The 54,945-nt window shown below is 67.1% G+C and carries 57 protein-coding genes and 1 tRNA gene (2 of these 58 cut by a window edge); 26 read left to right on the top strand and 32 right to left on the bottom strand.

Annotated elements, in window-relative coordinates; all coding sequences use genetic code 11:
- On the bottom strand, window positions 1–834 hold the 5' portion of the coding sequence (locus D6850_RS10770) for a glutamine synthetase family protein (RefSeq protein ID WP_166434039.1). It extends 510 nt beyond the left edge of the window; 834 of the gene's 1,344 nt are visible here — the first part of the coding sequence; it begins with the start codon at window positions 832–834; its stop codon lies off the left edge, out of view.
- 89 nt (window positions 835–923) lie between these two features.
- On the opposite strand from D6850_RS10770, the gene D6850_RS10765 reads away from it, so the two are divergent.
- Entirely contained in the window at window positions 924–1,700 is a 777-nt protein-coding gene (locus tag D6850_RS10765) for a FadR/GntR family transcriptional regulator (RefSeq protein WP_166434038.1), read from the top strand.
- A gap of 70 nt (window positions 1,701–1,770) precedes the next feature.
- Here the strand turns inward: D6850_RS10765 and D6850_RS10760 are convergent.
- Window positions 1,771–1,845: transfer RNA gene (locus D6850_RS10760), tRNA-Val, on the bottom strand.
- A 12-nt stretch (window positions 1,846–1,857) separates the two neighbouring features.
- On the bottom strand, window positions 1,858–2,343 hold the full coding sequence (locus D6850_RS10755; protein ID WP_121166624.1) for an HU family DNA-binding protein: 486 nt from the start codon (window positions 2,341–2,343) through the stop codon (window positions 1,858–1,860).
- A gap of 202 nt (window positions 2,344–2,545) precedes the next feature.
- On the opposite strand from D6850_RS10755, the gene D6850_RS10750 reads away from it, so the two are divergent.
- Window positions 2,546–2,749, top strand: coding sequence for a hypothetical protein (locus tag D6850_RS10750; RefSeq protein ID WP_121166622.1), 204 nt, complete (start codon window positions 2,546–2,548; stop codon window positions 2,747–2,749).
- A gap of 9 nt (window positions 2,750–2,758) precedes the next feature.
- Here D6850_RS10750 and D6850_RS10745 read toward each other — a convergent pair whose 3' ends face one another.
- Complete coding sequence (locus D6850_RS10745) at window positions 2,759–4,300, bottom strand: helicase HerA-like domain-containing protein (protein WP_121166952.1); 1,542 nt, start codon at window positions 4,298–4,300, stop codon at window positions 2,759–2,761.
- Between the two features lie 463 nt (window positions 4,301–4,763).
- On the opposite strand from D6850_RS10745, the gene D6850_RS10740 reads away from it, so the two are divergent.
- A complete protein-coding gene (locus tag D6850_RS10740; protein ID WP_245964154.1) occupies window positions 4,764–5,447 on the top strand; it encodes an invasion associated locus B family protein in 684 nt (227 codons plus the stop codon).
- A gap of 85 nt (window positions 5,448–5,532) precedes the next feature.
- Here the strand turns inward: D6850_RS10740 and D6850_RS10735 are convergent, their stop codons facing one another.
- The 4 genes from D6850_RS10735 to D6850_RS10720 all read right to left on the bottom strand — a co-directional run bounded on the left by D6850_RS10735 (window position 5,533) and on the right by D6850_RS10720 (window position 9,885).
- Window positions 5,533–6,744: a beta-ketoacyl-[acyl-carrier-protein] synthase family protein gene (locus D6850_RS10735; protein WP_121166618.1), complete on the bottom strand. Its 1,212-nt coding sequence runs from the start codon at window positions 6,742–6,744 to the stop codon at window positions 5,533–5,535.
- Window positions 6,741–7,001 (bottom strand): acyl carrier protein, encoded by a 261-nt coding sequence (locus tag D6850_RS10730; protein WP_121166616.1) that lies wholly within the window; start codon window positions 6,999–7,001, stop codon window positions 6,741–6,743. Before D6850_RS10730 ends, D6850_RS10735 begins: the two co-directional genes overlap by 4 nt.
- 148 nt (window positions 7,002–7,149) lie before the next feature.
- The gene (gene lpxD, locus D6850_RS10725) at window positions 7,150–8,241 is read right to left on the bottom strand and encodes a UDP-3-O-(3-hydroxymyristoyl)glucosamine N-acyltransferase (protein ID WP_121166614.1); all 1,092 of its coding nucleotides are present in this window, start codon (window positions 8,239–8,241) and stop codon (window positions 7,150–7,152) included.
- A 27-nt stretch (window positions 8,242–8,268) separates the two neighbouring features.
- Complete coding sequence (locus D6850_RS10720) at window positions 8,269–9,885, bottom strand: L,D-transpeptidase family protein (protein WP_121166950.1); 1,617 nt, start codon at window positions 9,883–9,885, stop codon at window positions 8,269–8,271.
- A gap of 43 nt (window positions 9,886–9,928) precedes the next feature.
- Between D6850_RS10720 and D6850_RS19290 the strand changes: the two genes are divergently transcribed.
- Window positions 9,929–10,123, top strand: coding sequence for a hypothetical protein (locus tag D6850_RS19290; protein ID WP_147438893.1), 195 nt, complete (start codon window positions 9,929–9,931; stop codon window positions 10,121–10,123).
- Window positions 10,124–10,198: 75 nt separating this feature from the next.
- Complete coding sequence (gene mepK / locus D6850_RS10715) at window positions 10,199–10,768, top strand: peptidoglycan L,D-endopeptidase MepK (RefSeq protein WP_121166612.1); 570 nt, start codon at window positions 10,199–10,201, stop codon at window positions 10,766–10,768.
- Between the two features lie 274 nt (window positions 10,769–11,042).
- Here mepK and D6850_RS10710 read toward each other — a convergent pair whose 3' ends face one another.
- Together D6850_RS10710 and lipA are read right to left on the bottom strand one after the other, a co-directional pair.
- The gene (locus tag D6850_RS10710) at window positions 11,043–11,570 is read right to left on the bottom strand and encodes a hypothetical protein (protein ID WP_147438892.1); all 528 of its coding nucleotides are present in this window, start codon (window positions 11,568–11,570) and stop codon (window positions 11,043–11,045) included.
- Entirely contained in the window at window positions 11,567–12,523 is a 957-nt protein-coding gene (lipA, locus tag D6850_RS10705; protein WP_121166608.1) for a lipoyl synthase, read from the bottom strand. The genes D6850_RS10710 and lipA overlap by 4 nt, the downstream gene beginning before the upstream one ends.
- A 327-nt stretch (window positions 12,524–12,850) precedes the next feature.
- On the opposite strand from lipA, the gene D6850_RS10700 reads away from it, so the two are divergent.
- The 3 genes from D6850_RS10700 to D6850_RS10690 all read left to right on the top strand — a co-directional run bounded on the left by D6850_RS10700 (window position 12,851) and on the right by D6850_RS10690 (window position 16,603).
- Window positions 12,851–13,402, top strand: a complete 552-nt coding sequence (locus D6850_RS10700; RefSeq protein WP_121166606.1) for a peroxiredoxin — start codon at window positions 12,851–12,853, stop codon at window positions 13,400–13,402.
- Window positions 13,403–13,580: 178 nt separating this feature from the next.
- Entirely contained in the window at window positions 13,581–15,770 is a 2,190-nt protein-coding gene (gene katG / locus D6850_RS10695) for a catalase/peroxidase HPI (protein WP_121166604.1), read from the top strand.
- A 107-nt stretch (window positions 15,771–15,877) separates the two neighbouring features.
- Window positions 15,878–16,603: a VIT1/CCC1 transporter family protein gene (locus D6850_RS10690; protein WP_121166602.1), complete on the top strand. Its 726-nt coding sequence runs from the start codon at window positions 15,878–15,880 to the stop codon at window positions 16,601–16,603.
- Between the two features lie 82 nt (window positions 16,604–16,685).
- Here the strand turns inward: D6850_RS10690 and cls are convergent, their stop codons facing one another.
- The 6 genes from cls to D6850_RS10660 all read right to left on the bottom strand — a co-directional run bounded on the left by cls (window position 16,686) and on the right by D6850_RS10660 (window position 23,396).
- A complete protein-coding gene (cls, locus tag D6850_RS10685) occupies window positions 16,686–18,116 on the bottom strand; it encodes a cardiolipin synthase (protein ID WP_121166600.1) in 1,431 nt (476 codons plus the stop codon).
- 63 nt (window positions 18,117–18,179) lie between these two features.
- The gene (locus tag D6850_RS10680; RefSeq protein WP_121166598.1) at window positions 18,180–18,743 is read right to left on the bottom strand and encodes a PqiC family protein; all 564 of its coding nucleotides are present in this window, start codon (window positions 18,741–18,743) and stop codon (window positions 18,180–18,182) included.
- Window positions 18,744–18,747: 4 nt separating this feature from the next.
- Window positions 18,748–20,841: an MlaD family protein gene (locus D6850_RS10675; RefSeq protein WP_121166596.1), complete on the bottom strand. Its 2,094-nt coding sequence runs from the start codon at window positions 20,839–20,841 to the stop codon at window positions 18,748–18,750.
- Window positions 20,831–21,502 carry a paraquat-inducible protein A gene (locus D6850_RS10670; RefSeq protein ID WP_245964153.1) on the bottom strand — a complete coding sequence of 224 codons (672 nt, stop codon included), beginning with the start codon at window positions 21,500–21,502 and terminating at the stop codon, window positions 20,831–20,833. The genes D6850_RS10675 and D6850_RS10670 overlap by 11 nt, the downstream gene beginning before the upstream one ends.
- Window positions 21,481–22,125, bottom strand: coding sequence for a paraquat-inducible protein A (locus D6850_RS10665; protein ID WP_121166948.1), 645 nt, complete (start codon window positions 22,123–22,125; stop codon window positions 21,481–21,483). Before D6850_RS10665 ends, D6850_RS10670 begins: the two co-directional genes overlap by 22 nt.
- A 170-nt stretch (window positions 22,126–22,295) precedes the next feature.
- Window positions 22,296–23,396, bottom strand: a complete 1,101-nt coding sequence (locus D6850_RS10660) for a DUF6456 domain-containing protein (protein ID WP_121166592.1) — start codon at window positions 23,394–23,396, stop codon at window positions 22,296–22,298.
- A gap of 291 nt (window positions 23,397–23,687) precedes the next feature.
- Between D6850_RS10660 and D6850_RS10655 the strand changes: the two genes are divergently transcribed.
- The gene (locus D6850_RS10655) at window positions 23,688–23,987 is read left to right on the top strand and encodes a DUF6477 family protein (RefSeq protein ID WP_121166590.1); all 300 of its coding nucleotides are present in this window, start codon (window positions 23,688–23,690) and stop codon (window positions 23,985–23,987) included.
- 45 nt (window positions 23,988–24,032) lie between these two features.
- Here the strand turns inward: D6850_RS10655 and D6850_RS10650 are convergent, their stop codons facing one another.
- Window positions 24,033–25,577: a trimethylamine methyltransferase family protein gene (locus D6850_RS10650; RefSeq protein WP_121166946.1), complete on the bottom strand. Its 1,545-nt coding sequence runs from the start codon at window positions 25,575–25,577 to the stop codon at window positions 24,033–24,035.
- Between the two features lie 165 nt (window positions 25,578–25,742).
- Between D6850_RS10650 and guaA the strand changes: the two genes are divergently transcribed.
- The 9 genes from guaA (at window position 25,743) to D6850_RS10605 (ending at window position 34,872) form a co-directional block, all read left to right on the top strand.
- The gene (gene guaA, locus D6850_RS10645) at window positions 25,743–27,305 is read left to right on the top strand and encodes a glutamine-hydrolyzing GMP synthase (RefSeq protein WP_121166588.1); all 1,563 of its coding nucleotides are present in this window, start codon (window positions 25,743–25,745) and stop codon (window positions 27,303–27,305) included.
- 37 nt (window positions 27,306–27,342) lie between these two features.
- Window positions 27,343–28,227: a class I SAM-dependent methyltransferase gene (locus D6850_RS10640; protein WP_147438891.1), complete on the top strand. Its 885-nt coding sequence runs from the start codon at window positions 27,343–27,345 to the stop codon at window positions 28,225–28,227.
- A 60-nt stretch (window positions 28,228–28,287) separates the two neighbouring features.
- On the top strand, window positions 28,288–29,178 hold the full coding sequence (locus D6850_RS10635) for a DMT family transporter (RefSeq protein ID WP_121166584.1): 891 nt from the start codon (window positions 28,288–28,290) through the stop codon (window positions 29,176–29,178).
- A 129-nt stretch (window positions 29,179–29,307) separates the two neighbouring features.
- Entirely contained in the window at window positions 29,308–30,375 is a 1,068-nt protein-coding gene (locus D6850_RS10630; RefSeq protein WP_121166582.1) for an outer membrane protein transport protein, read from the top strand.
- A gap of 136 nt (window positions 30,376–30,511) precedes the next feature.
- Window positions 30,512–31,381, top strand: a complete 870-nt coding sequence (locus tag D6850_RS10625) for an ATPase (RefSeq protein ID WP_121166580.1) — start codon at window positions 30,512–30,514, stop codon at window positions 31,379–31,381.
- 34 nt (window positions 31,382–31,415) lie between these two features.
- Window positions 31,416–32,348, top strand: a complete 933-nt coding sequence (gene metA / locus D6850_RS10620) for a homoserine O-acetyltransferase MetA (RefSeq protein WP_121166578.1) — start codon at window positions 31,416–31,418, stop codon at window positions 32,346–32,348.
- A 25-nt stretch (window positions 32,349–32,373) separates the two neighbouring features.
- On the top strand, window positions 32,374–33,351 hold the full coding sequence (locus tag D6850_RS10615) for an alpha/beta fold hydrolase (protein WP_121166575.1): 978 nt from the start codon (window positions 32,374–32,376) through the stop codon (window positions 33,349–33,351).
- Between the two features lie 41 nt (window positions 33,352–33,392).
- Window positions 33,393–34,262: a polyphosphate kinase 2 gene (gene ppk2 / locus D6850_RS10610; protein WP_121166573.1), complete on the top strand. Its 870-nt coding sequence runs from the start codon at window positions 33,393–33,395 to the stop codon at window positions 34,260–34,262.
- Complete coding sequence (locus tag D6850_RS10605) at window positions 34,255–34,872, top strand: TetR/AcrR family transcriptional regulator (RefSeq protein ID WP_121166572.1); 618 nt, start codon at window positions 34,255–34,257, stop codon at window positions 34,870–34,872. The genes ppk2 and D6850_RS10605 overlap by 8 nt, the downstream gene beginning before the upstream one ends.
- Before the next feature lie 125 nt (window positions 34,873–34,997).
- Here the strand turns inward: D6850_RS10605 and rpsI are convergent, their stop codons facing one another.
- The 3 genes from rpsI to D6850_RS10590 all read right to left on the bottom strand — a co-directional run bounded on the left by rpsI (window position 34,998) and on the right by D6850_RS10590 (window position 36,538).
- Complete coding sequence (rpsI, locus tag D6850_RS10600) at window positions 34,998–35,495, bottom strand: 30S ribosomal protein S9 (RefSeq protein ID WP_121166570.1); 498 nt, start codon at window positions 35,493–35,495, stop codon at window positions 34,998–35,000.
- Window positions 35,495–35,959 (bottom strand): 50S ribosomal protein L13, encoded by a 465-nt coding sequence (gene rplM / locus D6850_RS10595; RefSeq protein WP_121166568.1) that lies wholly within the window; start codon window positions 35,957–35,959, stop codon window positions 35,495–35,497. The genes rpsI and rplM overlap by 1 nt, the downstream gene beginning before the upstream one ends.
- Before the next feature lie 156 nt (window positions 35,960–36,115).
- On the bottom strand, window positions 36,116–36,538 hold the full coding sequence (locus D6850_RS10590) for a PaaI family thioesterase (RefSeq protein WP_121166566.1): 423 nt from the start codon (window positions 36,536–36,538) through the stop codon (window positions 36,116–36,118).
- Between the two features lie 58 nt (window positions 36,539–36,596).
- Here D6850_RS10590 and D6850_RS10585 point away from each other — a divergent pair, with 58 nt between their 5' ends.
- From D6850_RS10585 to gluQRS, 5 genes are all read left to right on the top strand, one after another.
- Complete coding sequence (locus D6850_RS10585; RefSeq protein ID WP_121166564.1) at window positions 36,597–37,382, top strand: enoyl-CoA hydratase; 786 nt, start codon at window positions 36,597–36,599, stop codon at window positions 37,380–37,382.
- Window positions 37,383–37,484: 102 nt separating this feature from the next.
- Window positions 37,485–37,664 (top strand): hypothetical protein, encoded by a 180-nt coding sequence (locus D6850_RS19475; RefSeq protein WP_166434037.1) that lies wholly within the window; start codon window positions 37,485–37,487, stop codon window positions 37,662–37,664.
- 141 nt (window positions 37,665–37,805) lie between these two features.
- A complete protein-coding gene (trmFO, locus tag D6850_RS10580) occupies window positions 37,806–39,170 on the top strand; it encodes a methylenetetrahydrofolate--tRNA-(uracil(54)-C(5))-methyltransferase (FADH(2)-oxidizing) TrmFO (RefSeq protein WP_121166562.1) in 1,365 nt (454 codons plus the stop codon).
- A gap of 12 nt (window positions 39,171–39,182) precedes the next feature.
- Window positions 39,183–39,797 (top strand): class I SAM-dependent DNA methyltransferase, encoded by a 615-nt coding sequence (locus D6850_RS10575; RefSeq protein WP_121166560.1) that lies wholly within the window; start codon window positions 39,183–39,185, stop codon window positions 39,795–39,797.
- Complete coding sequence (gluQRS, locus tag D6850_RS10570) at window positions 39,794–40,636, top strand: tRNA glutamyl-Q(34) synthetase GluQRS (protein WP_121166558.1); 843 nt, start codon at window positions 39,794–39,796, stop codon at window positions 40,634–40,636. Before D6850_RS10575 ends, gluQRS begins: the two co-directional genes overlap by 4 nt.
- A gap of 34 nt (window positions 40,637–40,670) precedes the next feature.
- Here gluQRS and hisI read toward each other — a convergent pair whose 3' ends face one another.
- Window positions 40,671–41,033, bottom strand: a complete 363-nt coding sequence (gene hisI / locus D6850_RS10565) for a phosphoribosyl-AMP cyclohydrolase (RefSeq protein WP_121166556.1) — start codon at window positions 41,031–41,033, stop codon at window positions 40,671–40,673.
- 81 nt (window positions 41,034–41,114) lie between these two features.
- Between hisI and D6850_RS10560 the strand changes: the two genes are divergently transcribed.
- Both D6850_RS10560 and D6850_RS10555 read left to right on the top strand, forming a co-directional pair.
- Window positions 41,115–41,570, top strand: coding sequence for an iron-sulfur cluster assembly scaffold protein (locus D6850_RS10560; RefSeq protein ID WP_121166554.1), 456 nt, complete (start codon window positions 41,115–41,117; stop codon window positions 41,568–41,570).
- 8 nt (window positions 41,571–41,578) lie between these two features.
- Window positions 41,579–41,770, top strand: a complete 192-nt coding sequence (locus D6850_RS10555) for a cytochrome oxidase subunit III (protein WP_245964152.1) — start codon at window positions 41,579–41,581, stop codon at window positions 41,768–41,770.
- Between the two features lie 205 nt (window positions 41,771–41,975).
- Here D6850_RS10555 and D6850_RS19845 read toward each other — a convergent pair whose 3' ends face one another.
- From D6850_RS19845 to sciP, 5 genes are all read right to left on the bottom strand, one after another.
- Window positions 41,976–42,098, bottom strand: coding sequence for a hypothetical protein (locus D6850_RS19845; protein WP_281272578.1), 123 nt, complete (start codon window positions 42,096–42,098; stop codon window positions 41,976–41,978).
- Between the two features lie 143 nt (window positions 42,099–42,241).
- Window positions 42,242–44,344, bottom strand: a complete 2,103-nt coding sequence (gene recG, locus D6850_RS10550; RefSeq protein WP_121166552.1) for an ATP-dependent DNA helicase RecG — start codon at window positions 44,342–44,344, stop codon at window positions 42,242–42,244.
- Window positions 44,341–46,590 carry an NAD-dependent DNA ligase LigA gene (gene ligA, locus D6850_RS10545; protein WP_121166550.1) on the bottom strand — a complete coding sequence of 750 codons (2,250 nt, stop codon included), beginning with the start codon at window positions 46,588–46,590 and terminating at the stop codon, window positions 44,341–44,343. The genes recG and ligA overlap by 4 nt, the downstream gene beginning before the upstream one ends.
- Before the next feature lie 238 nt (window positions 46,591–46,828).
- Complete coding sequence (gene ctrA / locus D6850_RS10540) at window positions 46,829–47,551, bottom strand: response regulator transcription factor CtrA (protein ID WP_121166548.1); 723 nt, start codon at window positions 47,549–47,551, stop codon at window positions 46,829–46,831.
- A 93-nt stretch (window positions 47,552–47,644) separates the two neighbouring features.
- The gene (gene sciP / locus D6850_RS10535) at window positions 47,645–47,923 is read right to left on the bottom strand and encodes a CtrA inhibitor SciP (protein ID WP_121166546.1); all 279 of its coding nucleotides are present in this window, start codon (window positions 47,921–47,923) and stop codon (window positions 47,645–47,647) included.
- A gap of 160 nt (window positions 47,924–48,083) precedes the next feature.
- Here sciP and mnmA point away from each other — a divergent pair, with 160 nt between their 5' ends.
- The gene (gene mnmA / locus D6850_RS10530; protein ID WP_121166544.1) at window positions 48,084–49,226 is read left to right on the top strand and encodes a tRNA 2-thiouridine(34) synthase MnmA; all 1,143 of its coding nucleotides are present in this window, start codon (window positions 48,084–48,086) and stop codon (window positions 49,224–49,226) included.
- 15 nt (window positions 49,227–49,241) lie between these two features.
- Here mnmA and lpxB read toward each other — a convergent pair whose 3' ends face one another.
- The 6 genes from lpxB to bamA all read right to left on the bottom strand — a co-directional run.
- Window positions 49,242–50,390: a lipid-A-disaccharide synthase gene (gene lpxB / locus D6850_RS10525; RefSeq protein ID WP_121166542.1), complete on the bottom strand. Its 1,149-nt coding sequence runs from the start codon at window positions 50,388–50,390 to the stop codon at window positions 49,242–49,244.
- Window positions 50,390–51,196 carry an LpxI family protein gene (locus D6850_RS10520; protein ID WP_121166540.1) on the bottom strand — a complete coding sequence of 269 codons (807 nt, stop codon included), beginning with the start codon at window positions 51,194–51,196 and terminating at the stop codon, window positions 50,390–50,392. The genes lpxB and D6850_RS10520 overlap by 1 nt, the downstream gene beginning before the upstream one ends.
- A 1-nt stretch (window position 51,197) precedes the next feature.
- Window positions 51,198–51,998 carry an acyl-ACP--UDP-N-acetylglucosamine O-acyltransferase gene (gene lpxA / locus D6850_RS10515; protein WP_121166942.1) on the bottom strand — a complete coding sequence of 267 codons (801 nt, stop codon included), beginning with the start codon at window positions 51,996–51,998 and terminating at the stop codon, window positions 51,198–51,200.
- 5 nt (window positions 51,999–52,003) lie between these two features.
- Window positions 52,004–52,468, bottom strand: a complete 465-nt coding sequence (fabZ, locus tag D6850_RS10510; protein ID WP_121166538.1) for a 3-hydroxyacyl-ACP dehydratase FabZ — start codon at window positions 52,466–52,468, stop codon at window positions 52,004–52,006.
- 146 nt (window positions 52,469–52,614) lie between these two features.
- A complete protein-coding gene (locus D6850_RS10505) occupies window positions 52,615–53,340 on the bottom strand; it encodes an OmpH/Skp family outer membrane protein (protein WP_121166536.1) in 726 nt (241 codons plus the stop codon).
- Window positions 53,341–53,342: 2 nt separating this feature from the next.
- Window positions 53,343–54,945 carry the 3' portion of an outer membrane protein assembly factor BamA gene (bamA, locus tag D6850_RS10500; RefSeq protein ID WP_121166534.1) on the bottom strand. The gene runs 737 nt beyond the window's last position, so 1,603 of the gene's 2,340 nt are visible here — the last part of the coding sequence; the start codon falls outside the window, past its right edge — the gene reads right to left on this strand; its stop codon occupies window positions 53,343–53,345.

Genomic DNA, 54,945 nt, shown 5'->3' with positions numbered 1-54,945 from the left:
CGCGCCACGCCCATCCGGCCCGGCGGCAAAGGCCGACTGGCCGCTTTCGTCCTGCAAGGACAGGTGGACATGGCAGGACGATCCGCCGAGGTCGTGGTCGGGCTTGGCCATGAAGGTCGCGATCATGCCCTGTTGCAGCGCGATCTCCTTGGCCGCCGCCTTGAGCAGCATGTGACTGTCCGCCGCCTTCATCGCGTCGGCATGGTGCAGGTTGATCTCGACCTGGCCGGGGGAATACTCGGCCTTGACCATCTCGACCGGCACGCCCGCCGCCTCGAGATGGTTGCGCAGCGGCCCGAGGAAGTGCTCGTCCTCGGAGGTGCGCATCAGCGTCTCGGGATGGAGCGTCGCGTGCTTGCCCGTGAGGTTCACGAACCCCTTGTCATGCGCGCTGCGCGGCGTTTCGTCATAAAGGAAGAACTCCAACTCGGAGGCGAACCGCGCCCGCAGCCCGTGCCCGGCGAGCCGCTCAAGCATCCGCGCGAGCGCCGTGCGCGGCGCGACGTCGATGGCGCTTTCGTCCGGGCGAACGGCGTTTCCCATGACGAAGGCCGTGCGCTCGAACCAGGCATACCGCGCGAGCGTCGCCATGTCGGGGACCACCACCATGTCGGGATAGCCATTGGCCCAGCCCGACAGCGCGTAATCGGGGTCGAGCGCGTGATCCTGTCCCCAGGTCAGCACCACCGAACAGGTGCCCACCCCGGCCTCGCAGGACTCGAGGAAATGACGCGCGGTCAGCCGCTTGCCCACCAGCCGTCCCTGCATGTCCGGGGTGGCCACGATCACCGTGTCGATGGTTCCATCCTCCACGGCGGCAGAAAGCGCGCTCATGTCCATTGTGCATCCCCCGCTGGATCGGCTAACATAAGGTATCAGGGCATACCTTTAATGGTATGTCAAGATACCTTTCGGAGTTGCGCATGAACGACAGCAAGAAGCGGGATGATCCGGGGGCGGCGCCCGACCCGGGATTCCTTTTGCCGGGGGCGTCTTCCACGGCCAACGTGTTCGAGGAAACGGTCGAAAGGCTCGGTCGCTCGATCAAGATGGGGCTCATCGTTCCCGGTCAGCAATTGCCGCCCGAACGCGAACTCGCCCGGATGATGGGGATCAGCCGCACCACGATGCGCGCGGCGATCGGCGTGCTGGTCGAGGGCGGGTTCCTTGTCTCGCGGCGCGGGCGCGGCGGCGGCACGTTCGTGTCCGACGCGCCGCCGCGCTGGCGGGGCGCGGACGACTCAGGCGCCGCGACGTGGGACGAACGGCGCGCGCAGAATTTCCTCGACAAGCGCACCGTCGTCGAATGCGGCGTGGCAGAACTGGCCGCCGCGCGCGCGAATGCCGCCGCACTTGGCGAAATGCGCGGGATGGTGGAGGAAATGGGCGGACTGCTCGACGATTTCGACGCGTTCCGCGCCTGCGACGCGCGGTTTCACATCGCGCTCGCCCGCTGCACGCTCAACCCGGACCTGACGCGCATGGTCCTCGACATCCAGGCCGACCTGGGCGAGCTGCTGGTGTTCCTGCCGCCCAGCAAGGACGCCTTGATCCATTCCAATCACCAACATGCCGAGATCATCGAGGCCATCGAGAACGGCGCGCCGGATGCCGCAAGGGCCGCGATGAAGGCGCATCTGAAAGGGACCGAGCATTTCCTGGGCGGACTACTACCCTCGCCCTCCGAAAGCGGCCCCTGAACGGACGCTCAACCCGGCACGCAGGCCGCGGGGTCGCGCCGCCGAGCCGTCAAAATCGCAAGGGATAGAATGGTGGGTGATGAGAGACTTGAACTCCCGACATCTTCGATGTGAACGAAGCGCTCTACCACTGAGCTAATCACCCGCAGGGCGCTATTTAGCGTTCCTCGTCCGCGTCTGCAATACTCTGTTTTGCATTTGCCGGCGCATCAGCGGGCGCCGTCTTCTGGCGGATCTTGGCGACGATCACCTTGGCCTGAGAGGTTTCCTTGATGCGGTTGTTCTTGATCTTGCCCAGCGGTTGCAGGTTCATCTCGCGGCCCTCGGCCAGCGCCTCGCCGAGTACGGCGAGCATGGCCTCGACCACGGGTTTGGCGAATTTCTTCTTCACGTCCGCGCGCTCGACCACCTTGGCGAGAAGTTCCTGCTTCTTGAGCTCGGGCGCGGCGCTTTTCGTCTCGGGCTCCGGGGCCGGGATCGGCGCCTTTGCCGGGGCTCCCCGCTTTGCCGCCGGCTTCTTCGCGGCTTTCGCCTTGGGGGGCTTGGGAACGCCCTGGCCGGCGCGCGCCCTCGGAGGTTTCGGGTTGGTGGATCGCGTTGGCTTGTCGTCCTTGGCGGAGGTGGTTTTCACGTCTTCGCTCATTGCTCGGCGCCCTCGTGTTTTTCTCGTTGTTCCGATGGCGGCGCGTCGATTTCGGCGCGCACCGTCCGTCGAATGCGTGACGCCGCAATTGTTTCGGCATCAAAAGCAGCCTAGGCAACAACCCCGGTCATGGCTAGCAATAGTTGACCCGATGCCGGGCGGCGGATAATTTGGCAACATTATATCCTTGGGGGACGCATTCATGAAAATCACCATTCTTGCAGCCATTTGCGCGCTTGCGCTCACCACCGCGCCAGCCATCGCCGGGAACCTGTCCGATCCGGTCGTCGCACCGGAGGTCGTCGCGGCGGACGCGATCGCGAACAGTTCCGAGCAGATGCAGGGCATGCTCGCGCTGCTGACCGTTGCGCTTATCATCGGCGCGTCGATGGGCGCCGGGGGCTGATCTCCGCGCTCAGCGCCCCTTGAACAACCCCCCGAGGATGCCCCGCACGAGACGGCGGCCGGTCGTCCCGCTCATCTCCTTCAGGACGGCGCCGCCGATCGCCCGGCCAAAGCGGCTGCCGAACCCGTCGTCGCGCGAGGTCGAGCGGCTGACCCGCTTGCCCGAATAGCGCCGCCCGGCGTTGAATTCGCGTTCCGCCGCGCTCTGTTCCTCGGCTTTTTTCTCGGCCGCCTCCGCCTCCTGCGCGGCCTTGTCGGCGCGTTGCGCGATGATCTCGTAGGCTGACTCGCGGTCGATTGCCGTATCGTATTTGCCCACGACGGGCGACGCCTGGATCAGCGCGCGCCGGGCGGCGTCGTCGATCGGGCCAAGCCGCGAGGATGGCGGGCGGATCAGCGTGCGTTCGACCACGCCGGGCGCGCCCTTGGGCCCCAGCATGGAGGTCACCGCCTCCCCGGTGCCCACGTCGCGGATCGCGTCGGCGGTGTCGAAGCGCGGATTGGGGCGGTAGGTCTCGGCGGCGCGCGCCAGCGCCTTGCGGTCGCGCGCGGTGAAGGCGCGCAGCGCGTGCTGGATGCGGTTGCCGAGCTGCCCGAGGATGTCCTCGGGCACGTCGTCCGGGTTCTGGGTGATGAAATAGACCCCTACCCCCTTGGAGCGGATGAGCCGCGCCACCTGTTCAACCTTGTCCACCAACGCCTTGGGCGCGTCATCGAACAGCAGGTGCGCCTCGTCGAAGAAGAAGACAAGCTTCGGCTTCTCCGGATCGCCCACCTCGGGCAGCGTCTCGAACAGTTCCGACAGCAGCCAGAGCAGGAAGGTCGCGTAAAGCCGCGGCGCCCCCATCAGCCGGTCGGCGGCGAGGATGTTGATGCGTCCGCGCCCGTCCGCGTCAGTGGTGATGAGATCGTCGAGGTCGAGCGCCGGTTCTCCGAAAAGCTGCGCGCCACCCTGGTTTTCCAGCACCATCAGCTGCCGCTGGATCGCGCCTACCGATTGCGGCGACACGTTGCCGTAACGCAGCGACAGCGCGTCGCGATTCTCGCCCACCCAGACCAGCAGCGCCTGCAAGTCCTTGAGGTCGAGGATCGGCATCCCCTCCTCGTCCGAGACGCGGAAGGCGATGTTCATGATGCCCTCCTGCGCGTCCGTCAGGTTCATCAGCCGGCTGAGCAGCAGCGGCCCCATTTCCGCGACGGTGGTGCGCACTGGGTGGCCCTGCTCGCCGAAGAGATCCCAGAAGGTGACGGGGAAGGCCTCGTAGCGGTAGTCGTCGAAACCGATGGTCGCGGCGCGGCTCTGGAATGCTTCGTGCAGCTTGAACTCCGCGCTGCCCGCCGCGCCCAGCCCCGAAAGATCGCCCTTCACGTCCGACAGGAAGACCGGCACGCCCGCGGCCGAAAGACCTTCGGCGAGGATCTGGAGCGTGACCGTCTTGCCGGTCCCGGTCGCGCCCGCGATCAGCCCGTGACGGTTCGCATAGTCGAGGCGGAGCCCCTGCTTTTCGCCGTAATCCGGCCCGCCGCCGCCTATGAAAACCCTGTTATCCAGCACCCTGCCCCCGGATCGCGATTAATGTGCCTTCTGAACATACAAATTTAACCAATTGCCGCCAGTATAAATCCGTCCCCCGCGCTGCATGTCCTCTTGGCGGCGCGGGGGGCGTCCTCCCTGTCAGACTGGCCGCGCCTTCGGGTGCGGCCTTTTTTGTGATTGACCCCGTGCAGTTTGCCTGTTGACGCTGATTCCGTTCTGTCCTAGCGTTCAGTCCAATCACTAGGTCGGCCAGTCCGGCAGGGAGAACGAATGGGAAGGGGCCGCGAGGCCCCTTTTCTGTGGCGATGGCGAAATCCGCGACGATCGGCGCGGCCATTGCAGTCGAAGGGCGCGCAGGCGGCGCGCCGCGCGCGGCGCGAATCCGGCTTGCAGGCCCGGGATGTCTGCGGTTTAGTCCTGACAGCCTTGGCGCGACATGATAGAGCGCCTCCGAAGATTCATGACACACGGGGACAACATGCCCAGATCACTTACCATTCTGTCTTTTGCGGCCGCGCTTGCGCTCGGCCAGACGGCTGTTGCGCAGCAGGACGGCGACGCCGCCGCCTCTGACGAACAACCGGCCGCCGAAGCGCCGGCCGAAACGCAGGAAACCGCGCCCGAGGCCGAAACGCCCGCGCCCGAGGCCGCCGGGGACGACGCCGCGACGGATTCGGGCTTCTCGCAGGGGCGCGAGGTCGCCGAGGCCGAGGATCCCACCTACATCAAGGAAAAGTTCGGCGACTGGAGCCTGCGCTGCTTCCGCGCGCAGGAAGGCGAGGATCCCTGCCAACTCTATCAGCTCTTGCGCGAGAAACAGGGCAACCCGGTCGCCGAGTTCAGCATCTTCGACATCAAGGACCAGGGGCCGATCATCGCCGGCGGCACGATCATGGTTCCGCTGTTCACCCTGCTCACCGAAGAGCTGAAGATCTCGGTCGATGGCGCCGCCGCCAAGAGCTATCCCTACCGCGTGTGCACCGAAACCGGCTGCATCGCACAGATCGGCCTGACCGCCGAGGACATCAGCGCGTTCAAACGCGGCGCCAAGGCGACGCTGACGCTGGTGCCCGCCCAGGCGCCCGACCAGAAGGTGAGGATCGACGTCTCGCTCAGCGGCTTCACCAAGGGCTACGATTCGGTGTCGCTCTTTACCGAGTGAACCGGGCTATATGTCTAGACATATTCGACGCGAGGCGGCCCGGATTTCCGGGCCGCCTTTCGTTCAGGGACGTGGATGAGGTCGGTCAGGCGAAGCGCCGCAGCGCCAGCACCGCGTTCAGCCCGCCGAAGGCGAAGGCGTTGGAGAGCGCGACCTCGACGCGGGCCTCGCGCGCCTCGTTCGGGACCACGTCGAGCGCGCATTCCGGGTCCGGTTCCTCGTAGCCGATGGTCGGCGCCACGATCCCGTCGCGCACCGCCATGATGCAGGCCAGCAGTTCCACCGCGCCGGTGCCGCCTATGAGATGACCGTGCATCGACTTGGTCGAGGACATCAACAGCTTGTCCGCGTGTGCGCCGAACACGTCCGCGACCGCGGCGCTTTCGGTCTTGTCGTTGGCGGCGGTGCCGGTGCCGTGGGCGTTGATGTAGCCCACGTCATCGGGGTTCACCCGCGCGTCCTGCATCGCCCCCGCGATGGCGCGCGCGGCCCCCTGTTTAGAGGGCATCACGATATCCGAAGCGTCCGACGTCATGGCGTAACCGATCACCTCGGCCAAAATCTCGGCGCCACGTGCGCGGGCGTGCTCGTATTCCTCGAAGACGAAGACGCCGGCGCCCTCGCCCTGCACCATGCCGTTGCGATTGGCGCTGAACGGACGGCAGGCGTCCTTCGACATCACCCGCAGCCCTTCCCAGGCCTTGACCCCGCCAAAGCAGAGCATGGATTCCGACCCGCCCGCGATCATCACCGGCGTCATGCCGCCGTGCACCATCTGGAACGCCTGCGCCATCGCGTGATTCGAGGACGCGCAAGCGGTCGAGACGGTAAAGCTCGGCCCCTTGAGGTTGAACTCCATCGACACGTGGCTCGCCGCGGCGTTGTTCATCAGCTTGGGCACCACGAAGGGATGCACGCGGTTCTTGCCGTCCTCGTAGACCGAGCGGTAATTATCGTCGAGCGTCGTCATGCCGCCGCCCGAATTCCCCAGCACAACGCCCGCCCGCGCCGCCAGGTCGCCCGAGAACTCGAGCCCCGACTGCTCGATCGCCTCGCGCGCGGCGATCAGGGTGAATTGCGTGAACCGGTCGTAGAGCGACAGTTGCTGGCGGTTGAAGCTGGCCTCCGGCTCATAGCCCTTGACCTGCCCGCCGATGCGGATCGACAGCCGCTCCACGTCGCGGAATTCCAGTTCGCCGATGCCGCAGCGTCCCTCGCGCATCGCCTCGAGCGTCGCGGGCACGTCGGCGCCGAGCGCGTTGATCGTCCCCGCGCCGGTGATGACGACCCGTTTCAAGACTGTTCCTTCACCAGTCGCCGGACGCCTGCGACAATGCTACGCACGTTGGAGATGTCGAAATCGCTCTCAGTCGGATCGTTGGCGTTGAATGGCACGTTGATGTCGAAGGCTTCCTCGATCGCGAAGATGCTCTCGACCAGGCCGAGGCTGTCGATTCCCAACTCCTCAAGCGTGCTGTCCAGCGTCACGTCCGACGGCTCGAGCACGGCCTGCTCGGCGATGATGGCGATCACGCGGTCCTCGATATCGCTCATGACATTCCTCTTGCTGACCGCTGGCTGCGCCCGCGCCAGGGCGTTTCTGATATAACCTCCGCCGCGACCGGCGCCCGGGGCGCGCGCGGCGACGTTCCGCCCCGAACGTATCGCCATCGGCCGCGACTCGACAACGGGTCGAAACGCTTTAGTCGCTTTTCGCGGGCTTGATAACAGCTTTCTTCAGGTCCGCAACGTCGGCGTAAAGGCGACCGAGGCGGCGCAGCCCCTTGTACATCTCGATATGACTTTCCATCTTCATCGCCGGGTAGCCCAGGATCACGCGGCCTGCGGGAACGTTGGAGAGAATCCCGGTTCCTCCGCCCGCGATGACCCGGTCGCCGACGAAGATGTTGTCGCCCACCCCGACCTGTCCGCCCAGCACCACGTTGTCGCCGATCCGCGCCGACCCGGCCAGTCCCACCATCCCGCAGAGAAGCGTGTCGTTGCCCACCACGACGTTGTGGCCGACCATCACCATCGAATCGATCTTGGTGCGGTCGCCGATCACCGTGTCGCGCACGGTGCCGCGGTCGATGGAGCTGTTGCTGCCCACCTCCACGTCGTCGCCGATCCGCACGGACCCGAGGCTGTGAATGCGGGCGTAGGATTGCGCCTCTGCATCGCCCTGGTCGCCCAGCGTGCTGCGCGCCGCCTCCACGCCCGAAACCTCGGGGGTGACGAAGCTGAACCCGTCCCCGCCGAGCACGGCGCCGGGATTGATGATGACGCGCGCGCCGATCCGCACGCGCGCGGCGATGCGCACGCCATCGCGGATGAGGCCGCCATCGCCGATCACCGCGTCGGCGCCGATGCTAGCATGCGGTCCGATCCGCGTGCCCGCCCCGATCCGCGCCCGCGCGCCGATCACCGCGAAAGGCGCGACATGCACATCGTCACCGAGTTCCGCCGTGGGGTCGATCACCGCCGAAGCGTGGACGCCCTCGCCCCACCCTTCGCCGGTGTCGAACATGCGGCTGAGCCCCGCCATCGCGTAGCGCGGCCGCGGCGCCATGATCGCGGCCTCGAGGCCAAGCGCGCGCCAGTCCGCGCCCTCCCAGAGCATCGCCGCGCGGGCCGCGCCCAAGGGCAGCGCGTTGGCGTATTCCGGCTTGGTCGCGAGCGCAAGGTCGCGCGGCCCGGCGTCGGCGGGTTCCGCGACCCGGTCAATCTCGATATCCGGCGCGCCCGCGGCTTCGGCCCCGAGCGCCCGTGCGATCTGTTCAATGGTGTAGGCCATGACGCCCCCCCGTATCCGGGGCCGTATCTAGCCCTGAACGGCGCGCAGCGAAACCCCCGCCTGTCGCATCGCGTCCCAGATCCGCGCATCGCGGCCATAGACGTCGTCGCGATACTGGACCGGTCCCTTGGCCTGGGTGAAGGCGGTGCGGTAGATCAGGTGCACCGGCACCTTCTTTTCCAGCTTCACCTGCGTCTGCCGGCCCGTGTTCAGCACCGAGTGAAAGAACGCCTTTGGGTCGCTCTCCTGCCGGGCAAGCAGCGCATAGGCGAAATCGAACGGATCCTGCAGGCGGATACAGCCATGGCTGAAGGCGCGCACGTTGCGCTGGAAGAGGCTCTTGGAGGGCGTGTCGTGCAGGTAGATGTTGTACTTGTTCGGGAACATGAACTTGACCAACCCCAGCGCGTTGCGCGGCGACGGCGGCTGTTTCAGGTCGAAGGGGAAGTTGCGGGCGTTGTAGCGATTGAAGTTGATATGCGCCCGGCTCACCTGCTGACCGCGCGCATTGTAGAGCCTGAGATGCCCCGCCGCGCCGGGATTGCGCTGCATCTGCGGCAGGTATTCCTTGACCGCGATGGAGCGCGGGACGTTCCATGTCGGGTTGATCTCGAGATACTCCATCTCGTCCGAGAATTCCGGGCTCTGCTGACCCGAGCGGTTCTTGCCGATCACGGCGCGGGTCCGGAAGGTCACCTTGTCGTCATCTATGATGCGGGCGCTGAAATCGGTCAGGTTGACGAGGATGTGACGCTTGCCGCGCGGCATGTTGAGCCAGCGTTCGCGCTCCATCGCGACCATGATCGAGGCGAGCCGCTTTTCCACGGGTTCGTTGATCTCGCGGATGGTGGCGGCGCCGGCGGCGCCGTCGGGGACAAGCCCGTGGGCGGCCTGGAACGCCTGCACCGCCTGCTGCATGCGCGTGTCATAGACCGCGCTGGCCGAGCGTTCGAGATAGCCCATTTCGGTCAGCCGATCGCGCAGCGCGATGACCGCGCCGCCCGACGCGCCGGGCGCGAGCGACGCAACCGGCGCCTTCGGCCCCCAGCCGCCCGCGCCGAGCCGCCGCTCGAGCCGCGTCTTTTCCCGCATCAGGCGCGCGTATTCGCCCGATTTCGGCGGCAGGCCGCGAAAGAAGGCGCGCGGGTTGCTGCGCAGGAAATTGTCCAGATAGGAGGCCGGCGCCCGGTAGGGAATCTCGCGGACGATGCCGCTGTCGATCTTCGAGGGAACCAACATGCCGGTCTGCATGTCGCGCGCGAGCCGCAGGAAGCTGCGCGACATCTCGACCTCGACCCGGCCGAGATCGCGCGGCGTGCGCGCGGTTTCCATCAGGCGCATCAGTTCGTCCGGGTTGTAGCGCGCCGGCGGCAGCCCGTGCGCTTCGGATTCGGCGATCGCCTGCATCAGCGCCTGGCGCCGCTCGCGAAACTCGGCGTCCGCGCCCGTCCACACCGCGCGGTAGGCGTTGTCGCGGTAGAACGCCGCCAGCGCGTCGTCGCGCGCGGCGCCCTCGGCGACGGCCTGCTTGAAGGCGGTCACCTGCGCGCCCGCCTGCCCGGGCAGGGCGATCGCCGCCAGCGTCAGGACGGCCGCGGCGGCGAGAACGCTGCGGTGAATGGTAAGTGCGGCGGTCAAGAGCATGTTTTCCCCTCGAAATTGAACCCCGTGGCAGATGTCGCGGGCCATGTTGGCGGACAGCCGCGCATTGTCCATTCAAATTAGCGCCAGCTTTCGCCTTCATGACGACCTGCGACCAATTCGCATCGGCCCCGGCGCCCCGCGTCCCGAACCGGCGTTTGCGCGGATTTTGGCCGAAAATCGCGGGCAAATGAAAAACCGGGGAACCACGGGTTGGTTAGCGATTCCTTATATGCCATGAAATACACACATCTGGGGAGAGATGAACGCACCCGCGCAAATGCGGGGCACAGGCAATCGACGGGACAGGCGTATCATGACGACAGACACCTCGACACTTTTCTCGCGGCGTGCGCTGCTTGGCGTATTCGCGGCGACGACCCTCACCGCAACTCCAACGCTTTCGAAGGCCGCCGGGTTCCTGCGCGGCGCCGGAGATATCCGGCGGATCTCGATGATATCGCCGCGCACCGGCGAGAAGATCGACACCATCTACTGGATCGAGGGCAAGTATATCCGCGACGCGGTCGAAGAGATCTCGTATTTCATGCGCGACTGGCGCGTCGACGACGTTAAGGCGATCGACACCCGCACCATCGACATCATGGCCGCCGCGCATAACCTCGTGGACACGCGCGAACCCTACACGATGCTGTCGGGCTACCGGAGCCCGTCGACCAACGCGATGCTGCGCCGGCGCTCCAAGAACGTCGCGCGCAATTCGCGCCACATCGCGGGCCAGGCCGCCGACTTGCGCCTGCAGTCGCGCTCGGTCGGTCAGCTGAGCAAGGCGGCGCTCGCCTGCCACGGCGGCGGCGTCGGACGTTACTCGCGCTCGAACTTCGTGCACATGGATTGCGGACCCAAGCGCAGCTGGGGGCGCTGAACCGCCGGCCCGCTACACCCCGCCATCGAGGCAGATGCGCCTTCGCAGGAAACTGCGGAGGCGTTGTCATGTCCGGGATTGCCCTAGCTGGGTGCAGGTCGATCGCAGAGCGCGCCGCGCTGCAAGATCGCGAAACTCTTTAGCTGCAATTCTCACACTCCGCCTTGAGCGGTCTTCTTCCGCGTCTGGAGAAATACCTTTCAGCGCGCGGAATGCCTGCGCGGCCCAGACCGGCGCCGGACGGGCAATCCCGCGCCTCCCCGGCGGGCGGGCGTCAGTCCAAGGTGTCAGCGCACGCCGCGAGAAGCGCGCCGGCGGCGGCGGCGTCGCGGATCGGCAAGCGGGCCTTGATGGACATCTTGACCCCCGCGTCACGCACCCGGACGAAAAGACGGCTCTGATCCGAAAGGCGTTCGATCACCTCCGTGAGCGCGGCGGCGTTGAGCGTCGCCCGCCACAGCCCGCTGCCGTCCTCCTGCGGGGCGTAGCGCCCGAAAAGCGGGAAGATCGGGGCCGAATCGGGTTTGAAATGCACCTCGAACCGCTCGGCCGGCCCTGAATCGAGCGGGTAGTTGAAGCGGATCGCCATTCCGTAGGACAGCGCATTCCCCGTCTGCCCGTCCTCGCGCGCGATTGTGAAGGTCAGCGCGTTGCGGTGCGCTGCGCTCTCCATCCGGCAGACCTGCCGCCCGGTCGCCCCGTCGCTGACCTGCGCGACGCTCCAGTCGCCCGCGACCTCCTGCGCCGCCGCCGCCGGCGTGAAGGCCATCGCGCAGAGCGCCGCCAGCGCCGCCGCTCTCACCGCGCCTCTGCGAGCGCGCGCTCTCGCGCCGCCCGAAGGCGCGCAAAATCGTCGCCCGCGTGGTAGGAGGAGCGCGTAAGCGGCGTCGCCGACACCATGAGGAACCCCTTGCCGTATGCGGCCTTCTCATAGGCGGCGAATTCCTCAGGGGTGACGAAACGGTCGACGGCGTGGTGTTTCGGCGTGGGTTGCAGGTATTGCCCGATGGTGAGGAAATCGACATTCGCCGCGCGCATGTCGTCCATAACCTGGTGCACCGCCTGCCGATCCTCACCCAGACCCGCCATGATGCCGGACTTGGTGAACATATGCGGGTCCAGCTCCTTCACCCGCTGCAACAGGCGCAGGGAGTGGAAATACCGCGCGCCGGGGCGAACCTGCGGATAGAGGCCGGGCACCGTTTCGAGATTGTGGTTGAACACGTCCGGTTTCGCCGCGACCACAACCTCGAGCGCCTCGGGCGGGCAGTTCAAGAAATCGGGCGTCAGGATCTCGATCGTGGTGCCGGGGCTGCGGTGGCGGATGGCGCGGATCGTCTGGGCGAAATGTTCGGCACCTCCGTCCTCGATGTCGTCGCGGTCCACCGAGGTCACGACCACGTGGTTCAGCCCGAGTTTCTGCACCGCGTCGGCCACCCGCCCCGGTTCGAACACGTCGAGATCCTTGGGCGGCTTGCCGGTGGCGATGTTGCAGAAGGTGCAGGCCCGCGTGCAGACCTCGCCCATGATCATCATCGTGGCGTGGCCGCGGCTCCAGCATTCGCCGACATTGGGGCAACCCGCCTCTTCGCAGACGGTGACGAGCTTGTGTTCGCGCATGATGTTGCGCGTGTCCATGTAGCCCTTGCCCGCCGGCGCCTTGACCCTGATCCAGCTGGGTTTTTTCGGTTGCGGGTTGTCCGGCCGGCGCGCCTTCTCGGGATGCCGCTGCTCGGGAATTTTGAGATCACGCAAGATTTTTTCCCCGCGAAAGATTTGGTAACACTCTGTAACTATAAGAGACGCGGGGGGAAAGTGCCAGTAATGCGACGCCGCCCCAGGCGGCGCGTTCCCTGGGTGACGAGTAACCCCCGCGTCCTCGCTTCAAGAGGTCGACGCCTGCCGTCCCTTCCCGGATGGCAGGCATTTACGCCGCGCGCCACCCCGGATTCATCGCATCGTCCGCGACATATCGTGGCAGCATGCCGCAAAGCGGCATCAGGTGGTTGCACCCAGTCTGGAGTCATTCTAAATCGGGTCCGAGAGCATTCCCAACACCATCAGAATGAAAGGATTCGAGCCATGAGAACCGGCCTTCGCCTTCCCGACATCACCTTCCACACACGCGTCCGCGACGAAAGCGTCGGCGGCGACAACCCGTTCCGCTGGCAGGACAAGACGACGGCGGATTACTTCAAGGGCAAGCGCGTGATCCTGTTCTCGCTGCCCGGCGCGTTCACGCCGACCTGTTCGACCTATCAACTGCCCGGATTCGAGAAGAACGCCGAGGCCTTCCGCGAACTGGGCATCGACGACATCTACTGCATGTCCGTCAACGACAGCTTCGTGATGAACAAGTGGGCCGAAGGCCAGGGCCTCGGGAACGTGAAGGTCATCCCCGACGGCTCGGGCGAGTTCACCCGCCGGATCGGCATGCTGGTCGCCAAGGACAACCTCGGCTTCGGCATGCGCAGCTGGCGCTACGCGGCGATCGTCAATGACGGCGTGATCGAAGCCTGGTTCGAAGAGCCGGGTCGCTGCGACAACCACGGCGAGGATCCGTATGGCGAATCAAGCCCCGAGAACCTGCTGAGCTGGCTGCGCGGCGAATCGGTGAGCACCGCCGCCGAGTAACCCCGCGCCTTCCGCATGCCCGGTTACGGCCCGCCCCTGTCGGCGGGCCGTTTTTCGTGACGCCGACGGAGCCGCAATTCGCGCCAGTTCCCCGGTCCGGCCAAAAGTCGCGATTGCATTCGCGCCCGGCAAAGTGTCTCATTTCCCGCAAAAGAACGCGCCAACGGGAGGAATAGACATGGACGGCGATATCAAATGCCCCTTCGGCAGCCAGAAGCCGGTGACAAACCGCGACTGGTGGCCTGAACAGCTCAACATCGGGGTGCTGCACCAGCACGGCAAATCCCCCGACCCGCTGGGCGATGATTTCGACTACCGGGCCGAATTCGCGCGGCTCGACCTCGAGGCGGTCAAGTCGGACCTGTTCGCCCTGATGACCGATAGCCAGGACTGGTGGCCCGCCGATTACGGCCATTACGGGCCGCTCTTCATCCGCATGGCCTGGCACAGCGCGGGCACCTACCGCACCGCCGACGGGCGCGGCGGGGCCAGCACCGGCAACCAGCGTTTCGCGCCGCTCAATTCCTGGCCCGACAACGGCAATCTCGACAAGGCGCGCCGCCTGCTCTGGCCGGTGAAGAAGAAATACGGCAACGCGCTGAGCTGGGGGGACCTGATGATCCTCGCCGGCAACTGCGCCATCGAATCGATGGGCGGGCGCGTTTTCGGCTTCGGCGGCGGGCGGGTCGACATCTACGCCCCCGAGGAAGACGTCTACTGGGGGGCCGAGGGCGAATGGCTCGCCCCGTCGGGAGGCAAGGGGAGCCGCTATTCCGGCGACCGCGAGTTGGAGAACCCGCTCGCCGCGGTGCAGATGGGCCTGATCTACGTCAACCCCGAGGGACCCGACGGCAATCCCGATCCCGTCGCCTCGGGACATGACATCCGCGAGACCTTCACCCGCATGGGCGTCACCGACGAGGAGACCGTCGCGCTGATCGCGGGCGGGCACACCTTCGGCAAGGCGCATGGCGCGGGCGATCCGATCTATCTCGGCCCCGAACCCGAGGCCGGCGAGATCGAGGACATGGGCCTTGGCTGGAAGAACAGCCATGAAAGCGGCGTCGGCCCGCACGCCACCACCTCGGGGATCGAGGGCGCATGGAAGCCGAATCCGACCACCTGGGACATGGGCTATTTCGACGTGCTGTTCGGCAACGACTGGGAACTGACCCGCAGCCCGGCGGGCGCGCAGCAATGGACGCCCAGGGACTGCCCGCCCGAGCACATGGTCGAGGACGCGCATGATCCGTCGAAGAAATACCCGCCCATGATGACCACCGCCGACCTCGCGCTGAAATTCGACGAGGGGTTCGAGCCGATCGCGCGCCGGTTCCACGGCGATCCCGAGGCGTTCGCCGAGGCGTTCTCGCGCGCGTGGTTCAAGCTCACCCATCGCGACATGGGGCCGAAAGCGCGCTACCTTGGCCCCGACGTGCCCCAGGAGGACCTGATCTGGCAGGACCCGGTCCCGGCGGTCGATCACGAGCTGATCGACGACGCCGACATCTCGGCGCTGAAGTCCAACATCCTCGATTCCGGCCTCACCGTGTCCGAACTGGTCGCGACCGCCTGGGCGTCGGCCTCGACCTATCGCGGCTCGGATTTCCGCGGCGGGGCGAACGGCGCGCGCATCCGCCTCGCGCCGCAGAAGGACTGGGAGGTGAACGAGCCCGAACGACTCGCCCGCGTGCTGGGCAAGCTGGAGGAACTGCAAGAGACGTTCAACAGCGCCCAATCGGGCGGCAAGCGCGTGTCGCTCGCCGACCTGATCGTGCTGGGCGGCGCGGCGGCGATCGAGAAGGCCGCGCGAGACGGCGGCCATGACATCGACGTGCCCTTCCATCCGGGACGCACCGACGCCAGCGCCGAGCAGACCGACGCGGACAGCTTCGAGGTGCTCGAACCCGTGGTTGACGGGTTCCGCAACTACATGAAGGTTCCGATGTCGATGCCCGCGGAGAAGCTGCTGGTGGACCGCGCGCAGCTCATGGGCCTCAGCGCGCCGGAGATGACCGCGCTGGTGGGCGGGTTGCGGGTGCTGGGCGCGAATACGGGCGGCGCCGCGCACGGGGTGCTGACGGATCGCGTCGGCACGCTCAGCAACGATTTCTTCACCAACCTTCTGGACATGAACATCGGCTGGGCCTCGACCAACGAGGGCAAGACCGAGTTCGAGGGCCGAGACCGCAAGACCGGCGAGGTGAAATGGACCGGCACGCGCGCCGATCTGGTCTTCGGCTCGAACGCGCAGCTGCGCTCGATCGCGGAGGTCTATGGGCAGGACGACGCAGGGCCGCGCTTCGCGCGGGATTTCGTCCGCGCCTGGTGCAAGGTGATGACCGCCGACCGCTTCGACCTGGCCTGAGCAGCGCCGCCGGGGCGGGCGAGCCCACGCGCCCCGGCGGCCTGCACTGGCAGGTGGATCTTGCCCCGCGAGCATTCTACGCTCGCCCCCGCAAGGGAGGGCGCAGGATGGACTGGCGGGCGCACCGGCGCGAGGCGCATCACCTCAGCCACACTCAGGAATTTCTCAAGCAGATCGTCTATGGCGGCAATGACGGGATCGTCACGACCTTCGCCATCGTCGCGGGCTTCGCCGGGGCGTCCGCCGAGGGCGTGGCGCAGATCGGCGGGCTGGCGGTGCTGCTGTTCGGGCTCGCCAACCTCTTTGCCGACGCGACGAGCATGGGCTTGGGCGAATTCCTGTCGCTGCGCTCGCAGCACGACCTCTACCGCGCGCGCCGCCAGAGCGAACTGCGCGAGATCGCCGTCAACCCCGAGCAGGAGCAGGTCGAACTGTTCATGATCCTGCGTCAGCGCGGCCTCCCCGCGGGCGAGGCGGACACGCTGGCCGGGATCCTCGCGCGGCATCCGCCGATCATGGCCGACCTGATGATGACCTACGAATTCGGCATGCAGGACCCGGCAGGGGAGAGTCCCTGGAAGAACGGGCTTTTCACCTTCGGATCGTTCGTGCTCTTCGGGGCGGTGCCGCTCGTGCCCTATTTCCTGCGCGACGCCACGCAGGGCACCTTCTACCTGTCGGTCGGGGCGACCTTCGCGGCGCTGACCGCGCTTGGCCTGCTGCGATGGAGCGCGACGGGCGAACGGCTCTGGCGCACGGTGGGCGAGACGGTGCTCGTGGGCGCGGTCTGCGCGCTCGTGGCCTTTGCCGTGGGGGCGATCGTGGGCGGTTAGGACGTGGCGGCTGGTCTTCTTCGCCGCCTTCATACCCTGACACCGTGACCTGCATCCGCACTGACGCCGCCCCGGCGCGCGTTCACAGGATCGGGCCGACGGTCGCGATGACGTTGTTCCAGATCCGCTGATACGCCGGCCACGCGTTGACCTGCGAGAGCGTCACTTTGCCTGAGCGCGCGATGTAATCCGCCTGCCTTTCGGCGATGGCGGCGGTGACGGTTTCGTCCTGAAGCAGGATGTTGTTCTCGTAGTTCAAATCGAAGCTGCGCAGGTCGAGGTTGGACGACCCGATCAGCGCGACGCGGCCGTCAATGGTCAGCGTCTTGGCGTGCAGCAGCCCGTCGCGGAATTCATGGATCACGCAGCCCGCCCCGAGCAGCCGGCGGTAATGGCTGCGGCTGGCCGCGGCGACAATCCAGCTGTCATTGCGCGCAGGGAAGACCAGCGTGACCGCGACGCCGCGATGCGCCGCGGCGGCGAGGGTTTCGAGAATCGTGGTGTCGGGCACGAAATAGGGAGTCGATATGGTGACCGAACGGCGCGCCGCTGCAATCAGGCTGGAAAAGAGCTGTGGGGTGGAGCCGTTGCGCTCAAGCGGGCCGTCGCCGACGACGAGCGCGGCAAAGCCGTTTTGGGCGGGCGTGGCCGAGAGGCTGAACCGGTCGAGCGTTTCGCCCGTGGTCTGCATCCAGTCGCTCGCAAACAGAAGCTGGTTCTGCGCGACGACCGGCCCTTCAAACCGCAGCATGATGTCGACCCAGGGGGCGTATTTCGCCTTGACCCGGAATTCCGGATCGGCCGAATTGCGGCTGCCGCAATAGGTGATCCGCCCGTCGATGACCGTGATCTTGCGGTGGTTGCGCAGGTCGAGCCGGCTGGTCAGGATGGTGCGCAGCGGCCGGTTCAGCGGCAGCGCGACGGCCAGTTGCACGCCCGCATCGGCCATCCGCCGCCAGAGCGGCGATTTCAGCAGCCTGCGCGACCCAAGGGCATCCGCCATCGCCCGGCAGGTGACGCCGCGGCGCGCGGCGCGGATCAGCGCCTCGGCGAGGGCGGTTCCGGTCCCGTCCTCGAGCCAGATGTAGTAGAGCACGTGAACGTGATCCTGCGCGGCGTCGATGTCGGCGATCATCCGCGCCGTCGTCTGCGCGGCGTCGGCCATCAGGTCCGCGGTATTGCCGTGAACCGCATGAAACCCGTTGATCGACGCGGCATAGCGGAACGCGGGCCGATAGGGTTCGGCGATCAGGGCGTCCACATCAGCGGGCCGGCCCATGAAGCGGGCGGCTCTGGCGCGGATCTGCGCGAAAGCCGCCTCGTGATGGCGCCGCTCCTGTCGGCTGAGCTTCACCTCGCCGAAGAACACGTAGATCACGCTGCCGAACACCGGCAGGCTGATCAGGACGACGAACCAGGCCATCCGCGCGGGCGGCGACAGTTCATCGCGCAGGAGGATACGTAGCGTGAAGGTCAGCACGATCAGCCCGTGCGCGGCGATCAGCAGGTTCATGGCCGCCCCGGTCTGTCGCCGCCTGTCATTGCCGGACCCATCATTGCATCCCGGAACGCCGCCCTAGCGCAGCCCGTTGCGCGCGATCTCGAGCGCCAGGGCGCGCACCGCCTGCCCGCGCGCGTCCGCCATGTCGCCAGGCTCTGCGTCAGGCGGCAGCGGAACGCTGAGGTCGAACAGTCTCGCCCGGTCGCGCCCCGATTCGGGGGCGACGAAATACTGGCCCGCCAGGTTGAACACGCCAGTGCTGCGCGCGACCATTTCCTCGATCCTGACCTCGACCGTCGCCTGCGGATAATCCTGGAACGGCCAAGGCTCCGAGGCCACTTGCGCGCCGCTGATCTCCGCGAGGTAGCGCGCGATCTCGAGCGTGATGGCGCGGGTCGGATCATCCGCCCAAAGCACGCCCGAACGGCTGTTGAGCATCCCGGTCTCGTCTGCGACGAACACTTCCTCGGAGTTCGCGTAGCTGGGCAGCGACACCTCGCGCAGCGCCACCGAGCGGTAGGCGATGGGCTGTTGCGCGGCGACCTTGGCGCGGGGTACGGCGACGCGTTGCTCGGGCGCGCCGCAGGCGGCAAGGCCAAGCGCGGCGATGGAAAGCGTGAAGATGGCAGTCTTCGTCATGAAATCAGCGTCCTGTCAGTAGCGAATTCGGGTTCCGTTCGATCGCGCGGGCCAGCGACGCGACCGCCTTGGCGGCCTTCTGAACCTCGATCAGCGCGGCGCGCGCGTCACGGCCAAGACCGTTTTCGGCCTGGTAGCCCTTCAACGTCGCGCTCGCCTCGTTCAGCACGCCGCGCGCCCGGACGATCAGTTCGGGCAGGTCGCGCCCGGCCTCGGCGACAGCATCGGCGGCATTGCTCGCGGAGTCCAGCGCCGCGGTCGCATTCTCCACCACGCCGCCCTCGCGAAGCTGCTTCAGGACCGAGCGCAACTCGGCCAGCGCGCCGTTCAACTCGCCCGGCAGAGCCTTGGCGTCGTCGCTGCCCAGAAGCGCGTCGGCGGTCCTGATCAGGGCGGTCAGTTCATCCGCCATCTCGTTGATCTTCACCGACTGCGCCTTCGCGGCGACGGCGTTCAGCCGCCCGACCAGCTCCGGCACGCCCTCCACCGCGGAGTTCACCCCCTTCGCCGCTTCCGCAGCGTCATCCACCGCCGCGGTCAGCCGCTCGATGAGGGCCGCCTCGTTTAAGGCGTCCACGGTCGCGTTCAGATCGTCCACCAGCGCGGCCAGCTGCGCAGGCAGCGCCTGCACCTCGTCCGAGCCGACCACCTTGCGCGCGTCGCCCAGCAGGCCATTGAGCGTGCCGGGCACGGCGCGCACGTCGTCGCTGGCGATGAGCGCGCGGGCCTCCTCGAAGAGTTCGGTGGCCGAGATCATCACCTCTTCGATGGGGAGCGCGTTGATCCGCTCGAACACGCCTTGGGCGGTGGCCGACACATCGGCGATGTCGCTCTTGGTGGTGGGCATGTAATGGGCGCCGTCTTCGCCCTCGGTGATCGTGGCGGGCGGCGCGTCGGGGGCGTCCACCAGTTCGATCTTGAGCCCGCCGGTCAGGATCGACGCGGTGGCCAGACGGGCGCGCAGCCCCTCCTCCACCCGCGATCCAAGGTAGTCGAGCGCATCCTGCGCCCCTGCCGCATCGTCGAGCCCGAGCCGCCCGGGCAGGATGTTGAGCGTGGCGACCAGGCGCACGCGGTCGTCGCCGAACGCCTCGGGGTCGATGCGCGCGTTCACCGCCGTCACCTCGCCCACGCGCAGCCCGTTCAATTCGACCGGGGCCTCGCTCGAGAGACCTGCGATGTTCTCGGTGAAGACAACCGACAGCGTCAGGACTTCGCTGTCATCCGCCGCGAAGACGCTGACGCGGGCCGCCGATTCCTCGGGGTAGACGGTAAAGATCGCATCCTGTTCGACCGGCACGCCGCCCGAAACCATCGTGTCGAAGGTGATCCCGCCCGACACCAAAGAGGCGACCGAGGAGAAATCGATCGCCGCGCCCTTGGGTCCGAAGGAGAACGAAAAGCCGGACGCGTCCCAGAACCGCGTCGCGGTGGTGATCAGCCGGTCATGCGGCGATTCGATCAGCGCGACAGCCTGCGCGGTTGCGCCGTCGCGGGATATCTCGGGCTTGCCGATGCGCCCGACCTTCACGCCGCGGTAGAGGATCGGCGTGTTCTCGGTCAGCGACGCCTTGCCGGCGGCGCGCAGCGTAAGATGCAAACCACCCGCGCCCGGCCGGTCGAGCGGCGCGTCGGCCAGCCCGTCAAAACGGCCCTGCGGCGCGTCTTTCTCCTGGTCCCAGAGCCCCTCGATGAAGACGCCGGACAGCACCGTGTCGAGCCCGCTCACCCCTTGGGTGGTGATCTGCGGGCGCACCACCCAGAACCGCGCGCCGGAGTCGATGAAGGGGGCGACGTCCTTGTCCACGCGGATCCTGACCAGCACCCGGTCAAGCGATTCGGTGAAGCCCACGCTTTCGACCAGCCCCACGGCCACGTCGCGGTAGCGCAGTTCTGTGGCGCCCGCCTTGATCCCCGCGGCCTCCTCGAAGCTCACCTCGATCACCGGCCCGCGCTCGGCATAGGAGCGCCAGGCGACCGCGAGAACCACCAGCAGCGCGATCAGCGGCACGATCCAGACGAAGGAGATGCGCCCGAACCCGCGCTTGCGGGCCGGTTCGACCGGCGGGCGGGGCGGCTTTGCGTTTTCATTCGCCACGCAAGAGGTTCCTTTCGCTTGCCGGCGCCGGCCCGGCGCCGCGCCGCGGGCTGCGCGCGTCCCAGAGCAGACGGCTGTCGAACCCCTGCGCCGACAGCATGGTGAAGATCACCGACAGGGCGAAGAACAGGCTGGCCCGTCCCGGCGTTATGGACGCAAGAGCCTGTAACTGCACCAGCGACGACAGGATCGCAACCACGAAGACGTCGATCATGGACCAGCGCCCGATATACTCGACGATCTCGTAAACCACGTAGCGCTGCCGCTCGGGCGCCGCCGGGCCGAACCGCACGCCGATCGCGAGCCCCGCCAGCAGCACGAACTTGGCCACCGGGATCAGCACGCTGGCGATCAGGATGATGATCGCCACGCCCCAGTTGCCATGCTGCGCCAGCTCCACCGCGCCGCCGACGATGGTGTTGCTCTGGGTATGCACCAGCGTGCGCGTTTCAAGCATAGGGTAGATGTTGGCCGGGATGTAAAAGCCCAGACCCATCAGCCACCACGCCCAGACCTTCTGAAGCGACACCGGGTCGCGCGACTGCACCCGCGCGCCGCAGCGCGGGCAGCGCGTCGCGTCGCCCGCCACCGCGCGCATGCATTGCGTGCAGCCGACCAGGCCCATCTCGCGGGCGGTTCTCAGCTCTCCAGCGATTTCCATATCGAATACCTGCACATGAGACGGTCGGTGGCCACCACCAGCACCACCAGAACGGCGAACATCCAGGCGGCGGGCCCATAGACCACGTCGGCGAGATCGCTCAGCTTGACCAGCGCGACGGCGCAGCCGATGGCGAATATCTCGGCCATCGACCAGGGCACCAGCGCCTCGGATAGGGCGAACGCCTCGCGCGAGAGGGGGGCGGGCGGGCGGTCGCGGATAAGCGGAACGAGAACGTAGATCAGCAGGCAGAGCCGCAGCATCGGGATCACCACGATGAAGAACAGCACCGCCACCGACAGCACCGACAGCATGCCGTGGAAGGCCAGCGCCGTGTCGAGGATCGAGGCCTTGTGGTGCAGCCCGCCCGCGTCGATGGCGAGAAACGGAAAAATCGAGGCCGCGACGATCAGGATCAGCACCGTGAGCGCCAGCGCGATCAGCTGCTTGCCGGCCTTGCGCCGCGGCGCGATCAGCACCCGGCGGCAGCGCAGGCAGACCGCGCGTTCGCGCGGGCCGACATCCGGCACGGTATAGACGAGGTCGCAGGACGGGCAGACGATCAGATCGCCAAGAGCGTCCTGCTCTCTTGTCGGCGTCGTCGACGCGCCTGTTTCAGTCATCTTCCGGCCCCCGGCAGCACGGCCGGGCTCCATACCTGCGAACCCCGGCATGTCCCTGAATATCAAAACAGGTCGCGCGCGTCCTCCGGTTTCTCCGCCTGTCCGATGATGGCCGTCTATCCTGATCCGAAAGCGGAGTCCCTGCCTGAATCGCGCCGGTGCGGGCGCCGCTAGCCGATCAGTCCGCCGGCGTCGCCCAGCATGTCGTAGTGATGCTTGAGCCGTTGCAGCGCGATGCGCAGCACTACCTTGCCCGAGCGCGCCGACCAGCCGAGCCGTTTCTCCGCGCGCTCCAATCCCTCGAGGTGGCAGCAGCAGCGCAGGGCGATGTCGCCAAGGCCGGGACCGAGATCGCGCAGCGCGTTCTCCACCCTCCGGCGGGCCGCGTCGGCGCCGCCCGCGGGGCCTTCCTGCGCGCCGGGACAGGTCCGTTCGGCGCCCGTCAGGAACCGGTCCCAGTCCTGCATCGCGCGCGGTCCAAGCCGGGCGAGTTCGAAATCCTCGCGCAGCCGCTCGCCTGCGCGCACCATGTCTTCGGTCACGAAGCGGCTTCCGTCGCGGTCGCGTCGGCGCGCCAGCGCGCTGAGCGGCGATTCGGCCACGCCATAGCGCACGCGGCGCGGGCCCGCGTCGTCTGCGCTCGTTTCGTGAACGAACACTGCCTGCGCGTCGGCGAAGCCGGAGGCGCGGTTTTCCGCCTCGGCCAGCATGGCCCCGACCGCGGCGCGTCCCGCGCGGGTAATGTGATAGCGCGATATCCGGCCCGGCGCGTCGCAGGCGATCCATCCCTTGAGCGCCATCGCCTCGGCGATCTGGCGCTCGACCACGGCGGTGCGCGTCGGGGCGCCGGTTTCGTCGTCGCGCACCACGACGGCCTTGTCCATCTGCGCGGAAACGGCGAGCAGCGCCCCGGTTTCACATAGCCGGCGCAGCACGCGCAGGCCATCCTGCTTCAACTGGCGGTCGGTCACTTCGGAAAGATCGTTGGCAGCGTCGGTCATCCTGGTCTCCTTGAGTGGAGAACCGGCAGGCTCGGCAGGGTCCAGCCGCCGCCCCAGCCCGCGCAGGGCTGCGTCGACGAGATCGTCGTCACGGCGGATTTCGAACTGGCGGATGCGCCGCAGGACTGTCGAGGCATGGACCCCCGTTTCGCGCGCAAGCGCGCGAATGGAGTGCCCGGTTTCGGTGTGCAGCAGGTAGAGCAACGCCGATTCCGGCACCCAAGGCGGAACGCTCTCGGCGCCCCTGATCGAGGCAAAATAGTGGCTCATCTGCTACCCTTTCGAAAGCGAGCGCGGCGCCTGGCCCGCCATCGGCAGGCATGCCCGTCTTGTTTTCCCAATCCAGATCCGTGGGCGCCCCAAGACGATCCACAGACTTATCCACAGCAGCGAACGCAACCTATGCGAGCAATTGTTACCGGTTCGTTAATCGTTTCGAACTCGTCAACAATCGTTGCCAGATAGTAAACAAAGTTGAATCAGGGCGTTCGCTGATCTTTTGAAAAACGCAACACCCGCATGAGTTGTGTAACTTCGATACGCCACATTCGGGAGAACATCATGAAAGACGTAATGAACATGCTCGCGTCCCTGCGCCGCCCCCGCATCCTGATCCGCGCCGCGCGCATCGGCGCGGCAGAGTATCGCCGCGAGGCGCATCTGCGCCGCCATCTCGGTCATGGTCCCCTGCCCCGCAGCGGCGCCGCGCTGATCGGCCTCGTGGAAATGGAAGCGACGCTCGAGGAGCAGCGCCAGGGCGGAAGCGCCGCCTACTCGGCGGCGCGTCACGTCGATATCCTCATCGCGATGATGGGCGAGGCCCGCATCCTGCAGGCCGCCCGTCCCAGCACGGTCAAATGACGCCGGGCCATCGGCGCCGCCGCTGGCCCGGTCAGGTCGTCCCGATCAGATGAAGGCGTCCGGCATCGAGGCCTTCTTGCGCGCGACGTAGTCGTCCAGCGCCTCGGCGATGGCCGGATCGAGCGCGGGCTGCTGGTAGCTGTCCAGCAGTCGGCGCATGCGCAGGTTGGCGAGGGTCATCGTGTCGCGCGCGCCTTCTTCCTCCCATGTCTCGTAGGGCTTGTAATCGAGCAGGTCGGTGCGCCAGAAGGCGGTCTTGAAATTCGCCTGCGTATGCGCGCAGCCCAGGTAATGCCCGCCGGGACCGACCTCGCGGATGGCGTCCATCGCCTGGCCGTTCTCGTCCGCCGCAACCCCGCGCGCCATGTGGTGCAGCACGCCGAGCTGGTCGGCGTCCATCACGAATTTCTCGAAGCTCGAGACCAGCCCGCCCTCGAGCCAGCCGCAGGCGTGCAGCATGAAGTTCACGCCCCCCAGCAGCACCGCGTTATGGGTATGCGCCGCCTCGTAACCCGCCTGCGCATCGGGCAGCTTGGAACCGCACAGCCCCCCGCCCGAGCGGTAGGGCAATCCCATGCGCCGCGCCAGTTGCCCCGCGCCGTAGAGGATCAGGCTCGCCTCGGGCGTGCCGAAGGTGGGCGCGCCCGAGTTCATGTCGATCGAGGTCACGAAGGCGCCGAAGATCACCGGCGCGCCGGGGCGGATCAGCTGGCTGTAGGCGATGCCGGCCAGCACCTCGGCCAGCACCTGCGTCAGCGTGCCGACGACCGAGGTGGGCGCCATCGCGCCGCCGACGATGAAGGGCGAGATGATGCAGGCCTGGTTGTTGCGCGCATAGACCTCGAGCGCGCCCATCATGACGTCATCGAAAGTCAGCGGGGAGTTGACGTTGATGAGCGAGGTCATCACCGTGTTTTCCTGCACGAATTCGCGGCCGAAGAGGATCTCGCACATCTCGACGCTGTCCTGCGCGCGGCTGGGTTCGGTGACCGAACCCATGAAGGGCTTGTCCGACAGGGTCATGTGCGCAAGCAGCATGTCGAGGTGGCGCTTGTTGACGGGCACGTCGGTCGGCTCGCAGACCGTGCCGCCCGAGTGGTGCAGCCATTTCGACATGTAGCCGAGCTTTACGAACTTGTGGAAATCCTCCATCGTCGCGTAGCGCCGCCCGCCATCCATGTCGCGCACGAAAGGCGGGCCGTAGACCGGCGCGCAGACGAGCGTGTCGCCCCCGATCTCGACATTGCGTTCGGGATTGCGCGCGTGCTGGAGGATGCGCGATGGCGCGGTTTCGCAGAGCTTGCGGGCAAGGCCGCGGGGGATGCGCACGCGCTCTCCGTCGATCTCGGCGCCGGCGTCCCGCCAGCGGTCGAGCGCGGCGGGGTTGTTGACGAAATTGACGCCCACCTCGGCCAGCACGGTCTCGGCGTTGGCCTCGATGATCTCGAGCGTCTCTTCGTTCAGAGGCTCGTAGAGCGGGATGTTGCGCTCGATGTATTTCGCGGTCTCGACGCTGACGGCGGTGCGCTCCGCGCGCCGCGCGGCGCCGCCGCCGCCCCTTGCCCTGCGTCGTGCTGCTGCTTCGGCCATGTCCATTTACCCTATGTCCGGTTGTGCGCCCGTTTCCGAGCGTCATGATCCATCAAAGGTATCCGACGCCCGCGTCCCGCCACGGCGTGTATCCGGCGCTTGCGGTGAGAAAGCGACATCGCCGCGCCTCTTGCCTTGGGCCGCCCCGCGCCCTACTAGGCGTTCATGACCGAGACATCGCACGACCGCCTCCTGATCATCGATTTCGGCAGCCAGGTGACGCAGCTGATCGCGCGCCGCCTGCGCGAGCTCGACGTCTATTGCGAAATCCACCCCTACCAGTCGGTGAGCGAGGGGTTCCTGACCGAGTTCGCGCCGCGCGCGGTGATCCTCTCGGGGGGGCCGTGCAGCGTGCTTGACGCCGACTCGCCGCGCCCGCCCGCGCGCCTCTTCGAGATGGGCGTGCCGGTGCTGGGTATTTGCTATGGCCAGCAGGTGATGATGCAGATGCTGGGCGGCGAGGTCCATCGCGGCGACGGCACGGCCGAGTTCGGGCGCGCCCATGTCGTCCCCGCCGAGGAGCGGATCGAGCTGCTGACCGGCTGGTTCCTCGACCCGCGCGAACAGGTCTGGATGAGCCACGGCGACCACGTCGCGCGTCTTGCGCCCGGCTTCAGGGTCTACGCCACCTCGCCCGGCGCGCCGTTTGCGGTGCTAGCCGATCTCGAGCGCGATTTCTACGCGGTGCAGTTCCATCCCGAGGTGCACCACACGCCGAACGGCCGGACGCTGTTGCAGAATTTCGTGAAACGCGCGGGCTTTACCGGCGACTGGACGATGGCCGCCTACCGCGACGAGGCGATCGCGCGCATCCGCGAGCAGGTGGGCGACGCAAAGGTGATCTGCGGTCTCTCCGGCGGGGTGGATTCCTCGGTCGCCGCGGTGCTGATCCACGAGGCCATCGGCGAGCAGCTCACCTGCGTCTTCGTCGATCACGGCCTGCTGCGCCATAACGAGGCCGAAGAAGTCGTCACCATGTTCCGGGACCATTACAACATCCCGCTGATCCACGCCGATGAGGCGGATCTGTTCCTCGATGAACTCGATGGCGTAAGCGACCCGGAGACCAAGAGAAAAACCATTGGCCGCCTGTTCATCGACGTGTTCCAGAAACATGCCGACACGATCGAGGGCGCGGCCTTTCTCGCGCAGGGCACGCTTTATCCGGACGTGATCGAGAGCGTGAGTTTCGCCGGCGGCCCCAGCGTCACCATCAAGAGCCACCACAACGTCGGCGGCCTGCCCGAGAAGATGGGGCTGAAACTGCTGGAACCGCTGCGCGAGCTCTTCAAGGACGAGGTGCGCGCGCTGGGGCGCGAGCTTGGCCTGCCGGACAGCTTCATCGGACGCCACCCCTTCCCCGGCCCCGGTCTCGCCATCCGCTGCCCCGGAGAGATCACCCGCGAGAAGCTGGACATCCTGCGCCGCGCCGACGCTGTCTATATCGACCAGATCCGCAAGCACGGCCTCTATGACGAGATCTGGCAGGCCTTCGTCGCCATCCTGCCGGTGCGCACCGTGGGTGTGATGGGCGACAGCCGCACCTATGATTTCGCCTGCGCCCTGCGCGCCGTGACGAGCGTGGACGGCATGACGGCGGATTTCTACCCGTTCAGCCACGACTTCCTGGGCGAAACCGCGACGCGCATCATCAACGAGGTGCGCGGGATCAACCGCGTCACCTATGACATTACCAGCAAACCGCCCGGCACGATCGAGTGGGAATGAAACCGCCCGCCCCCGGAGGAAAACGATGGAAGAAGCAATGAACGCAGCACCGCCCCCGCTCGCAGGTTACGCCCGCAACGTCCATTCCCAGTTCGGCGAGGACGGGGTCATCGCCGAGATCCTCAAGCGGCTGGAGATCGACGGCGAGGATCGCCCGAAATGGTGCGTCGAATTCGGCGCATGGGACGGCAAGCACCTGTCGAACACCTACAACCTGATCGCGAATCACGACTGGCGCGCGGTGCTGATCGAGGGCGACCGCACCCGCTATGAGGAGCTGTGTCGCAACATCCCTTCGGACGACGTGGTCAAGGTCTGCCAATTCGTCCATTTCGAAGGGGAAAACAGCCTCGACGCGATCCTCGGGCGCACCGACATCCCGGAGGATTTCGACCTTCTGTCCGTGGACGTGGACGGGTGCGACTATCACATCTGGGACAGCCTGAAACGCTTCCGCCCGAAGATCGTCGTCGTCGAGTTGAACCCCTCGATCCCGGTCGAAGTGGCCTATATCCAGCCGCGCGACTTCTCGGTCAAGCACGGCAACGGCGTGCGCGCGCTCGACGATCTCGCCAAGGATAAGGGATACACGACCGTCGCGGTCACGCTGACCAACCTGATCGCCGTCCGGGACGACCTGGCCGGGAAGGTCCTGGGCGACGAGCGGCCCACGCTCCCCGAACTGGTGGGCGAATCCGGGCGGCAGGTTTTCTTCGTCGCCTTTGACGGCACCGTCATGTGCACTTCCGAAGGCAGGCTGCACAACTGGCACTATCTGCCTTTGTCCGTGGACGACCTCCAGATCATTCCGCGCTACCTGCGCACCTTCCCCGAGGATTTTTCGCCCATGCAGAAGGCGGCCTTTCACGTCTTTCGTCCATGGTGGCTGTTCCGGCGCGCCCTGCGAAAGCTGACTTACTGAAATCATCACGTTCCGCATGAAACGCCGTCTCAACCCTCGCAATCGGCCGCGCCTGCAACCATGATGCAGAGCGACCCTGCCGCCATCCTGCGCGCGGCCGTGTGGATGGCCGGTTCGATCATCGCCTTCTCGCTGATGGCGGTGGCCGGGCGGGCGGTCAGCTTCGAGCTCGATACGTTCGAGATCATGCTCTACCGCAGCGTGGTGGGCGTGATCATCATGCTGGTCGCCGGGTCATTGACGGGAACGCTCTACCAGGTGCGCCCGCGGCGGATCGGGCTGCATCTCATTCGCAACGTCTGCCATTTCACCGGGCAGAACCTGTGGTTCCTCGCGATCACGATGATACCGCTGGCGCAGGTCTTCGCGCTTGAATTCACCGGGCCGCTCTGGGCGCTTCTGCTCGCGTCGCTGATTCTCGGAGAACGGCTCACGCGGATGCGCGCGCTGGCGGCCTTCGCCGGGTTCATCGGCATCCTGATCGTGACGCGCCCCGGCGCCGGCGCGCTCGATATCGGCGTTCTGGCGGCCGCCGCCGCCGCTGTCGGCTTTGCCTTCACGGCCGTCTTCACGCGCCTTCTGACGCGGACCGAGACGCTGACTTCGATCCTGATCTACATGACCGTGTTGCAGACCCTCTTCGGCCTCGTCTGCGCGGGGTTCGACGGGGATATTGCGCTGCCTTCGGCCGCGTCGCTGCCGTGGCTGGCGGTGATCGGGTTTTGCGGGCTGGCGGCGCATCTGTGCCTGACCAAGGCGCTGTCGCTCGCCCCGGCGGCGGTGGTGTTGCCGATCGATTTCGCGCGCCTGCCCCTGATCGCCGTCGTCGGGCTGCTGTTCTACGCAGAGCCGGTGGACGCCTACGTGCTGATCGGCGCGTTGATCATCTTCGGCGCCAATTACGCGAACATCTACCACGAAACCCGCGCCCGGCGCGCGGTGGCGCGGTGACTCAACCACAGGCTGCGCTGTGACTTTTTCGCATCGCGCCTGCCGCTCAAATAAATATGACGCGGCGTCAATGTTCCGCGAGGCGCCGCGCCCCGGTATCTTCCAGCCAAAGTTCTGGAGGAGCGTCCCATGAAATCGAGTGTTCTTTACTGCACCACGGCCCTGACCCTCATCGCGGGTTCCGTCTCCGCCGGCGGCATTCAGCGTGATATCGACCGGTCCCAGATCCTGTTCGAGAAGGGCAAGAATTATGTCGAGTTCAACGCCGCGACCGTTTCGCCCAACGTTTCGGGCTCCGTCGGCGGCGCGGTCGGGTCGGGCAACATCCAGTCGACCTACCAGAACTTCTCGCTCGGCTGGAAGCACCAGTATAACGAGAAACTGTCCTTCGCTCTCTACGCCCAGGAACCCGTCGGCGCCAACGTGAGCTATGCGCCCGGCACCGGCTATCCCTTCGCGGGCACGAACGCCGAGGTGAACTCGCTCGCCGTGACCGGGCTGGCGAAATACAACTTCACCGATCGGATCAGCGCCTATGGCGGTCTGCGCGTGCAATCGCTGAGCGGCAACGTCGCCATCCGCACCGCCGGCCTGCCCCTGCCCCCGGCCTACAACCTGACCGTCGACAAGGATTACCAGGTCGGTTACGTGCTCGGCGCGGCCTACCAGATCCCCGATATCGCGCTCAAGGTGGCGCTGACCTACGAATCCAAGATCGAACACGACTTCCGCGACAACGCCGGGACCGAGTTCAAGGTCGAGATCCCGCAGGCGGTGACGCTGCATGCGCAGACGGGCGTCGCGCAGAACACCATCGTGTTCGGCTCCGCCCGCTGGCAGGAGTGGAGCAAGTTCGAAATCCGCCCGATGGATTTCGCCGGCGGCGTGGTGGCGCTCGCGAGCGAGCCGTCGGATATCTGGACCTACGAAGTCGGGGTGGGCCACCGGTTCACCGAGAACTGGTCCGGCGCCTTCACCGTCGGTTACGAAGAGGACCGGGGCGACACCGTCGGCAACTTGTCGGGCCGTGACGGCTTCATCAGCTACGGGCTGGCCGCCAAGTACTCGACCGAGCACTGGGACGTGACCACCGGCATCAAGTATATCGACGTGGGCAGCGCCAACACCACCATCGGCGCCAACTTCTCGGGCAACGACGCGGTCGCGGCGGGCGTCAAGGTCGGCCTGCGCTTCTGATCGCCCTTCGGCAACGGACGGCAAGGCCCCGCGGACATGGTTCGCGGGGCTTTTTCATGCGCGCCCGCCCGCCCCGCGAATGGATTTGACGCCGCCCGGCGCGCTGGCTAGGACGGATGGAACCGGAGGGACGGCGATGATCTATCAAACCGCGCAGGACTGGCGCGACGCCCCGCACAAGCGGGTGCTGCTTTACGGCATGTCGGGGCTGGGCAAGACCTATCTTTCCAACATGCTGCGCGCTTCGGGCGGCTGGTTCCACTACTCGATCGACTATCGCATCGGCACCCGCTACATGGGCGAACTCATTGCCGACAACGCCAAGGCGCACGCCATGCAGGTGCCTTTCCTGCGCGATCTGCTGCTGTCGGATTCGATTTACATCGGCTCCAACATCACCTTCGACAACCTCGCGCCGGTCTCGACCTACCTGGGCAAGCCCGGCGACGAAGCCAGGGGCGGCATCCCGATCCAAGAGTTCCGCCGCCGCCAGGAACAGTTCCGCCGCGCCGAGATCTCCGCGCTGCGCGACACGGGATATTTCATCGAGCGCGCGCAGACGCTCTATGGCTATCCGCATTTCATCTGCGACACCGGCGGGTCGATCTGCGAATGGGTGGATGGCGACGATCCCGACGACCCGCTGCTGCAGGAACTGTCCCGCCACTGTCTGCTGGTTCGTCTCAAGGGCACGGAGGCGCATACGCAGGAACTGATCCGCCGGTTCGACCGCGCGCCAAAGCCGATGGCGTATCAGCCCGAGTTCCTCGGCGACGCGTGGGATCAATATTTGCGTGAAAACAATGTCCTGCCGGAAGATGTTGACCCGGATTCCTTCATCCGCTGGACCTACGCCCGCGCCCTTGCCCATCGCGCGCCCCGTTACGAGGCGATGTCCAAATGGGGCGTCACGCTCGAGGCGGACAAGGTCGCCGGCGTCCGCGACGCCGCCGGGTTCGACGCGCTGATCGCCGCCGCCCTTGAGCGTCACGCCGCAACCGCCTAACCAATACCCTCCGCCATTCGTTCGAGGCCAGCACATGCCGATCAAGATTCCAGCCGACCTGCCCGCCTATGACGTGCTCACGCGCGAAGGCGTCATGGTCATGGACGAGGACCTCGCGGCCCGCCAGGACATCCGCCCGCTGCACATCGCGCTGCTCAACCTGATGCCCAAGAAAATCCAGACCGAGACGCAGTTCGCGCGCCTCATCGGGGCGACGCCGCTCCAGATCGAGTTGAGCCTGATCCGCATGACCGAGCACCAGACCAAGACCGCGTCGGTTGCGCACATGGAGAGCTTCTATCGCCCCTTCGCCAAGGTCGAGGCGAGCGATGAGCGGTTCGACGGGCTGATCATCACCGGCGCCCCGATCGAGCATCTCGATTTCGACGAGGTCACCTACTGGGACGAATTGCGCCGCGTCTTCGACTGGACGCAGACCCATGTGCATTCCACCTTCGGCGTCTGCTGGGGCGGAATGGCGATGATCAACCATTTCCACGGGATCGACAAACACATGCTGCCCGCCAAGGCGTTCGGCTGCTTCCGGCACCGCAACATGCACCCAGCGTCGCCCTACCTGCGCGGGTTCTCGGACGATTGCGTCATCCCCGTGAGCCGCTGGACCGAGATGCGCCAGGCCGAGATCGACGCCGCGCCCGGCCTCACCACGCTGCTTTACAGTGACGAAGTCGGTCCCTGCCTGGTCGAGGATCCGGCGCGGCGCGCGCTCTATATCTTCAACCACCTGGAATACGACAGCGACACGCTCAAGCAGGAATACGACCGCGACATCGCGCAGGGCGCGCCGATCAACGTGCCCGGGAATTACTATCCCGGCGACGATCCCGCCCGCACGCCGCAGAACCGCTGGCGCAGCCACGCGCATCTGCTCTACGGCAACTGGATCAACCAGATTTATCAGACCACGCCGTTTGACATGTCGCAGATCGGGCTGGGCCCGTCCTGAACGGCAACCGAGAGAGGAGCCGGCGATGCTGGCCAGGATGACGTGGATCGCGCTTGGGACGCTGCTCATGCTGATCGCGGGCTGTGCCGCGTTGACGCAAAAGCGCGAGCGCGAGGCGCAGCGCGCCTATCCGCCCGTCGGCCGGCTGATCGACGTGGACGGCACGCGCGTGCACGCCTGGGTGCGCGGCTCCGGTCCTGACCTCGTGCTGATCCACGGCGCGGGCGGCAACCTGCGCGATTTCACCTACCAGCTGACCGGGCGGCTCACCGAACGCTACCGCGTCATCGCCTTCGACCGCCCCGGCCTGGGCTGGACCGGGCGCCTGCCCGGCTACGGCGGCCCCGGCGGCGCGCAGGGCGAGAGCCCACAGGAGCAGGCCGCGCTTCTCCAGGCGGCGGCGGACCGGCTGGGGGTGCGCAACCCGATCGTGCTGGGCCATTCCTACGGCGGGGCGGTGGCGCTGGCCTGGGGGCTTTCGCGGCCCGACGACACCGCCGCGCTGGTCCTCCTCGCCCCCGTGTCGAACCCCTGGCCCGGCGATCTCGGGTTTTTCTATGACGTGACCGGGTCGGCGCTCGGCGGCGCAGTCGTCGTTCCGGCCATCACCGCGCTTGCAAGCAAGGCGCAGATCGAGAGCGCGCTCGAAGGCGTCTTCGCGCCGCAGCCCGCGCCAGCGGGCTATGCGAACCACATCGGTCCGGGCCTCACCCTGCGCCGCGCGGCGCTGCGCGCCAACGGTCAACAGGTCCGCACCCTGCGCCCGCATATCGTGGAGATGTCGCAACGTTACCGCGACGCGCTGACCATGCCGGTCGAGATCCTGCACGGCGCCGCCGACGCCACCGTCGGCCTGTCCATTCATTCCGAAGTGCTGGTCGATCAGTTGCGCGATGCGCGCCTGACCCGGCTGGACGGCGTCGGCCACATGCCGCACCACGCCGATCCCGCCGCCAGCGTCGCCGCGATTGACCGCGCCGCCGCCCGGGCCGGATTGCGCTAGTTCCGCGCAGCCGCCATAGTGCCGCGCAAAAGGACCAGCCGATGACCCTGCCCTTCGATGGCGCGATCACCGCCTATTTCAACGACCTCGCGCCCGAGGATCTGCGCCACGCGATCCGCGGCGCGAAGCGGGGCGACATCCTCGATCCCGGCTATCCCCATCCCGCGCGTCTGCCGCGCAAGACCTACCGCCGCGACCTTGAAAGGCTGCAGATCGAACTGGGCAAGCTCCAGGCCTGGGTCAAGGAAAGCGGCGCGCGCGTCGCGCTAGTCTTCGAGGGGCGCGACGCGGCCGGAAAGGGCGGCGCGATCAAACGCTTCCGCGAAAACCTCAATCCCCGCGGCGCGCGCGTCGTGGCGCTGCCCAAGCCCTCGGACACCGAACGCACGCAATGGTATTTCCAGCGCTACATCGATCACCTGCCCGCGGCGGGCGAGATCGTGTTCTTCGACCGCAGCTGGTACAATCGCGGGGTCGTGGAAAAGGTGTTCGACTTCTGCACCGATGCCGAACGCGAGCGGTTCTTTCGGCAGGCGCCCGATTTCGAGCGGATGCTGACCGATGACGGCATCGTGCTCGTCAAGTTCTGGCTGAATGTCGGGCGCGCCGAACAGTTGCGCCGCTTCCTTGCGCGCGAACGCGATCCGCTCAAGCAATGGAAGCTGAGTCGGATCGACGTCGAGGGCCTGGCGCGCTGGGGCGCCTATTCCGACGCCATCGCCGAGACGCTGGCGCGCACCCATACGGACGCTGCGCCCTGGACGGTCATCCGCGCCGACGACAAGCGCCGCGCGCGACTTGCCGCGATCCGCACGGTGCTGCACCGCGTCGCCTACGCGCAGAAGGACGCGGGCGCGATCGGAGCAATCGACGCGCAAATCTGCGGCGGCCCCGCGCTGTGGCATGTCTAAACGCGGCTACCACCACGGCAACCTGCGCCAGGCGCTGGTCGAGGCGGCGCTCTCGCTGATCGAGGCCAAGGGGCCCACGGGCTTCACCCTCACCGAGGCGGCCAGGCAGGCGGGCGTGACCCCGGCGGCGGTCTATCGCCACTTCGCCGGCCGCGACGATCTGATCGCCGAGGCGGCGCGCCAGGGCTACGAAATCTTCGCCGAACTCATGCAATACGCCTATGACGGCGGCCAGCCCTCGGCGCTCGCCGCGTTCGAGGCGACGGGGCGCGCCTACCTCGCCTTCGCGCGCCGCCATCCGGGCCACTACATCGCCATGTTCGAAAGCGGCGTCTCGGTCAACCGCAACGCCGATCTCGCCGCGGCCGCCAACCGCGCGCGCGCGGTTCTCGAACAGGCCGCCGCCGACCTGTCGCAGCACATCCCGCCGGCGAAACGCCCGCCGCCGGCGATGTTCTCGGCCCATATCTGGGCGCTGAGCCACGGCGTCGTCGAACTCTTCGCGCGCGGCTCGCCGGGGACGCGCGCGCCCTACCCGCCTGAGGACCTGCTGGAGTCGGGGATCGGCATCTACCTGCGCGGGCTCGGCCTGCTGCCCCCGGATACCTAGACCCGCCCCCTGCTTCTTCTGGCGGAAAAATATCCTCGCCGAAGGTCCCCGCCCGCCACTGGCGCACGGTTGAAAACAAAAAGGGCCGCCCGCAGGCAGCCCCTTTCCCGATCTTGCGAAACCGATCAGCGCTTGGAGAACTGGAAGCTCTTGCGCGCCTTGGCCTTGCCGTATTTCTTGCGTTCGACCACGCGGCTGTCGCGGGTCAGGAACCCGGCCGCTTTGAGCGACGCGCGCAGGCTTGGGTCATAGAGCTGAAGCGCCTTGGACACGCCGTGCTTGACCGCGCCGGCCTGCCCCGAGAGCCCGCCGCCCTTGACGGTGGCCATCACGTCGAACTGGTCCTCGGTGCCCGACACGGTGAAGGGCTGGCGCAGGATCATCTGAAGCACGGGACGCGCGAAATAGACGTTCATCTCCTTGCCGTTCACGGTGACCTTGCCCGACCCCGGCTTGATCCAGACGCGGGCGACCGCGTCCTTGCGCTTGCCGGTGGCGTAGGCGCGACCGAACTCGTCGCGGACGGGTTCGCGGGTCACCTCGGATTCGACGCCCTGGACGCCGCCGATATTCTCGGTAACAACCTCTTCGAGGCCTTCGAGCGTTTTGATTTCTTCAGCCATCAGTATGCCACCCGCGTGTTCTTGGAGTTCATGTTCTTCACATCCAGCACTTCGGGGCTCTGCGCCTCGTGGGGATGCTCGGCGCCTGCATAGACGCGCAGGTTGGTCAGCACACGGCGGTTCAGGCGGTTGCCGGGCAGCATGCGCTTGACGGCCTGCATGACCACGCGCTCGGGATGCGCCCCTTCGAGGATCTCGCCCGTGGTGCGCGACTTGATCCCGCCGGGATGGCCGGTGTGCCAGTAGTTCGGCTTGTCACGCTTCTTGCCGGTCAGCTGGACCTTGTCGGCGTTGATGACGATGACGTTGTCGCCCATGTCCATGTGCGGGGTGAAGGACGCCTTGTGCTTGCCGCGCAGGCGGGTGGCGATGATCGAGGCGAGACGGCCCAGCACGACGCCCTCGGCGTCGATGATGATCCATTTCTTCTCGATATCTGCCGGAGTTGCAGAATATGTCTTCATTGTCGGGAAACCCTATGTCGTGTCCTGTTGACGCCATCGGGGCGCCAGACGTGATGGCCGGGTTATAAACGCGCCATGCGCCACGTCAAGCAGGGCGAGCAAGGTTTATGTATTTGTTTTCAGCATCTTGCAAAATAGGTATCAAAATACCCCACATTATCGCGCCGGCGGGATCGAATAGGTGAGGCTGGCGCGGGCCACCGGGGCCGTTTCGCCTTCGGAATGGATCAGCACGTCGCCCACCGCAAGCACGCGCCCGAGCTTGAGCAGGCGGCACTCGGCAATGAGATCGACGCCCGATCCGGGCTTGCGCATGAAATCGATCGAGCAGTTCGTCGTCACCGCCAGCCCCTGCGGCCCGATCATCGCCAGCACGGCGAGGTAGACCGACACATCCGCCAGCGCAAAGATCGACGGCCCCGAGACGGTGCCGCCCGGGCGCAGGTGCTGTTCACCCACGATCAGACGGGTGGTGATGCGCATCTCGCCGAGATCCTCAATGGCGAACTGGCCCTCCACCTGCGGGAATTCCGCGTCAAGGAACGCTGCCAGCTCCGCGCTCGTCATCTTCAAACCCATACTTCCCTCCTTTTGCGCGCGCCGCTACAACTGACCTCAGGAAAGAAGGAGTGGCAAGATGGCAATCCTTACCCGCACCGACCACGGCGCTGTCGCCCATCTGACGATGAACGCGCCCGAGCGGCTCAACGCGCTGAGCGACGCGATGCTGGCGGCGCTGCGCGACGAATTCGCGCGACTGACCGAGCAGAAGGACACCCGCGCCGTCGTGCTCTCGGGCGCGGGCAAGGCGTTCTGCGCGGGCCACGACCTCAAGGAAATGACCATGGGGCGGCAGGCCGAGGACGGCGGGCGCGCCTATTTCAAGGACCTGTTCGACCGCTGCGCCGCAGTCATGCTGGCGATCCGCGCCCTGCCCCAGCCGGTGATCGCCGCCCCGCACGGCATCGCCACCGCGGCGGGCTGCCAGCTGGTCGCGTCCTGCGACCTCGCCATCGCAGCGACGGGAACGCGCTTTGGCGTCAACGGGGTCAATATCGGCCTGTTCTGCTCGACCCCGATGGTCGCGCTGAGCCGCAACGTCCCGCGCAAGGCGGCCTTCGAGATGCTGACCACTGGCGCCTTCATCGACACCGACCGCGCGGTCGAGCTGGGCCTGATCAACCGTGCGGTCCCGCCCGAGCGGCTCGAGGCGGAGGCGCTCGCGCTGGCCGAGACCATCGCCGGCAAGCTCGGAGCGGCGGTGCGCATCGGCAAGGAGGCTTTCTACGCCCAGCTCGAGATGCCGCTTGACGCCGCTTACGCCCATACCGGCGCGGTGATGGTCGAGAACATGCTCTGGCGCGACACCGCCGAGGGCATCGACGCCTTCATCCAGAAACGCCCGCCCGACTGGGACCAGTAACCGTGCGATGGACGCGCGCCGAAGATTGTTTCCAGTTCCAGGCCGCACCATTTCCGCCTTCGCCAAATTAATCGCCTCAACTTTGCAAGTAATTCTTTTCAAGTGGAATACGCGGGGCTATTTCTTGGTAGATTACTGGTCGCCGTCGGCTTCGTGTCCCTCCAGGCCAGCCTCTCTCTGGCCGCCGACCTGCCCGGCGCAGTGACCCATGACGATTTCCCGGTTCCAGGAGCGATTTCGGTGCTCCTGGGCCGGAATTTGTTCTTCGAACCGATCCTGTGATGCGTCGGACATCCTCGCGTTCCTCGCGTCGCTCGAGAACCCGCTCGCGCACACCGGGCGGCTGGGCGCGCCCGACCGCGCGTTCGCGCATCGCCCTCCTGAGCCTTTCAAAACCCGTTCGGATGGCTTAGATGCCGGCTCATGACAGAGACATTGCATATCGTCGGCGGCGGCATGGCCGGGTCCGAAGCCGCCTGGCAGGCCGCCAACATGGGCGTGCCCGTGGTCATCCACGAGATGCGCCCCAAGGTCGCGACCTTCGCCCATCGCACCGGCGACCTCGCGGAAATGGTCTGCTCCAACTCGTTCCGCTCGGACGACGATGAACAGAACGCGGTGGGCCTGCTGCACTGGGAAATGCGCGCGGCGGATGGCCTCATCATGCAGGCGGCGGACACGCATCGCCTGCCCGCCGGCGGCGCGCTCGCCGTGGATCGCGATCCCTTCGCGCGCATGGTGACGGAACGGTTGCGCGCGCATCCCAATGTCTCGGTCAAGACGGGCGAGATCGACGCGCTGCCCGCCAGCGGCCACTGGATCATCGCCACCGGGCCGCTCACCTCCGAGGGGCTGGGCCGCGCCATCGCCGCCGAGACGGGCGCCGAGGCGCTGGCCTTCTTCGACGCCATCGCGCCCATCGTGCATTTCGACAGCATCGACATGACCCGCGCCTGGATGCAGTCGCGCTATGACAAGGGCGAAACCGAGGAAGAGCGCACCGCCTATCTCAACTGCCCGATGGACCGCGCCACCTACGAGGCTTTCATCGACGCCCTACTCGCCGCGCCCAAGACCGAGTTCCACGAGGGCGAAACCGCCGGTTATTTCGACGGCTGCCTGCCGATCGAAGTGATGGCCGAGCGCGGGCGCGAAACGCTTCGCCACGGCCCGATGAAGCCCGTCGGCCTCACCAATCCGCACCAGCCCGACGTTAAGCCCTGGGCGGTGGTTCAGTTGCGCCGCGACAACGCGTTAGGAACGCTTTACAACATCGTGGGATTCCAGACGAAAATGAAATACGGCGCACAGACCGAGGTGCTGCGCATGATCCCGGGGCTGGAGAACGCGCGCTTTGCCCGGCTGGGTGGGATCCACCGCAACACGTTCCTCAATTCGCCCACGCTGCTCGACGCGCAGATGCGCCTGCGCTCGCGCCCCAATATCCGCTTTGCGGGCCAGATCACCGGGGTCGAGGGCTATGTCGAATCCGCCGCGATGGGCCTTCTCGCCGGGCGCATGGCCGCCGCCGAGATCCTCGGCGCGCCCCTGCCCGCGCCGCCGCAGGATAGCGCGATGGGCGCGCTCATCCATCACATCACCGGCGGCGCGGAGGCCAAGACCTTTCAGCCCATGAACGTGAATTTCGGCCTCTTTCGTCCGGTCGAGGGTCTGAGGGGCGGGCGGCGGGGACGCCGCGACCGCTACAAGGCCTATACCGACCGCGCCAAGGCGGCATGGCGCGGGTGGCTCGCCCATGGCAGGCTGGACGCGCCACAGCCAGTATGATTTCCTGTCTCCATGACCGATAAATTCCTGGACAAGATCTACGGCGACCAATCCCCGCGAGAAACCAGGGCGCTCTACGACGCCTGGGCGGCCAGCTACGAGGCGGAAATCGCCGAGAACGGCTATGCGACGCCCGGGCGATGCGCCGCGGCGCTTTGGGAGAAACTGCCGGAACCGGACGCCCCGATCCTCGACTTCGGCTGCGGCACGGGCCTTTCGGGCCTTGCCCTGGCGGCGGCGGGCTACCGCGTCATCGACGGCATGGACCCCAGCGCCGACATGCTGGAACGCGCCCGCGAGAAGGCGCTTTACCGCAATCTCGACCTTCTCGACCTCGACGCGCCCGCCCCCGTCACACCCGGCAGCCATCGCGCTATCGCCGCCATCGGCGTGATCGGCCCCGGCGCGGCGCCGCCCGAAACGCTCGACCTGCTGATGAACGCGCTTGCCCGCGACGCGCTTCTGGTGTTCAGCTTCAACGATCACGCCCTTGCCGACGCCCGGCATGAAGGCCGGCTGAACCAGTGGCTCGACAGCGGCGCGGCGCGGCTGCTGAGCGTCGAGCACGGCGACCATCTGCCAGGCCAGGACCTGAAATCAACAGTTTACGTCGTTGAAAAAGCGTGAGATTCGTCACCCGCTTTGCCCCGTCTCCGACCGGGCCGCTGCACCTTGGGCATGCCTATTCGGCCCTGCTGGCCCATGACATGGCGCGCGCCGAGGGCGGGACCTTCCTGTTGCGGATCGAGGATACGGATACCGAACGTTCACGCCCCGAATGGGAGGCGCAGATATACGACGATCTGCGCTGGCTCGGCCTGTCCTGGCCCGAGCCGCTGCTGCGCCAGTCCGATCACCTCGCGCGCTACGACGCGGCGCTTGCCGTCCTTGCCGATCGCGGGCTGCTCTACCCCTGCTCCTGCTCGCGCGCCGATATCCGCGCCGCGCAATCCGCCCCGCAGGAAGGCGCGCCCGTCGCCGTCTACCCCGGGACGTGCCGGGGCCGCAGCATGGAGAGCCGCCGCCCCGGCGACGCGCTGCGCCTCGACCTCCGCCGCGCCTTCCGCGCCATCGGGCGCGCGCCGCTTTGCTGGACCGAAACCGGCCCCGATCACGCCGGCGCGCAGGAGACTCGCGCCGAAACGCTCATCCCTCTATCCGGCGACCCGGTGCTGGGGCGCAAGGAACTCGCCACCGCGTCCTACCTGCTTGCCTCTACGCTCGACGATGCGCTTCAGGAGATCAGTCACGTGATCCGCGGCGCCGACCTGCTCGACTTCACTGCGCTCCAGGTGCTGCTGCAACGTCTTTTCGAGTTGCCGACGCCTATCTATCATCACCACCGCCTGATCCGCGACGCGGCGGGCAAGCGGCTCGCCAAGCGCGACGACGCCCGCGCCATCGCCACCTACCGCGCAGGGGACGCCACGCCCGCCGATGTCCGGCGGATGGTCGGCCTCTCCTGATCCGTTTGCTGGTGAGAGTGCCCGGAATGGCGGCTCAGCCCGGCTCGGGCGTCATGATCTCGGTCTCGACGCCGTCGCTGACGCTGGTGTAAAAGCAGCTCCGCCGATTGGTATGACAGGCTGGCCCCGTCTGGTCGACCCGGCAAAGCAGGCAGTCGCGATCGCAATCAAGGCGCATCTCGACCAGCTTCTGCACATGGCCGCTCGTCTCGCCCTTGACCCAGAGGGCGGCGCGCGAGCGCGACCAGTAGGTGACCCGCCCGGTCGCCAGCGTGCGCGCCACGGCCTCGGCGTTCATCCAGGCGAGCATCAGCACCTCGCCCGTCCCCGCGTCCTGCGCTATGGCGGGAATGAGGCCGGCGGCGTCGTATTTCAGGCTCGACGGATCAAAACGCATGGCAGATTTCCTTTGGCATCGGGCGCATGGCGTCTTACCTATGCAATGAACCCCGGAAGGGAAAGACCGGAAGGACATGCCATGAGCGGCGAAAGCGACATGATCAAGCTCTACTCGGCCCGCATCCTCGGGCTCGCCGCGGACATTCCGCGGCTCACCCGGCTCGAGGACCCGGATGCGACGGTGAAACGCCGCGCGCCGCTGTGCGGATCGACCGTGACGGTGGACCTGTCGCTGCGCGACGGGCTGGTCGCCGATTACGGGCAGGAGGTGAAGGCCTGCGCGCTCGGCCAGGCCGCGGCGAGCGTGGTGGGCGGCGCGATCGTCGGCTGCACCGAGGACCAGGTGCGCGCGGCGCGCGATTCGCTCAAGGCGATGCTGAAGGAGGGCGGCCCGCCCCCCGCGCCGCCCTTCGACGCGCTCGAGGTGTTGCAGCCGGCGCGCGACTACAAGAACCGGCACGCCTCGATCCTGCTTTCGCTCGACGCGGCGGTCGAGGCGCTGGACGACATCCAGTCCGCCAGTTCCTGCGCCTGAGCCCTGCGATGACGCCGCGCACGGCCTGGATGTTCAACTTTGCCGGCTGGGTGCTCTTCACCCTGTCGGCCATCGGGTTCGTCTGGACGACATGGCGCGCGGGCGACATGATCGGGCTTGCGGCCAGCCTTTTCTTCCTCATCGCCTGCCTCGTCTTTCTCGTCCCGGTCTGGGCCACCCGGCCGCATCACCGGGACTGAGACAAAAAAAACCGCCGCGCATCCGGGACGGGATGGCGGCGGTCAGTGGGGGCGGTCCCCCCCGTGGAGCCCTGTCGTGCCGGTCCGGGGGATGAGGCAAATCCGGAAAAGCGATGGAACAGGCAGTGTCAGTCGCGTCGCATCGAAAGTGGGGACATGAGATGCAGGCACGCAAGAGGCACGGAAGAAAGACCGCAGGCAGAAACTAGAGAAAACCGGGCAGGTAGAGCCCGACAACCAGCGTGACCATCAGCGCGGCCCCACCGATTGCGTCCCCTAGAAGGGTGTCGTTCGAGCGGGCGGCGGCGGTCTTGATCTGGCGGAACATCGGGCGTCCTTTCCAATTCGTTAAGTTGCCACTTTGTTCTCACATCGTCTGCCCTTTGTAAAGAACTTATTAAGAACATTCGTGAACGGAGTGGTGTAGGAGGTGCTATCTGATTGGGATTGAAGGTTTTTAATGTTCCCGTTTCACCCCACGGAGATCAGCCGGATCGCCTGATCCCGGTCCATCAGCCACAACAACAACCGCGCCGCCGTCCCGCGCGCGCCGGTGAGATCAGGGTCTTCGGCCAGCAGCTTGCGCGCGTCCGACTGCGCTACCGCCATCAGCGCCGCCTGCCCCTCGAGATCGGCCACGCGGAATTTCGGCAGGCCGGATTGCGCCGTGCCGATCAGGTCCCCCGCGCCCCGCATTTCCAGATCGACCTCGGCGATGCGAAACCCGTCCTCGGTGTCGCGCATGGTCGCAAGGCGGCGCTGGCCGCTTTCGCTGAGCGGGCTCTGATACATCAGCAGGCAGGTCGAGGCCGCCTCGCCCCGCCCGACGCGGCCGCGCAACTGGTGAAGCTGCGCCAGCCCGAAGCTCTCGGCCCGCTCGATCACCATGATCGAGGCGTTGGGCACGTCGACCCCCACCTCGATCACCGTGGTCGAGACCAGCACCGCCGTCCGCCCCTCCTGGAAGGCGCGCATCGCGGCGTCCTTCTGCTCGGGCGGCATCTGCCCGTGCACGAGGCCGACATGCGCCTCGCCCAGGGCGGCGCGCAGGCGGCGGAACCGTTCCTCCGCGCTGCTGAGATCGACCGCCTCGCTTTCCTCGACGAGCGGGCAGACCCAGTAGGCCTGTCGCCCCTCTTTGATCGCGCGGCGCAACCGGTCCACCACCTCGTCCATGCGCTCCATGCCGACCAGCGCGGTCTTGATCGGCTTGCGCCCCGGGGGCTTCTCGTCCAGCACCGAGATGTCCATGTCGCCATATTGCGCGAGGCTGAGGCTGCGCGGAATCGGCGTTGCGGTCATCACCAGAACGTCGGCGCGGTCGCCCTTGCGCCCCAACTCCAACCGCTGGCGCACGCCAAAGCGGTGCTGCTCGTCCACGATGGCGAGCCGCAGGTCGGCGAAGCTCACGTCCTGTTGGAACACCGCATGCGTGCCGACCAGGATGCCGATCTCGCCCGCCGCTAGCGCCGCGAGCTTGGCGCGCCGCGCCTCGCCCTTGTCGCGCCCGGTGAGGATCTCGAGCCGCACGCCCGCCGCGCCGGCCAGCGGGCGCAGCCCCTCGAGATGCTGGCGCGCGAGGATTTCGGTCGGGGCCATCATCACCCCCTGCCCGCCCGCCTCCACCGCGATCAGAAGCGCCTTGAGCGCGACAAGCGTCTTGCCCGCGCCCACGTCGCCCTGAAGCAAACGGTTCATGCGCGCCCCGGCGGCCATGTCGGCGGCGATCTCGGCGATGGCGCGGGTCTGCGCGCCGGTCGGCTGGTAGGGCAGCGCGTCGAGCACGCGGGCCTGCAACTCCCCCGTGCCCACCGTCGCGCGCCCCTTGGCCCGCTTGAGCCGGCTGCGCGCCAGCGCCAGCGTCAGCTGATGCGCGAGGAATTCGTCATAGGCCAGCCGCGCGCGCGCCGGATGGGTCGCGGCCAGATCGCCCCGGTCCTCGGGCGCGTGCGCCTCTTGCACCGCATCGCGCCAGTCGGGCCAGCCCGCCTGCGCCTTCTGCGCCGGGTCGATCCACTCGGCCAGGTCCGGCGCGCGGGTGAGCGCGGCCTGCGCGGCCTTGGCCATGACCTTCTGCGTGACGCCGGCGGTGAGCGGGTAGACCGGCTCGAAATCCGGGATCTCGTGCGCCTCTTCGGGGGGCAGCATGTGGTCGGGATGCACCATCTGCGCGATCCCGTCGAACAGCTCGACCTTGCCCGACAGCACGCGGCGCGCGCCGGTGGGCAGCATCCGGCGCAGGTATTCGTCGCGGGCGTGGAAGAACACGACCTGAAAGGTGGTCGCCGCGTCCTCGGCCATCACGCGGTAGGCGCCGCCGCGCCGCGCGGGGGGGCGGTGCTGGCCGATCACCGCCTCGACCGTCACTACGCCCGGCAGGTCGGCACCCTGCACCGTCGCGCGCTTGCGCCGGTCGATGCCCGAATGCGGCAGCGTGAAGAGCAGGTCGCGCGGGCGGGTGATGTCGAGCGCGGCCATCGCCTGCGCCGTCTTGGGGCCGACGCCGGGCAGGGTTTCAAGCTCCGCGTAGAGAGGAAACAGCGCCTCGGGGCGGCCCTTGGACGGCGCGCTCATGCCTCGTCGATGAGCGAGAGCCAGCCGTCCTCGTCCAGCGTCTCGATCCCCAACTCCGCCGCCTTCCGCGCCTTGGAGCCCGCCCCCGGCCCCGCGACCAGCAGATCCGTCTTGGCCGAAACACTGCCGGACACCTTCGCCCCCAGCGCCTCGGCGCGGGCCTTGGCCTCGGCGCGGGTCATGCGTTCGAGCGTGCCGGTGAACACCACCGTCTTGCCCGCGACGGGACTGCCTTCGGTGTCGGGGCGTTCGGCGTCCTCGATGGTCAACTCCCGTGCGAGCGCGTCGATCGAGGCGCGCTCGGCCTCCTGCCGGAAGGTGGTCACGAGCGACACCGCCACCGTCGCGCCGATCCCATCGATGCCGACGAGGTCCTCCCAGGCGGCGCGCGCGTCGTCGTCGAGCCCCTCCCAGGCCGCGTCGCGCGCCGGCTTGATCCGCGCGCGCCGCCCCTCGTCGGCGGCGGCGCGGCGTTCTTCGGCCTCGGCGGCGTCGGCGGCGAGGTGGCGTTCGGCGGCCGGCGCGGCGACATCGACCGCCGCTATCAGCGTCTCCCAACTGCCGAAATGCCGCGCCAGATCATTCGCCGCCACCTCGCCCACATGCCGGATCCCGAGCGCGTAAAGAACCCGCCCGAGCGGCACGACGCGCCGCTCCTCGATCGCGGCAAAGAGGTTCTTCGCGCTCGTCTCGCCCCAACCGTCGCGGTTGGCGAGCTTGGTGAGCGCCTTCGCGTCGCGCGCCTCGAGCGTAAAGATATCCGCGGGCGTGCGCACCGGCAGTTGGTCGTCGTGATAGAACATCTCGACCTGTTTCGCGCCCAGTCCCTCGATGTCGAACGCCCCGCGCGAGACGAAATGCTTGAGCTTCTCCACCGCCTGCGCCGGGCAGATCAGCCCGCCGGTGCAGCGGCGCACCGCGTCGCCCTCCTCGCGCACGGCGTCCGAGCCGCATTCGGGGCACTTCGTGGGATACTCATAGGGTTGCGCGTCCTCGGGACGCTTGGAGAGGTCCACGTCGGCCACCTTGGGGATGACGTCGCCAGCGCGGTAGACCTGCACCCAGTCGCCGATGCGAATATCCTTGCCGCCACGGATTTCGCCACCCGAGGCGTCGCGCCCGGCGATGTAATCCTCGTTGTGCAGCGTCGCGTTACTGACCACCACACCGCCCACCGTGACCGGGGTGAGCCGCGCCACGGGGCTCAGGGCGCCGGTGCGTCCGACCTGGATGTCGATGCCCTCGAGCCGGGTCCAGGCGAGCTCGGCGGGAAACTTGTGCGCGATCGCCCAGCGGGGCGTGGTCGAGCGAAAGCCGAGCCGCGCCTGGAGCGCGAGGTCGTTCACCTTGTAGACCACCCCGTCGATATCGTAGCCGAGGCCGGCGCGCTGCTGTTCGATCCGCTCGTAATGCGTCAGCATCTCGTCCGGGCCGTCGCAAAGCGCGGTGAGCGGGTTGGTCTGGAACCCCAGCTCGGCCAGCCGGTGAATCGCGCCAATCTGCGTATCGGCCAGCGGCGCGCTGAGCGCGCCCCAAGCATAGGCGAAAAAGCGCAGCGGGCGCGACTCGGTGACCCGGCTGTCGAGCTGGCGCAGCGACCCGGCGGCGGCGTTGCGCGGATTGGCGAATGTCTTGCCGCCCGCCTCGGCCTGACGCGCGTTCAGCGCCTCGAAATCGGCGTGGCTCATGTAGATTTCACCGCGCACCTCGAGCGTGTCCGGCGCGCCATCGAGCCGCACCGGGATATCCGCGACGGTGCGCGCGTTGGCGGTCACACCCTCGCCCACCGCGCCGTCGCCGCGGGTCGCGGCCTGCACCAGCGCGCCGTCCTCGTAGCGCAGGCTGAGGCTCAGACCATCGATCTTGGGCTCGGCGGTGTAGCGCAGCGGATCCTGCGGCCCGAGACCGAGATAGCGGCGGATGCGCGCGTCGAACTCGGTGATTTCACTCGCCTCGAAGGCGTTGCCGAGCGACAGCATCCGCACCGCGTGGGTGACCTTCGCAAACCCCTCCGCGGGGGCGGCGCCAACCTGGTCCGACGGGCTGTCGGCGCGCTTGAGATGGGGAAAGCGCGCCTCGATCGCCGCGTTTCGCGCCTTGAGCCGGTCGTATTCGGCGTCCGTCAGCTGCGGGGCGTCCTCGGCGTGGTAGTCGAGGTTGGCGCGTAGCAGTATCCCGGCCAGTTCGGCCAGTTCGCGCGCCGCCTGCTCGTCGGTAAGACTGTCCACATCGGCCCTGTCGGTCATCGCGCTTCCTTTGGTCTGCGCCCTCTCCCGGCGCCGGATCCGCCGGGGCCGCCCCGAAAGTGATAGGGCGCGTCCCGCCCAAGGTCCAGCCTGCACGCGCGCCGCCGCGGCGGTCCGGAACCGCGCGCTGATCCGGGCCGGGCTGAACACGCTGCGCACGAAAAAACGGGCCGCATCCGGTCAGGACCGCGGCCCGCTCAGGTCATGGGCGACCTCAAGCCATGCGACTGGCGCTCCGTCAGGCGCCCATGGCCAGCTTTTGGCCGTCGCTGTCGAGCTCTTCGGGTTCCGGATCACGCAGCACGTAGCCGCGGCCCCAGACCGTCTGGATGTAGCTGTCCCCGCCGGTGGCCTCGTTCAGCTTCTTGCGCAGCTTGCAGATGAAGACGTCGATGATCTTCAACTCGGGCTCGTCCATGCCGCCGTAGAGATGGTTGAGGAACATCTCCTTGGTCAGGGTCGTCCCCTTGCGCAGGCTCAGCAGTTCGAGCATCTGGTATTCCTTGCCGGTGAGATGCACGGTCTTGCCGGCCACGTCCACGGTCTTGGCGTCGAGATTGACGTTGATGAGCCCGGTGCGGATCACCGATTGCGAATGTCCCTTGGAGCGGCGGATGATCGCGTGGATGCGCGCGACCAGCTCCTCGCGGTGAAACGGCTTGGTCAGGTAGTCGTCCGCGCCGAAGCCAAAGCCCTTGATCTTGCTTTCGGTGTCGTCGGCGCCGCTGAGGATCAGGATCGGCGTTTCGATCCGGGCGAGGCGCAATTGGCGCAGCACATCATGGCCGGTCATGTCCGGTAGCGCGAGGTCCAGCAGGATCAGATCGTAATCGTAGAGCTTCGCCAGGTCGATCCCCTCCTCCCCCAACTCGGTCGTGTAGACATTGAGGTTGGCATGGGTCAGCATCAGTTCGATGCTCTTCGAGGTCGTGGGATCGTCTTCCACCAGCAGCACGCGCATGTGTCTTTCTCCGCAATTAAGCTTTTCTCACACAACCTTGACCAATTTAGGTTAACTACACGTTACCATAAGCGAACAATCCGTGAATACAACCTATAGCTGTCGATAATTCTTGAGCGCGGTGGTCTTGAGCGCGTCCTCCCCATGCAGGCTGACCGCGCGGACCCATTCGCGGAATTCATCCTCGCTTAACTGGTACCGCCGCTGCGCCTCTCCCTGCGAGATCAGCCCATAGAGCACGCCGCGCACCACCGCGAGCTTGCGCGAAGCGACCCAGCGGTCGGTGTCGGGCGGAGGAAGGTCCGCCCGCGTCAGGACCGTTCCATCCGGCAGCGTCACGGCGCGCGGTCCGTCGACTTTCTTCAGATACATCACTCTCACCCTCGTTTGACGGCGACGAGAATGCGCCGCCCTGCTTAACAGTCGTTGAAACCGGGCGGGCCAAATGCGGCGCATTTTCCTAAAGGGTTTTGCGTTTCACGCGCGCAGGTCTTATGTGCGAAACGAAACCCCGACTCTTCGGAGACTCCCCATGGCTCTCGATCATTCCGACAGGCTCAATTCGCTCGGATTCGCCAAACCGCCCGCCGAGACGCGCGTCGTCGTCGCCATGTCCGGCGGCGTCGACAGTTCGGTCGTGGCGGCGATGCTGGCCGAGGAAGGTTACGACGTGGTCGGCGTCACGCTTCAACTCTACGATCACGGTGCGGCGCTGGCCAAGAAGGGCGCGTGCTGCGCCGGGCTTGACATCCACGACGCGCGCCGCGTCGCGGAAGAGATGAACTTTCCGCATTATGTCCTTGATTACGAAAATATCTTCAAGGACGCGGTGATTGACGAGTTCGCCGATAGCTACCTTGCCGGGGCGACGCCGGTGCCCTGCATCCGCTGCAACGAGCGGGTGAAGTTCAAGGACCTGCTCGAAACCGCGCGCGACCTTGACGCCGACTGCATGGCGACCGGCCACTACATCCAGCGCAAGATGGGGCCGCATGGCGCGGAGCTGCATTGCGCTGCCGACGCGGCGCGGGACCAGTCCTATTTCCTGTTCTCGACCACGCAGGCGCAGCTTGATTTCCTGCGCTTCCCGCTGGGTCATCTGCCGAGCAAGGACGCGACCCGCGCGTTGGCGGCGAAATACGGGCTGAGCGTGGCGGACAAGCCCGACAGCCAGGACATCTGTTTCGTGCCCAACGGCAATTACGCCGCCGTCATCGAAAAGCTGCGCCCCGGCGCGGCCGATCCGGGCGAGATCGTCCATGCGGACGGGCGCGTCCTTGGCCAGCACGAAGGCGTGATCCACTACACGATCGGCCAGCGCCGCGGCCTCGGCATCGGCGGGCTGGAGGAACCGCTCTACGTGGTCAAGCTCGACGTCGAGAACCGCCGCGTGATCGTCGGTCCGAAGGACATGCTCGCCACCCGCACCGTGCCGGTGCGCGAGATCAATTGGCTGGGCGACGAACCGCTCGGCGCGCGCAAGGAGTGGCAGGTCGCGGTCAAGGTCCGCTCCACCCGCCCGCCGCGCGACGCCGTGATCCGGCCGCGCGCGGACGGCACGGCCGAGGTCGAACTGCTGACGGCGGAGGAAGGCGTGTCGCCCGGACAGGCCTGCGTCTTCTATGACAGCGACGGCAGCCGCATCCTTGGCGGCGGCTGGATCTGGCGCGGCTGAGGGCCGCCTGGGCGATCAGCCCCGCCCGAGCCCGGCCAGCACCGCGCGAGCGGCGCGCAGTCCGGGCGGATCGCCGCCGCGGCCCAGCCGCTCCATCGTCAGGCGCATCGCCTCCTGCTGCGCGCCCGCGTCGGCCAGCACGCCCAGAAGCGCGTCGGCGATGTTCTCCGGCGTGCAGCGCGCGCCGGTGCATTCGGGCACGGCGCGGGTGTCGCTCACCAGGTTGACGAGGGTGACCGTGTCGATCAGCAGCATACGCTCCACCAGCGTCCGGCTGAGCCAGTTGGCGTCATAGGCGATCACCATCGGCGTCGCGTTCGCAGCCAGTTCCAACGACACGGTCCCCGAGGCGGCGAGCGCCGCGCCGGCGGCGGCGAAGGCGGCCGCCTTGTGCGCCGCCGCGTCCTTCTGGGCGGGCTCGAGGATAAGCGGCGCCTGCGGCCAATCGGACGCGATGTCGCGCACCGTCGCGGTCACGTTGGCGGTGGTCGGCACGACGACGCGCAGGTCTGGATGCGCTTCCAGCACCGGGGTGAGCGCGCGGCCGAAGATCGGCGCAAGGCGCGTGACCTCGCCCCTGCGCGATCCGGGCAGGACCAGCAGCAGCGGCGCGTCGCCAAGATCGTGCGCCTTCCGGAAAGCGGCCTTGGCGGCCGCATCCGCCACCGGCTCGGTCGTGACGGGGTGGCCGACGAAATCGCATTGCATCCCCGCGGCTTCCATATAGGGCGGCTCGAACGGCAAGAGGGCGAGCACGTGATCGATCACCTTCGCCATCTTCGCCGCGCGCTTGGGCCGCCAAGCCCAGACCGAGGGGGCGACATAATGCACCGTGCGGATATCGCTGTTTTCCTTGACGATCCGCGCCACGCGCAGACAAAAATCCGGGCTGTCGATGGTGATCATCACGTCCGGCTGCGCGTCGAGCACCGCTTGCGCGGTCTGCGCGATGCGGCGTTTTAGGTGAAAATACTTCGGGAGAACCTCGACGATCCCCATGACGCTCAGTTCTTCCATCGGGAAGAGGCTCGTCATCCCCTCGGCCTGCATCAAGGGTCCGCCGACGCCGAGGAATTCGACATCCGCCAGGCTCTTGAGCCCCGCCATCAGCGCCGCGCCGAGCCGGTCGCCCGACGCCTCGCCCGCGACGAGAAAGACCCGCATCAGAGCGTCCGGGAGATGAGGTAGACGCCCCGCGCCTCGGCCGCCGCCCGCGTGGCGTCGGGCTCCATGACCACCACCTGGCCCGCCGCGATCACCAGCCCGCCGAGGCCCGCGTCGGCCACGCCGTGCACGGTCCGCGGCCCGATCGCGGGCATGTCGATGCGCAGGTCCTGCCCGCGCTTGGGCATCTTCAGGTAGACGCCGCGCGCGCCGCGCCGTAGCGCGTCGGGAGTCTCCTTGATGAAGCGCAGGATCGCGTCGGTGCCCTGCACGGTTTCGACCCCGAGGCACTGGCCGCCCGCGACCGCGCAGCCCTGCCCGATATCGAGCGACGATATCCCCACGAGGATGTCGTGCGCGCGCGCGATGTCGGCCTCCTCGGCCTTGTCCGGCGTGCGGCCCACGCGCAGATCCGCCGCGGCGGTCAGATCCGGCAGCAGCTCATGCGCGCCCAGAACGGCAAAGCCCTCGTCCTCGAAGACGGAAATGACGAAGCGCAACAGCGCATCGTCGCCCTGCGCGACCATCTGCATCAGGCGTGGCGCGATGCGCAGCATCGCCGCATCCATGCGCGCGGGATTGAGCGGCGGGCGCGCCAGCGTGCCGGCAAAGACCATCCGCGCGACCCCTTCGGCGCGCATGGCGTCGAAAAGCGCGCCGATCTCCTCCAGCGCAAAACTCTGCGCGGCGCCTTCCAGGTCGGTCGGGATGCCTTCGAGCGCGATCAGCATCGCGTTGGGATGCGCTTCGGCCAGCCGCACCGGAAGCGCGCCGCCGCACGCCACGATCGCGAGGCGCCCCGCCATGTCAGCCCTGCCCCTGGCCGGGCGTCAGGAAAGACCGCTCCGACGCACCGGTCACGAAATCGACGATGGCGCGCACATAGTCGCTGTCGGTCTCCTCACCCAGCCGGCGGGCGCGGTCCTGGAATGCGCCCTCGCCCTGGGCGAGCATCTGGAACGCGGCGCGCAGCGCGGTGATGTCGGCGCGCGACACGCCGCGCCGCTTGAGCCCGACGAGGTTGAGCCCGTCCAACTCTCCGCGCGGCGCCTGCACGAGCCCGTAGGGAATGACGTCATTCGTCACCATCGTCACCGCGCCGATGATCGCGCCGCGCCCGATGCGTACGAACTGGTGCACGCCAGACAGCCCGCCCACCAGCACGTCATCCTCGAGGATGCAGTGCCCGGCGATCGCGGCGTTGTTGACGATAATGACCCGGTCGCCGATCAGCGCGTCATGCGCCACGTGGCAACCCGCCATCAGCAGGCAGTCCGCGCCGATCCGCGTCAGCCCACCGCCGCCTTCGGTGCCGGTGTTGATCGTCACATGTTCGCGAATCCGCGTGCGGGCGCCGATCTCGAGCCGGGTCTTCTCGCCCCGGAATTTCAGGTCCTGCGGGATCTCGCCCACCACGGCGAAGGAGAAGATCGCGCAGCCGTCGCCGATCTCCGTGTCGCCGGTGACAACCACATGCGAGCGCAGCGTGACGTCTTCGCCCAGCTTCGCATCGGGGCCGACATGGCAGAACGGGCCGATGGAGCAGCCCGCGCCGATCTGCGCGCCCGGCTCGATGATGGCGCTGGGATGGATCTGCGGCGCGCGCATCGCCATCATGCCCCGGACATGTCCATCATCGCCGTGAACTGCGCCTCGCAGGCCAGTTCCTCGCCGACGCGGGCGACGCCGCCGAACTTCCAGACCTTCGCGCTCGGCTTGCCCCGCAGCGTCGTCATCGTCATTTCGAGCCGGTCGCCGGGAACCACCATGCGGCGGAACTTGCAGCTTTCGATGGCCATGAAATAGACCAGCATGTGACGATCCGCCATGTCGAGCGCGTTGCCCACCATGACCGCCGCGGTCTGCGCCATCGCCTCGACGATGGTGACGCCCGGCATGATCGGCTTACCGGGGAAATGGCCCTGGAAGTGGGGCTCGTTCATGGTCACGTTCTTGATCCCCGTGGCCGAGCGATAGCCGTCCATGTCGATGACTTTGTCCACCAACAGAAAGGGGTAGCGATGCGGAATGATGCGCTGGATCAGGTGAATATCGGCGCTTCTGAGCGGTTCGGTCATTGCGGTCCTTTCCCGCTGAGATAAGTCCCGATCGTGACGGGTGTTCCGACTTGTGCCGGCGGCGCGAGGATCAAGGCGAAACGCGCTGTCCCCGACCGTTCCCGAAGCGCTTTACCAACTCACCGCGGGTCGGGCAAGCGGCGCGCCTATTCGGACCGGGTCGCGTCGGCGTCAGGGATGATCGTTTCGGGCGATTGTCGCGCGGAGTCGTTCTCCGGCTCCGCCGGTTTCCCGGGGGCGAATTCCGGCGTCGGCGCGGACTCCTCGGCAGGGGCCGAAGAATTGTCATCGTCACTGCCGCCGGCGTCGTCCGCGTCAACGTCGCGCCCGTCGCCGATCACTTCGTCCACCCGCGCAATGGCCAGGTCGGTGATGTCGATCACGTCCGCGCGCAACAGCACCTGGCGATGGTCGAGCACGATGATCGCCCCGGCGTCGCGCATGATCTGGACCAGAACGGGTTCGGCCATCTGCATGAGTTGCAGCGGAGCCACCTCGCGCCGACGCTCGAGGTCGCGCGCCTCGCGCTCGTTGGCCTGGCGTATCCCGCGCACCTTCTCGTCAAAGGCGTCGGCCATGTCGCGGAACTCTTCCGGAGTCACGGTCGGGCGCTTGTCGGTAAGCGCCTGTTCCTCGGCGCGCAATTCCGCCTCGATCCGGCGGTTGTTGGCAATCAGGCGATCACGCTCGGCCTGGTATTCCTGGGTGATCCGTTGTCCGGCGCGCGATTCCTGGAAGAAACGTTCGGTGTCGATGACCAGTATGTCGCTCTGGACCGTGCCGATGTCCTGCGCGCCGCCCGGGGCGGGCGCCGCCCCCGCCGCGATCGCGATGAACGCGACCCGGCAGGCCCATTGCGCCAGACGCCGCATGGTCAGAACTGGGAGGCGATGGTCAGGTCGAACACCTGTTCCTTGTCCGTCGATTCCTTTTCCAGCGCATGGCTGAAGTTGAACCGCAGCGGCCCAAAGGGCGATTGCCAGATCAGCGACAGGCCGACCACGTGACGCGGCTTGAACCCGGTCGAGGTGACGGTTCCGGTCGCGCCCGCGGTGTTCACGTCCCAGATTGACCCGATGTCATAGAAGGCGCCGCCCGAAAGACCGAATTCCTCCGGCGTGCCAAGCGGGAACTCGGCGTCGAACTTGAGCGCGGCGAAGAAGTTGCCGCCCAGGTGTTCGATGTTTCCGGCATTGTTGGTGACCGGCCCCATGCCGTTGGGTTCGAACCCGCGCATCACCTGCCCCGCGAAACGATCCACCGCGCGGCTGCTCTGGCCGCTGCGGAAGTTCAGCGCGCCGCCCTCGAGCGTGGCGCGCAGCGTCACCTCCTCGTGCAGCACCTTGGTCTGCGCGATGGCGCGCACGGTCGACTTGATATAGTCCTGATCGCCGCCCAGCCCGTAGAACTCCTGCCCGAAGGACAGCAGCACGCCGGCGTTCGGGTTCAGCCCGGTGCGCCGCGTGTCGTAGGTGTAGTTGTAGCCGAGACCGCTGGAGAACAGCCCGCCCTGCGCCGTCTCCCGCGCGAGGATGCCGGAGGCGCCGGTGTAATTGTCCATCTCGCGGTAGGCCGCGCTGTAGAGCAGTTGCAGCCGGCCGTTCTCGCTCACCGGGAAGGTCAGGCTGGGGCGGAAGGTGCCGATGGTGGTGTCATAGAGCGAGAAATCGCTATCGGTCTCGATCAGGCCGAATTTCAGGCCGAAGGCGACGTCACGGCCGAGGAAGGCCGGTTCGACGAAGTCGATATTGTAGTTGATGTTGTCCGCGCTCGCCGCGACCGAGGCAGACAGCTTCTGCCCGCGCCCGAGGAAGTTGCGCTCGGAAAAGCCGATCGAGACGCCAAAGCCGGAGCTAGTCGAATAGGACGCGCCGAAGGATAGCGTGCCGGTGGATTGCTCCTCGACGTCGACATCGACGACCACCTGGTCGGGGCGCGATCCCTCGCGCGCGTCGACCTCGGCGTTGGCGAAATATCCCAGTGCGCGGATGCGCTCGGCCGCCTCGCGGATTTCGCGCGGGTTGAAGGGGTCGCCTTCGACCGTGTCGAACTGCCGCCGGATGACGCGGTCGAGCGTGGTGGTGTTGCCCTCGATGTCGATCCGCTCCACGAAGACGCGCGGGCCGCGCACGATGGCGAATTCCACGTCGAGCGTGAGGTCGCGCTCATTACGGGTGATGCGCGGCTCGACCCGCAAGAAGTCGATTCCCTTGCGGATGCCGAGGCGCTCCATCCGGGCGATGGAGTTCTCGACCTGCGTCGGCGAATAGACGACGCCGGGCCGGATCTTGAGCACGGACTGGAACTCGTCCGCGTCCGCTTCGGGCAGGTCGCTGATCGTGGTGATCTGACCAAAGCGGAATTGCTGCCCTTCCTGCACGTTGAAGGTGATGAAATAGGTGTCGCGCTCACGCGCGAGTTCGGCGTTGACGCCGGTGACGCGGAAATCGACATAGCCGCGCGCGGCGTAGAAATCC

It is taken from the genome of Roseovarius spongiae (genome assembly GCF_003651245.1).
Classification (GTDB): Bacteria; Pseudomonadota; Alphaproteobacteria; order Rhodobacterales; family Rhodobacteraceae; genus Roseovarius; species Roseovarius spongiae.
The sequence above is the reverse complement of the archived record's forward strand: the minus strand, read 5'-3'. Positions and strand labels throughout refer to the sequence as shown.

What these genes read in the sequence shown, in the direction of transcription:
- D6850_RS10765 (WP_166434038.1), top strand. Translation starts at nt 924, where the DNA reads ATGAACGACAGCAAGAAGCGGGATGATCCGGGGGCGGCGCCCGACCCG.
- D6850_RS10755 (WP_121166624.1), bottom strand. Translation starts at nt 2,343, where the DNA reads ATGAGCGAAGACGTGAAAACCACCTCCGCCAAGGACGACAAGCCAACG.
- D6850_RS10750 (WP_121166622.1), top strand. Translation starts at nt 2,546, where the DNA reads ATGAAAATCACCATTCTTGCAGCCATTTGCGCGCTTGCGCTCACCACC.
- D6850_RS10740 (WP_245964154.1), top strand. Translation starts at nt 4,764, where the DNA reads ATGCCCAGATCACTTACCATTCTGTCTTTTGCGGCCGCGCTTGCGCTC.
- D6850_RS10730 (WP_121166616.1), bottom strand. Translation starts at nt 7,001, where the DNA reads ATGAGCGATATCGAGGACCGCGTGATCGCCATCATCGCCGAGCAGGCC.
- lpxD (WP_121166614.1), bottom strand. Translation starts at nt 8,241, where the DNA reads ATGGCCTACACCATTGAACAGATCGCACGGGCGCTCGGGGCCGAAGCC.
- D6850_RS10720 (WP_121166950.1), bottom strand. Translation starts at nt 9,885, where the DNA reads ATGCTCTTGACCGCCGCACTTACCATTCACCGCAGCGTTCTCGCCGCC.
- D6850_RS19290 (WP_147438893.1), top strand. Translation starts at nt 9,929, where the DNA reads ATGTTGGCGGACAGCCGCGCATTGTCCATTCAAATTAGCGCCAGCTTT.
- mepK (WP_121166612.1), top strand. Translation starts at nt 10,199, where the DNA reads ATGACGACAGACACCTCGACACTTTTCTCGCGGCGTGCGCTGCTTGGC.
- D6850_RS10700 (WP_121166606.1), top strand. Translation starts at nt 12,851, where the DNA reads ATGAGAACCGGCCTTCGCCTTCCCGACATCACCTTCCACACACGCGTC.
- katG (WP_121166604.1), top strand. Translation starts at nt 13,581, where the DNA reads ATGGACGGCGATATCAAATGCCCCTTCGGCAGCCAGAAGCCGGTGACA.
- D6850_RS10690 (WP_121166602.1), top strand. Translation starts at nt 15,878, where the DNA reads ATGGACTGGCGGGCGCACCGGCGCGAGGCGCATCACCTCAGCCACACT.
- cls (WP_121166600.1), bottom strand. Translation starts at nt 18,116, where the DNA reads ATGAACCTGCTGATCGCCGCGCACGGGCTGATCGTGCTGACCTTCACG.
- D6850_RS10680 (WP_121166598.1), bottom strand. Translation starts at nt 18,743, where the DNA reads ATGACGAAGACTGCCATCTTCACGCTTTCCATCGCCGCGCTTGGCCTT.
- D6850_RS10670 (WP_245964153.1), bottom strand. Translation starts at nt 21,502, where the DNA reads ATGGAAATCGCTGGAGAGCTGAGAACCGCCCGCGAGATGGGCCTGGTC.
- D6850_RS10665 (WP_121166948.1), bottom strand. Translation starts at nt 22,125, where the DNA reads ATGACTGAAACAGGCGCGTCGACGACGCCGACAAGAGAGCAGGACGCT.
- D6850_RS10660 (WP_121166592.1), bottom strand. Translation starts at nt 23,396, where the DNA reads ATGAGCCACTATTTTGCCTCGATCAGGGGCGCCGAGAGCGTTCCGCCT.
- D6850_RS10655 (WP_121166590.1), top strand. Translation starts at nt 23,688, where the DNA reads ATGAAAGACGTAATGAACATGCTCGCGTCCCTGCGCCGCCCCCGCATC.
- D6850_RS10650 (WP_121166946.1), bottom strand. Translation starts at nt 25,577, where the DNA reads ATGGCCGAAGCAGCAGCACGACGCAGGGCAAGGGGCGGCGGCGGCGCC.
- guaA (WP_121166588.1), top strand. Translation starts at nt 25,743, where the DNA reads ATGACCGAGACATCGCACGACCGCCTCCTGATCATCGATTTCGGCAGC.
- D6850_RS10640 (WP_147438891.1), top strand. Translation starts at nt 27,343, where the DNA reads ATGAACGCAGCACCGCCCCCGCTCGCAGGTTACGCCCGCAACGTCCAT.
- D6850_RS10635 (WP_121166584.1), top strand. Translation starts at nt 28,288, where the DNA reads ATGATGCAGAGCGACCCTGCCGCCATCCTGCGCGCGGCCGTGTGGATG.
- D6850_RS10630 (WP_121166582.1), top strand. Translation starts at nt 29,308, where the DNA reads ATGAAATCGAGTGTTCTTTACTGCACCACGGCCCTGACCCTCATCGCG.
- D6850_RS10625 (WP_121166580.1), top strand. Translation starts at nt 30,512, where the DNA reads ATGATCTATCAAACCGCGCAGGACTGGCGCGACGCCCCGCACAAGCGG.
- metA (WP_121166578.1), top strand. Translation starts at nt 31,416, where the DNA reads ATGCCGATCAAGATTCCAGCCGACCTGCCCGCCTATGACGTGCTCACG.
- D6850_RS10615 (WP_121166575.1), top strand. Translation starts at nt 32,374, where the DNA reads ATGCTGGCCAGGATGACGTGGATCGCGCTTGGGACGCTGCTCATGCTG.
- ppk2 (WP_121166573.1), top strand. Translation starts at nt 33,393, where the DNA reads ATGACCCTGCCCTTCGATGGCGCGATCACCGCCTATTTCAACGACCTC.
- D6850_RS10605 (WP_121166572.1), top strand. Translation starts at nt 34,255, where the DNA reads ATGTCTAAACGCGGCTACCACCACGGCAACCTGCGCCAGGCGCTGGTC.
- rpsI (WP_121166570.1), bottom strand. Translation starts at nt 35,495, where the DNA reads ATGGCTGAAGAAATCAAAACGCTCGAAGGCCTCGAAGAGGTTGTTACC.
- rplM (WP_121166568.1), bottom strand. Translation starts at nt 35,959, where the DNA reads ATGAAGACATATTCTGCAACTCCGGCAGATATCGAGAAGAAATGGATC.
- D6850_RS10590 (WP_121166566.1), bottom strand. Translation starts at nt 36,538, where the DNA reads ATGGGTTTGAAGATGACGAGCGCGGAGCTGGCAGCGTTCCTTGACGCG.
- D6850_RS10585 (WP_121166564.1), top strand. Translation starts at nt 36,597, where the DNA reads ATGGCAATCCTTACCCGCACCGACCACGGCGCTGTCGCCCATCTGACG.
- trmFO (WP_121166562.1), top strand. Translation starts at nt 37,806, where the DNA reads ATGACAGAGACATTGCATATCGTCGGCGGCGGCATGGCCGGGTCCGAA.
- D6850_RS10575 (WP_121166560.1), top strand. Translation starts at nt 39,183, where the DNA reads ATGACCGATAAATTCCTGGACAAGATCTACGGCGACCAATCCCCGCGA.
- hisI (WP_121166556.1), bottom strand. Translation starts at nt 41,033, where the DNA reads ATGCGTTTTGATCCGTCGAGCCTGAAATACGACGCCGCCGGCCTCATT.
- D6850_RS10560 (WP_121166554.1), top strand. Translation starts at nt 41,115, where the DNA reads ATGAGCGGCGAAAGCGACATGATCAAGCTCTACTCGGCCCGCATCCTC.
- D6850_RS10555 (WP_245964152.1), top strand. Translation starts at nt 41,579, where the DNA reads ATGACGCCGCGCACGGCCTGGATGTTCAACTTTGCCGGCTGGGTGCTC.
- D6850_RS19845 (WP_281272578.1), bottom strand. Translation starts at nt 42,098, where the DNA reads ATGTTCCGCCAGATCAAGACCGCCGCCGCCCGCTCGAACGACACCCTT.
- recG (WP_121166552.1), bottom strand. Translation starts at nt 44,344, where the DNA reads ATGAGCGCGCCGTCCAAGGGCCGCCCCGAGGCGCTGTTTCCTCTCTAC.
- ligA (WP_121166550.1), bottom strand. Translation starts at nt 46,590, where the DNA reads ATGACCGACAGGGCCGATGTGGACAGTCTTACCGACGAGCAGGCGGCG.
- ctrA (WP_121166548.1), bottom strand. Translation starts at nt 47,551, where the DNA reads ATGCGCGTGCTGCTGGTGGAAGACGATCCCACGACCTCGAAGAGCATC.
- sciP (WP_121166546.1), bottom strand. Translation starts at nt 47,923, where the DNA reads ATGTATCTGAAGAAAGTCGACGGACCGCGCGCCGTGACGCTGCCGGAT.
- mnmA (WP_121166544.1), top strand. Translation starts at nt 48,084, where the DNA reads ATGGCTCTCGATCATTCCGACAGGCTCAATTCGCTCGGATTCGCCAAA.
- lpxB (WP_121166542.1), bottom strand. Translation starts at nt 50,390, where the DNA reads ATGCGGGTCTTTCTCGTCGCGGGCGAGGCGTCGGGCGACCGGCTCGGC.
- D6850_RS10520 (WP_121166540.1), bottom strand. Translation starts at nt 51,196, where the DNA reads ATGGCGGGGCGCCTCGCGATCGTGGCGTGCGGCGGCGCGCTTCCGGTG.
- lpxA (WP_121166942.1), bottom strand. Translation starts at nt 51,998, where the DNA reads ATGCGCGCGCCGCAGATCCATCCCAGCGCCATCATCGAGCCGGGCGCG.
- fabZ (WP_121166538.1), bottom strand. Translation starts at nt 52,468, where the DNA reads ATGACCGAACCGCTCAGAAGCGCCGATATTCACCTGATCCAGCGCATC.
- D6850_RS10505 (WP_121166536.1), bottom strand. Translation starts at nt 53,340, where the DNA reads ATGCGGCGTCTGGCGCAATGGGCCTGCCGGGTCGCGTTCATCGCGATC.